Genomic DNA, 57,332 nt, shown 5'->3' on the forward strand with positions numbered 1-57,332 from the left:
GTCGTCGGCTTCGGCTCACCGCCCTCCGGGCCCCCCGGGGGCGACCACCTCACCCTGGACCTGGGCATCCCCACGCCCCCGAGCCCGTACGAACCGTCCCCCGGGTCCTCCGAGCGGGGCGGTGCCCCCGCGGAACCACTTCGCGAGCCCTTCCGCTTCCGCACCTCCATAGCCCGCCCGGGTGACGTCCTCCTGATGTGCGCGGCCGGCTTCGCCGACCCGCTGCACGGTGAGCGGGAGCTCCGCGCCCACCTGGCCGACCGCTGGTCCCGCCCCGAGCCACCCGGCCTCGCCGCCTTCCTCGCCGACGTCCAGGTACGGGTCAAGGGGTACGCGGACGACCGCACCGCCGCCGTCTGGGAGGCGTGAGCGCGACGGGTGTGAATTCATGGAACTCGGAGGGACCTTCAAGGACACCCGAAGGGGCATACGAGAGCCATGGCCAAACAGAACCTCGCGGAACAGTTCGTCGACACCCTCACCCGCGCGGGGGTCAAGCGCCTCTACGGTGTCGTCGGCGACAGCCTCAACCCCGTCGTCGACGCCGTGCGCCGCCACTCCGCCATCGACTGGATCCACGTCCGGCACGAGGAGACCGCCGCCTTCGCGGCCGGCGCCGAGGCCCAGATCACGGGCCGGCTGGGCGCGTGCGCCGGCTCCTGCGGGCCCGGCAACCTCCACCTCATCAACGGGCTCTACGACGCCCACCGCTCCATGGCCCCGGTGCTCGCCCTCGCCTCGCACATCCCCTCCAGCGAGATCGGCCTCGGCTACTTCCAGGAGACCCACCCCGAGCAGCTGTTCCGCGAGTGCAGCCACTACTGCGAGCTGATCTCCAGCCCGCGGCAGATGCCCCGGCTGCTGGACACCGCCATCCAGCACGCGGTCGGCCGCTCCGGTGTCAGCGTCGTCGCCCTCCCCGGCGACATCGCCGACGAGCCCGCGCCGGAGCCGGCCACCGAGACCGCCCTCGTCACCTCCCGGCCCACGGTCCGCCCCGGCGACGCCGAGATCGACCGCCTCGTCGACATGATCGACGAGGCCGAGAAGGTCACCCTGTTCTGCGGCGCCGGCACGCGGGGCGCGCACGCCGAGGTCATGGAGTTCGCCCAGAAGATCAAGTCCCCGGTCGGGCACGCGCTGCGCGGCAAGGAGTGGATCCAGTACGACAATCCGTACGACGTCGGCATGAGCGGGCTGCTCGGCTACGGCGCCGCCTACGAGGCCACCCACGAGTGCGACCTGCTGATCCTGCTCGGCACCGACTTCCCGTACAACGCCTTCCTCCCCGACGACGTGAGGATCGTCCAGGTCGACGTGCGGCCCGAGCACCTGGGCCGGCGCACGAAGCTGGACCTGGCGGTGTGGGGCGACGTGAAGGAGACGCTGCGCTGCCTGACGCCGCGGGTGCGGACCAAGGACAACCGCACGTTCCTCGACCGGATGCTGAAGAAGCACGCGGACGCGCTGGAGGGGGTGGTGAAGGCGTACACGCGCAAGGTGGACAAGCACGTGCCGATCCACCCCGAGTACGCGGCCGCCGTCCTGGACGAGATCGCCGACGACGACGCGGTGTTCACCGTCGACACCGGGATGTGCAACGTCTGGGCCGCCCGCTACATCTCCCCCAACGGCCGCCGCCGGATCATCGGTTCGTTCACCCACGGTTCGATGGCGAGCGCGCTGCCCATGGCGATCGGGGCGCAGTTCGCCGACCGGGGCCGGCAGGTCGTGTCGATGTCCGGCGACGGCGGATTCGCCATGCTGATGGGGGACTTCCTCACGCTGGTCCAGTACGACCTGCCGGTGAAGGTGGTCCTGTTCAACAACTCCTCCCTGAGCATGGTCGAGTTGGAGATGCTGGTCGCCGGACTCCCCTCGCACGGCACCGCCGTCAAGAACCCCGACTTCGCCGCCGTCGCCCGCGCCTGCGGCGCCCACGGGGTGCGCGTGGAGAAGCCGAAGGAGATCGCCGGGGCGCTGAAGGCCGCGTTCAAGCACAAGGGGCCGGCCCTCGTCGACATCGTCACCGACCCCAACGCGCTGTCCATCCCGCCGAAGATCAGCAAGGAGATGGTGACCGGCTTCGCCCTGTCCGCCTCCAAGATCGTGCTGGACGGAGGGGTCGGCCGGATGCTGCAGATGGCACGGTCCAACCTGCGCAACATTCCGCGCCCGTAGGGCGGTTCAGCCCGCCTGGGGCGCCCAGCGGCGTGCGGAGGTGTCGTAGGTGTAGCGGGGCAGGCCCTCGATGCCGCTGGTGCGGAACGGGCGGCCGCGGTCGTCGACGCGGACGGTTCCGGTACGGCCCCGGGAGGACCAGTCCAGCTCCAGGTACCAGCGGCAGTCGCAGGTCCCGGTCCGGGCGGTGACCCGCAGCACCTCCGGGTCGGCCGCCGACACCCGGTAGGGCAGGCGCACCGCCGGGATCGGCGTGCCGGCGTCGTTCCCGGCGACCGCGCGGGCGAGGGGCCGGTCCTTGTCCAGGTCCACCGCGAAGTGCCGCGGGGTGAGCGCGCCGCCGCAGCCCTGGTCCATGGCGTACGCGTTCCCCGGGGCGGGGGCGGTGCGGCCGACCACGCGGACGCGCAGCGCGGTGAGGACGACGGCCGTGTCGGACGTCCCCTGCACCGACAGTTCGACGATCGTCTCGCCCCCGTGCACGGCCGACTGCGTCGCCGCCCAGGTCCCGGCGTCCTGCGGGGCCGGCGGGGGAGGGACCTGTCCCGGAGGCTTGGCGACGACGTAGTCGTGGCCGCAGCCGTACGCCCACACCTGGGAGTCGGCCGTCCAGGCGAGGGGAGGCCCGGCGGGGGCGGAGTCCGCCGGACCGGCCACCGGACCGGCGGCCGGTCCGGTGGCCGGGGCGGAGGACCTGCGCGGCGTACCGGTGGGGGCGGGGCTTTCGCCCGGCGCCGCGGAACCGGACGGGGCGGGCGAGGAGGCCCGGGCCCGGGGCGTCGCGGGGCCCGTCGTCACGGAGGCGCCCGGGGCGGCGGAGGGGCCCCCGTCGGCGGAGGGGCGCCGATCGTCGCCGGGCAGGGCGGAGAGGCTCCCCACGGTGGCGAGCAGCGCACCGGCGGCGGCCAGCGCACCGGCGGCGGCCAGCGCGACGGCGACGCGCTCGCGGCGGCGGTACCAGGGCCGGCCGCGCGCGGCCTCGTCCAGGGGTCCGCTCACGACGTCCCCGTCGGAACTCCCGCACCCGGCGAACGGCTCCCCGGCGGTGGCGCGTTCGGCCGCCGGGCCGTCCACGCCGTCCGCCGCTCCGGGCGCCCCACCGCTCGCCCGCTCCCGCGCCGGGGCGTCCTCCCCGCCCGGCCCCGAGGCCGCAGCGCCGGCCGTCGCCGCCGGGCGCGGCCGGCGCCGTGCCGCCACCGCGCGGAGCCAGCGGCGGTGGAGCTCCAGACGCTCCTCGCCCGACGCGCCGCACAGGGCGGCGAAGCGTTCCACGGGGGCGAAGTCGACGGGCACCGCCTCGCCGGCGCAGTAGCGGTGCAGCGTGGAGGTGTTCATGCCCAGGCGGCGGGCCAACGAGCCGTAACTGCGGTCCGTACGCCCCTTCAACTCCCGCAGCAGCGCCGCGAACCGCGCCACGTCGTCCTGTGCCGACACCGTCACCCCGCACTCGTCCGGCCCGGTCCGGCCCCGGGACCGCGTCCCACGGACGCCCCGGGCATCCCAGGCACCTCATGTACCTGCACGTCAAAGGGGCTGGGATGGTTCCATGCCCGCGAATCCGGCGACGGCGCTTGCGCCCGCCTCCGGAGGCGGCCGATGCTCTGGGTGCCGCCCCGACGGCCGCCGGACGGACCGTCCCGGCCGCGTCCGGCGCACCGTTTTCGCATTCACCACGCACTCCTCACAGGGGACATCCATGCCCATGCGCACCCGAGCCGCCACCCTGGCCGCACTCACCGCCGCGGTCCTCGCGGCCGGCACGGCACTGACCGCGCCGGCCGGAGCCGCGCCGAAGAAGGCCGCGCCCAGGTTCCTCGCGGCGTCCGAGCTGCCGCCGCACCCGTGGTCCGACTGGACCGCGGGCCCGGTCACCGACGGCTTCCCGGCGGAACTCGCCTTCTGCCTGGGCGAGGGCGTGCCGGCCCACGACCACCGGCACCGGGTCTTCCGCACCGAGCTGGACACCGGCGCCGTGCAGGTCACCACCGTCACGCGCTCCGCCGCCCGGGGCAAGGCGCTGGCCGCCCTGCTGAACAAGAAGATCCGCTCCTGCGCGGACCGGATCGAGCGGTCCTCCCCGGAGATCGAGGCGGAGGGCCGGTTCTACGGTTCGCTGCCGGTCGAGGAGGGCGCACAGGTGCACGGTCTGCACACCGCCACCTCCTGGGGCGCCACGGACGTCCACCTGCTGTCCGTGGGACGGGACGGCAGGACGGTGACCGTCGTGGGCTGGGGGCAGATGGGCGACTTCGACGACGCCCCGGTGGCCGCCTTCAAGAAGACGACGAAGAGGGCCGTCAACAAGCTGTACTGACCGCGCGACCACCGCGCAAGCCGGGGTCGTCCTCTCGCCACGGGGGTCGGGGGGACGGCCCCGCGCGGTTGTGTGGCCATCGCACTTCGGCCAACAACCGGCCGGTGACGGCCCGGCATGACTGGCGGGTGGGTGACGGGGCAAGCATTCCCGTGAACGTGTTCGAGCAGCAGGGGGACCGACATCGGCACGCGGGCGGGGGAGCATGGAGAGGCAGGGACGAGGAGGCGGTTCCGCCACGGTCGGAGCCTTCTCGGGGAAGACCGCGGACACGACGGCGGACGGCGGTGCGGCACCGCAGGCGCCGACGGCCCGGCTGAGGCGCCGGCTGGGGCGGGCGGACCTGCGGGCGGTGCCCGAGTCGCGCAGGGCGCTGCGCGAACTGCTCGGGCCGTGGGGGAGACCGGAGCAGTGCGCGATCGCGGAACTGCTCACCAGTGAGCTCGTCACCAACGCGCTCGTCCACACCGACCGGGAGGCGGTCCTGACGGCCACCGTCGGGCCCGGGGGGCTGCGGGTGGAGGTGCGGGACTTCGCGGCCCGCGAGCCCCGGCCGCGCGTACCGGCCGCCGACGGGACGAACGGCCGGGGACTGGTGCTCGTCGAGTCCCTCGCCGACGAGTGGGGGGTCAGGGCGCACGGGGTGGGCAAGGCGGTCTGGTTCGCGCTCGACGCGGACGCCGCTTAGGGCCCGTCCGGCGGGATCGGGGTGCGGGAGGTCGGCGGCGCCCCGGTGTCACCGGTGGGCGGGGCCGGAGCGGTTCGCGTGCGGGGCGAAGGGGGCGGCGACGCGGAGCGTCGGCACCCGGCGACGACACGGGCGGGGCGGGAGGGCCGCCCCCGCCCGCCCCGCACCCGCCGCGTGATCCGCCGGCCACCCACCGGAGCGCCCCCGTCCGGACCGGTCCGCGTCGCCGGTGCCCGCCGGAGCGCCGCGGGCCGTGCGCGGCTCAGGCGTGGGACAGGGCGAACGAGACCAGGAAACCGCTCACCGTGACCAACCCGATGGCCAGGTGGGCGTCCTCGAAGGCCTCGGGGATCATCGTGTCGGCGATCATGGCGAGGATCGCTCCGGCCGCCACCGCCGTGACGGCGGCGATCACCGCGGGAGAGAAGGCACCGACGACGGTGTAGCCGAGGACGGCGGACACGGTACTGGCGGCGGCGATCGCGCCCCACACGCCGAAGACGTACGCCTTGCCGCGGCCCGCCCGTCTCATCCCCGCCGAGCTCGACAGCCCCTCCGGGACGTTGCTGATGAACACGGCCGCCACGGTCACCAGACTGACCGCGCCGCCGTCCAGCAGGCTCACCCCGATCACGGCCGACTCCGGCACCCCGTCCAGCAGCGCCCCGAGCGCCAGCGCCAGCCCGGAGCCGCCTTGCTGCGCCTCGGACGGCTGGGCGTGCGCCGGACGGTGGCCGGAGCGCTTGCGGTGCCGGGCGCCGCGGCGGGCCAGCCAGAGGTTCCCGGCGGTGTAGGCGCCCGCGCCGACGAGCGTGCCGATCGCCGCCGGAGCCAGCCCCGCCTGGTCGTAGGCCTCACCGACCAACTCGAAGGAGACCGCGGAGATCAGCACCCCCGCGCCGAACGCCATCACCGTGGCGACCACCTTCTGCGGCACCCGCACCCCGAAACCGATCACCGCGCCCAGGAGGAGCGCGGACCCCGCCACCAGTCCCCACAGTCCCGCCTGCACCACATCGTTCATGCGTCACCGGTACCCGGTGGCGCACCGCCGAGCCCGTCACGGCCGGAAACGGCACACCGCCACCGGGCGCCGGAGCGCACGATGGCGGTGAGAGGTCCCGCAGGCCGAGCGGCCGGCGGGGTTCAGCCGGTGGGGGACTTGTCCTCCACCCGCATGCGCCCGCCCAGGAACCCGCCGAGGGCGGTGATCAGGGACAGGGCCACCAGCAGCAGGGCGGCCGGCCACGAGGCACCCCCGCCGGCCGCGAGCAGCGCGGTCGCGAGGAAGGGGAGGAAGCCGGTGAGAGCGCCGGCCAGGTTGTAGGACAGAGCCACGCCGGTGTAGCGCAGCCGGGCCGGGAACAGTTCGGCGAGCAGCGCCCCGGACACGGCGTACGCGACGGAGAGCACGCCGATGCCGGTCGCCATGGCCAGCACGACCACGACCGGGTTCTCGGTCTCGACCAGCCAGAAGAGCGGGAAGGCGAAGGCGGCGCTGAGCAGGCCGCCCCACAGCGTGACCCGGCCGGCGCCGAGGCGGTCGGCCGCACGGCCCACGACGATGATCACCACGATCTGGACGACCGCCGCCACCAGCGTGCCGTTGACCATGAGGGAGCGCGGCATGCCCAGGGTGTCGGCCCCGTAGCTGATCATGAAGGTGGTCAGCATGTAGAACCCGCCGACCCCCAGGGTCGCCGAGGCCATCGCGATCAGCAGCCGGCCCCAGGCCTGGCGGAAGATGTCGAGCGCCGGCACCTTGGCCTGCTCGTTCTGCTCCAGCATCTCGTCGAAGAGCGGCGACTCCTCCACCTTGCGGCGGATGTAGACGGCGATGCCCATCAGCGGGAAGGCCATCAGGAACGGCAGGCGCCAGCCCCAGGAGTCGAAGGACTCGGACGGCAGGAGGAGCACCAGGGCGAAGGCCCCGGAGGAGAGCAGGGTGCCCACGGGGGAGCCGACCTGCGGGAGCGCGGCGTACCAGCCGCGCTTCTCCGGCGGCGCGTGTTCCACGGCCAGGGTGATGGCGCCGCCCCACTCACCACCGACGGCGATGCCCTGGACCAGGCGCAGGAACACCAGCAGCAGCGGTGCGGCGATGCCGATGGTGGCGTAGCCGGGCAGCAGACCGATCAGACCGGTGGCGATACCGATCATGATCACGGTGATCAGCAGGGCCGGCTTCCTGCCCATGCGGTCGCCGAGCCATCCGAAGACCAGGGCGCCGATCGGCCGGGCGGCGAATCCGACACCGAAGGTCGCGAAGGCCGCCAGGGTGGCCGCCGTGGGGTTGAGGGTGGTGAAGTACAGCCGGTTGAAGACGATGGCGGAGGCGGTGCCGAAGAGGAAGTAGTCGTACCACTCCAGCGCCGTGCCGACGAAGGACGCGAAGGCGACCCGTCCGGCGTCCTTGGCCTTCGCATCGGTCGTCGTGCCCGGCGGAGCCCCTGGGGTGACCTGGCCGACTGTGCTCATGCGTGACTCCTTGCGTCCGGCCGGGGGGTTCCGGCCGTGGGGAGGGGACCGTTCACCGTCGGGAGGTCCCCGACTGCGTCGGCGCCGTGGACGCACTCCCCGGCCACGAAGGTGGCGAGGACGTCGATGGCGCCGATCCGATGGCTGTCGACGGTGACAGGGTCATCGGAAAGTATGACGAAATCGGCATATGTGCCGGGGGTGAGGCTGCCGCGACGGTCCTCGTCGTGGCTGGCCCATGCCGCGTCGACGGTGTAGGCCCGGAGGGCCTGCTCCGCGCTCACGCGCTCGTCCGGGGCGAGGACGGTGCCCGCCCGGCTGAGGCGCTCGACCATGGACTGCATCCCGAGGAGGGGCGCTCCCGGGGCGACCGGCCGGTCGGAGCTGCCCGGCACCCGGATCCCCCGGTCGAGGAAGGAACGGTGCCGGTACATCCACAGGGTACGGTCCGGGCCGAGCCCCTCGGACATGCTGTCGCCGACGTCGTACAGGAAGCGCGCCTGCGGCACCGGGACCACGCCCAGCTCCACGTAGCGCTCCAGCTGGTCGGGGCGGACCACGGCGGAGTGCTCGATGCGGTGCCGCACGTCCGGGCGGGGCAGCACGCCCTGGGCCTCGGCGAAGGCGTCGAGGGCGAGGTCGACGGCGCTGTCGCCGATGGCGTGCGCGGCCACCCGCCAGCCGGACCGGTGGGCCTCGACGACGAGCCGGCGCATCTCCTCCGGGCTGCCCTGGTAGACGCCGCTCGCGTGGTCGTGCCCGCAGAACGGCTCGGACACCGCGGCCGTGCGGCCGATCAGCGACCCGTCCAGCCAGATCTTCATCGGGCCCAGCCGCAGCCGGTCGTCGCCGAAGCCGGAGCGCAGACCCAGGTCGATGCCGGTGGTGATGCCGTCGTCGGCGTGGGCCCGCAGGGCGTGCAGGTTGTCGGCGGCCACCATCAGCTCCACCCGGGTGCGCAGCGTCCCGCGTTCGCGGGCGAGCTGGTACGCGGCGGCCTCGACGGGACTGCGGCCGATGAGGCCGAGCCCGATCCCGGCCTCCACCACGTGGGTCAGCCCCTCCGCCGCGTAGACCGCGCTCGCGCGGCCCAGGGCGGCGGCCAGGTCGGCCACCGGGTAGGGCATGACCAGGCCGGTGACCAGGGACTGGGCCCGCTCCTGGAGCAGGCCGGTCGGCGCGCCGTCGCCGTCGCGCACCACGACCCCGCCCTCGGGGGAGTCCGCCGTGCCGTCGAGGACGCCGGCCCGCCGCAGCACCTCGCTGCCGACCGCGCACATGTGCCCGGAGCGGTGCTTGAGCCACACCGGCCGGCCGCCCGCGGCCCGGTCCAGTTCCGTGCGGTGCGGGTGCCCGCCCATGACCGTGTCGTCGTAGCCGGAGCCCACGATCCAGGCGTCGGCGGGCAGACCGGCCGCGCGGCGGGCGACGGCGTCGTAGACCTGGGACAGCGTGGTCGCCGTGCTCAGGTCGAGCTCGTCCAGGGACTGGCCGAACCAGGCCATGTGGTTGTGGGCGTCGCCGAATCCGGGGACGACGACCGTGCCGCCGCAGTCGAGCACGGTGCGCGCGGGCAGGTCCTCGACCGTCGCGTCGAGGCCGACGATCCGCCCCGCCAGGACACCGAGGGTGCGGGCGTGGGGATGGCGGTCGTCCACGGTGCGGATGCGGGCGTTGCGCAGTTTGAGATCGAGCATGGAACGGCTTTCCGATGGAGGGTCCGGGTCCCGGTGGCCGGGGCCGGTTCAGGCCAGGTTCTGCAGACGGGTCAGCGGCAGGTCCGCGGCGTGGTGGACGTTGACCGGCCGGCCGTCGACCAGTACCGCGTCCGGTGTGGTGGGCACCCGCACCGTCGGTACGGCGGTGTTGGCGACCATGTCGCCGCGCGTCAGACCGCGGCTGTCGCGCAGGGCCGTGTAGCGCACCCCCTTGGGGAGGGCGCCCGCGGAGGCGCGGTCGTCCAGGCAGGCCCGGGAGACGAAGACGGTGGACAGCCGGCGCGGCGCCCCGCCCAGGCCGCCGAAGTAGGGCTTCATCACCCGCGGCTGGGTCAGCCGGGTGGAGCCGGAACCCGAGCCCGACACCCCCCAGGCGACGAAGCCGGACTTGAGCACCAGCTCCGGCTGCGCGCCGAACGTGGCGGGGCGCCACAGCACCACGTCGGCGAGGCGGCCGGGCCGCAGGGAGCCGACGTCCGCGGCCATGCCGTGGGCGATCGCGGGATTCAGCGTGATCTTGGCCAGGTAGCGCAGCACCCGCTCGTTGCCGACGAAGTCCGGGCCGGTCTGTCCCGCCAGGTGGGCCTGCACGTGCGCGAGCTGCCAGGTGCGGCGCGCGGTCTCGGCGATGCGGCCCATGCCCATGGAGTCGGAGTTGACGATGCTGATCGCGCCGAGGTCGTGCAGGGCGTTCTCGGCGGCGATGGCGTGCTCGCGCACCCGGCTCGCCGCGATCGACACGTCGCTCTCCACCCCGTGGTGGCCGCCGTGGACCGTCATCGTCATGGGCAGCAGCTCGGCGACGGTGGCCGGGGTCAGCGGCAGCGTCGGGGTGGTGGAGGAGGTCAGCACGTGCGGTTCGGAGACGATCTCCAGCAGGTCGGGGTGACCGCCGCCGCCCTCGACGTGGTAGGCGTGCACGGTGCGCCCGCGGGTGGCCGAGAGGGTGTCGGCGAGGTAGCCGGACTCGTTGAGGGTGTCGGTGTGCAGGGCGACCGGCAGGTCGGCCTCCTCCGCCACGCCCAGGCAGGTGTCGACGATGCGGGGCGTGGCCCCCCAGTCCTCGTGGATCTTGAAGCCGCCGGAGCCGGCGAGCACCGCGCGCTCCAGCAGCTCCTGCGAGGAGGAGGAGCCCCGGGCGAGGAACGCCACGTTGACCGGGGCGTCGCGCCAGCCCTCGATGAGGCTGTGCAGGTTGTGGGCGGGGTTGGCGCCGACGTCCCACACGCCGCCGATCCCCATGCCGACCATGGTGGTGACGCCGGCGGAGAGCGCCGCGGGCACCACCTCGGGGCTGGAGAGGTGGACGTGGGAGTCCACGATCCCGGCCGTGGCGATGAGCCCCTGGCCGTTGATCATCGCGGTGTGGGAGTCGACGACGAGTTCGACGCCGTCGTTGTTCTCCGGGTTGCCGGCCCGCCCGATGCCGACGATCCGGCCCTCCTTGATGCCGATGTTGGTCTTCCGCACGCCGATCAGCGGGTCCATGACGACCACGCCGAGGATCACCATGTCCAGGGCGCTCTCCCGCGGGGCCCGGCCGGCCACCAGCAGGCCGTCGCGGGCGGTCTTGCCGCAGCCGCCGAGCATCTCCTCGCCGGGCTCGGTGTCGTCGGCGTCCACCCGCACCCACAGGTCGGTGTCGGCCAGCCGGACGCGGTCACCGGCGGTCGGGCCGTACAGGGACGCGTACGCCTGCCGGGACATCCGGCTCATCGCTCTCCTCCTCGTGCCACCACGGTGACGGTGCGGGTCGTGCCGGGCTCGAACCGCTCCGAGGTCCCGGCCGGGACGTCCAGCCGGTGGCCGCGGGCGGCCTCGCGGTCGAACTCCAGGGCGGCGTTCGCCTCCTCGAGCGGGAAGTGGGAGGATACCCACACCGCGCGGGCGCCCCGGTTGGTGATCTCCAGGTCCTTGCGCGGGCGGCCGGGCGCCAGCTCCGTCCCGCCCCCGGCGGACAGCACGGCGCCGGGGGCGTCCGGCCCGGCCGGGCCGAACGGTTCGGCCACGTGGACCAGCGTGGAACCGTGCGGGAAGAGCGCCTCCACCTGCAGGCTGGGCACGGCGCCGGCGACCCCCGGCAGCAGCCGGTCGCGCGGCACGACCTCCCGGGCCCGCTCGACCACGGTCTCCAGCGGCACGCCGTCCCAGGCCATCTCCAGGACCTCGTCGCACACCAGGGCGACGGCCTCGGTCGCGCCGAGCCGGGCACCGCGGGCGAGCCGCCGCCGGGCGAGCTCGGCGGCCGAGAACAGCGTCAGCCGTTCCTGTTCGCGTGGAGTCAGATGCATGGGTGTTCCCCTCGGGACGGTGCGGGCCCGTTGGCCGCGCGGTGGGGCATGCACAGCACAATGCCCTGTGAGGGGGACGTGAACAATGCTGAAACGCTCCGTTCTGACCCCCCGATAATGGGCACATGCACAATGCGCCGGACAACGACGGCCCCGCCCGCACCCCCGCTGCCGGAGGCGGCGGCGACGGCAGCGCGCCCGTTCCCCCCGAGCTGCGCACGCTGGTGCGCGACTGCCTGGACGACCTGGACGACCTGGTCGGACGCTACGTCCCGGAGGTCTCCGCGTTCGACGACTACGAGGCCGTGGTCCCGCCCGAGGACCTGCGCGAGACCGCCCGGTCCTCCTTCGAGCTGCTGCTGCGCCTGATCGGCGGCCTGCCGGTGCCCGGGGAACTGCGCGCGGTCTCGGAACGGCTGGGCCGCCGCCGCGCCCACCAGGGCATGCCGCTGGAGCCGCTGCTGCAGGCGGTGCGCATGGACTTCCGCGTGCTGTGGACCGCGTTCCTGGAACGCACCCGCCCGGAGGACCTGCCGCAGCTGACGCGCGGGGCGGTGCGGGTGTGGGAGGCGGTGGAGTTCCACACCGTGCAGGTGCACGCGGCCTACCTGGACCAGGTCGCCGTGCTGGCCCGCGAGCGGGAGCGGGAGCGGACCGCGCTCATGGGCAGGCTGCTGTCCTCGGACGGCCGCGACCAGCGCCTGGTCGCACAGGTGGCCACCCTGCTCCAGGTCAACGCGCAGTCGGACTTCGCCGTGGCGGTGGCGCCGCCGGAGTCGCAGCAGGCGCTGCGCCGGGCCGTCGCGGCGCGGTCGGCGGGCCACTCCTCCCACCTGCAGCAGCACAACGGCATGCTGGTGCTCGTGGCCAGGCTGCCGGACGGGGCGGACGCGTCCCCGCCCGCCTGGCTGGACGGCGTGGCGTGCGCCCTCGGCCCGGTCGCCCGCGGACTGGCCCGCGTCCCCGACACGGTACGGGTGGCCGAGGCGATCGCCATGACGATGGACGGCGGGACGGCGCACGGCCCGGTGACCCTGGTCGAGGCGTGGATGCCGGTGGCGGCGGCGCGGCTGGGGCCGATCGCCGGGGTGCTGGCCGACGCGGTGCTCGCCGGCCTGGGCCGGTTGTCGCCGCACGAGCGCCGGCGCCTGCTGGACACCGTGGTCGCGTACTGCGAGTCCGGGTCGGTCGCGGCGGTCACCCGTGAGCTGTACTGCCACCGCAACACGGTGCTCAACCGCCTGAGCCGGTTCACCGAGCTGACCGGCCTGCACCCCACCCGGCCGACGGAGGCGGCCGCCGTCCTGTTCGCCCTGCAGTGCGAGCGGCTCCGCAGCGGGTGACCGCCCGCCGCGGACCGGGACGGCCGGGCCGCGGCGGGCCCGGACGCCGGGAGCGTCGCCGGCCGGCCCGCACACGACGGACGAACGGGGCGGGGTGCGGTCCATGCGGACCGCACCCCGCCCCGTTCGTCCGGCCGTCGTGCCGTCAGCCGAACTGCTGCTCCAGGTCCTTGAGCTTGCGCTCCAGGGAGTCCAGACGCGGCAGCGCCTGGGTGTCGTCCTCGGCGGTGAGGTCGACGGTCACCGGATCAGCGCCGCGGCGTACCGGCTGCAGGGAGGGACGCGCGCGCACGGGCAGCGACTCCGCCGCCGATATGGCGGGCTCCGCGGCGACCACGTCGAGGTCGGAGCCGCGCTCCACCGTCGGTGTCTCCAGTTCGCGCCCGCCGCCCCGGCCCACGAAGCCGCGGTGGCCGCGGCTGATCGCCTTCAGCCGTGCCCGCTCCATCCGCTGCTGGTCGCGCCTGCGCCGGCGCTCCTCGTCCTTCTGGCGCTTGTCCTCGCGCACTTCCTCGACCGCCTCGTCGAGGCTGCGCACGCCCTCCAGCAGCATCAGCGACCAGGCCCGGTAGGTCTCCCGGGGGGCGCGCAGCCAGCGGACGATGCGGATCTGCGGCAGCGGACGCGGCACCAGGCCCTGTTCGCGCAGCGCGGCCCGGCGGGTCTGCTTCAGCGCGCGGTCGAACAGCACCGCCGCCGACAGGGACATGCCCGCGAAGAAGTGCGGGGCGCCCGCGTGTCCGGCGCCCCGGGGGGCGTGCACCCAGTTGAACCAGGCCGCGGCGAAGGCGAACGTCCACACGAGTATCCGCGAGCCGAGGGCCGCGTCACCGTGGCTGGCCTCGCGCACGGCGAGCACCGAGCAGAACATCGCCGCGCCGTCCAGGCCGAACGGGACGAGGTACTGCCAGCCGCCGGACAGGCCGAGGTTCTGTTCGCCGAAGCCGACCAGTCCGTGGAAGGAGAGCGCGGCGGCCACCGCCGCACAGCAGAACAGCAGGACGTAGGAGACGGTGCCGTAGATGGCCTCCTTGCGCCTGCGGCGCTCCTCGCTGCGCTCCCACGAGTCGTCCGCGCTCGTGTCCTTGACCGAGGAGCGCTTGCCGCGCGCCAGCACCGCCATCGCCGTCAGCATGCCCAGGAGCAGCACGGCGCCCGGAAGCAGCCAATTCAGCGATATGTCGGTCAGTCTCATCTAGGGGTCCCTTGCCTTGGGATAGGGCGTAACGCCCGCCATAGTGGACCAATCCCACGGGCTCTCAGGGGGTTTCGGGGCAAGAGGCCGCCAAGGGGGTCCAGTGGTTTCCCCAGGGCGGCGTTCTGCTCGAACTGCCGCGTGAGAGGCGGGAGTTGAGTTCGAATAAGACTACCCGTGCGGATGGTTCCGCGGAAATCTCCCGGGGAACGTGAGGGAATCGTGCATCACCCGTGACCCTGAGGTGTCCCGGCGCCCAGTGATCCTACGGGACGGCGGCGGCGCCGTTGTCCGACACGGTGTCAACTCGCCTGGGCCACCAGGCGGCCGGCGCGCTCCGTCGCGCAGGTGCGCGGGCAGGTGGCGCAGATGTCCTCGGGGCGCAGGGTGTAGAACATGCAGCAGCTGACCCGGTCCCGGGTGCGCACCGGCTCCCCGCCGGGTCCGGTCAGCCGGCGGAAGGCCGCCGCGCCGACGTACGGCTTGGTCGCGCCCGGCAGCAGCAGCTCCAGCTCGCGCAGCGCCCGCTCCTCCTCGCCGAGCAGTTGGCCGACGTACCACAGGCTCTCGACGATCTCGTCGGTCGCCATGCCCCACAGGGCCCGGCCGCGCCGCCGCATGCGCGGGCCGAAGGCGGCCAGGACGGGTTCGAGGTGGTCGGCGACCGCCGCCCGCACCTCCGCCCGCAGCGCCTCCTCGTCGGGCACCACCCGGGCGCCGGGCAGCGCGGCCGCGGGGTCGCCGGGCAGGCAGGCGAAGCCGTCCGGCCGCACGGCCATGCGGCCCACGGCGAGGCCGGGGGCGGTGCGGTCGAACGCGACGTGCGTCGCGGGGTAGCGGGGCACGCGGCGGTGCAGGAACCACGGCACGGTGATCAGCAGGCAGGCGGGCCAGGCGTAGCGGTGCAGGCCGAAGCTCGCGACCACGTCCGGCCGGGCCTGCTGCCCGTAGTCCCGCAGCACCTGGGTGTCGTCCCAGGACAGGAACGCCTCCAGGGCGGCTCCGTCCCCGGCGAGCGAGGCCGCCGCGACCCAGCCGCCGCCGCGGGGGAGCTCCTCGTCGGTGCCGAGTTCGACGACGTCCAGCGCGGGAAAGGCCTCCGCCAGACGGGCGTACGCGTTCGCGACGGCCGAACCGGGCACAGACATGCGATTCCCCTTCACGACGAGTGGGGCCGCGCCTCGGGGAGACGGGCCAATAAAGGTAAGCCTCACCTTACCGAAGTTCGCCGATATGGGAACTGGCGGCCGGTGCGCTTAAGGTTCTTGACGGACGGGCGCCAACCCGCAGTAATGACCCCAAGTACCGACACGTCCGCAGGAGGACCCCGTGAAGCAGGACACGCAGGGCTCCGGCGGGACGCAGGGAACGGACACCGGCCGGGCCGGCGAGGGCCGCTTCCGGGTGCCCGCCCAGCCCCGGCCCCGGACCGCGGAGCGGGAACGCGGCCGGCCGCGGGGCGCCGGGAGCGGGGCCGTGCGCGGTGAGCACACGCACGGCGAACCGGCCGTTCCGCTTCCCCGGCCCGCCGTCCAGCGGTCCTCCGTGCGCGGGCAGGTCCTCGCCGCCCTGCGCACCGCGCTGGTCTCGGGCGAGCTGCGGCCCGGCGAGGTGCACTCCGCGCCCGTGCTCGCCGAGCGGTTCGGCGTCTCCGCGACGCCCGTCCGGGAGGCCATGCAGCAGCTCGCGCTCGAGGGCGCGGTCGAAGTGGTGCCGAACCGCGGGTTCCGGGTGGTCGAGCGGGACGCGCGGGAGCTGGCCGAGCTGGCCGAGGTCCGGGCGCTGATCGAGGTCCCGGTGATGCTGCGGCTGGCCCGCACGGTGCCCGCCGAGCGCTGGGCCGAGTTGCGCCCCCTCGCCGAGACCACGGTCCGCGCCGCCTCCTCCGGCTGCCGGGCCACGTACGCCGAGTCCGACCGCGCCTTCCACGGCGCGGTGCTCGCCCTCGCGGGGAACGAACAGCTGGTCCGGATCGCCGAGGACCTCCACCGCCGTGCCCAGTGGCCCCTGACCGGCGCCGCCCCCGGCGCCCGCGGCCGGGCGGAGCTGGTGGCCGACGCCCATGAACACACGGCCCTGCTGGACGCGTTGATCGCGCAGGACCTCGACGTGGTGCGGGCGCTGGTGGGGGAGCACTTCACCGGGGCCGTCTGAGCGGGCGGACCGCGCGGACCGGCCGCCGGCCGCACGGACTACGCCGTCGCCGCCCCCGTGGCCGGCGGGGCCAGACGGTGGGCCAGCCAGGTGGGGACGCCGCCCAGGAGGCGGAACAGGCGGCGGGCCTCCTCGCGCAGGCGGGACGCCTCCGGCTCGGTCTCCGTGTCGGCGAGCGAGACCAGGGCCGGGGCCGTACCCACGAGATAGCCCAACTCCTCGCGGATCCGCAGGGATTCGGCGAAGCCGTGCCGGGCGTCCGCCAACTCCCCCTCACGCAGGGCGAGTCCGGCGAGATGACGCCAGGTGGCGGACAGCAGCAGCGGATCGGCGTGGGAGGCGGCGCCCGCGTGCGCCCGCCGGTACGCGGCCCGCGCCGCCTGCGGGGACCGGGTGAGGTTCTCGGCGATCAGCCCGCGCCGGAAGTCCAGCAGCGCCCGCCCCACCGCTCCCGGAGGGATCAGCGCGGCCGCCCGGCCGAGCGCGGCCCGCGCCTCGTCGGAGCGGTCGCGCACCTGGAACAGCGTGGCGGCGTAGGCCACGTAACCGCGTTCACAAGCGGCGGCGCCCCGCTCCTCGTCGGTGTGGGCCAGCGCCTCGGCCGTGCGCAGCGCGTCCTCGGCCTCCTCCCACCCCGCCTCGGTGTACAGGCACCGCTCCACCAGCAACGACGCCCGTTGCAGGGCGGCGGCCGGGGTGTCGGGGGCGAGCAGGGCGGCGGCGTCGGCCCAGCAGGCCCGGGAGCGCAGCCGCCATACCGCGGTCTGGAGGGGATCGTCACCGGCGGTCGTTCCGTTACCAGACATGGCGGTATGCGCCACGTTGCCCTCCCCGAGCACGCCATCGAGCTGTTGAGTGGTGGCCGCATCTCAGCACGAACAGCGGGGCCGGGCCAAGAGGGCGGGTGAAGGATTTCACAAAGTCGGGGGCGACGGACGCGAACGCCGGCCCGGCCGACGGCGCCCGTCCACCATCTCCCGGCGCCCACCGCCGTGTTGCGCCGTCCGCGGGGTCCCGTGCGCCGTCCGGCGCGGCGCGCCCCTCAGCTCATCCGCAGGGCCAGGAAGAAGTCCAGCTTGTCCTCCAGGCGCGACAGGTCACGGCCCGTCAGCTGCTCGATGCGGCCCACCCGGTACCGCAGCGTGTTGACGTGCAGGTGCAGCCGGGAGGCGCACCGGGTCCAGGAGCCGTCGCAGTCGAGGAACGCCTCCAGCGTCGGGATCAGCTCGGCGCGGTGCCGGCGGTCGTAGTCCCGCAGGGGGTCCAGGAGGCGGGCGGTGAAGGCGCGGCGCACGTCGTCGGGGACGAAGGGCAGCAGCAGGACGTGCGAGGCCAGTTCCTGGTGCCCGGCCGCGCAGACCCGGCCGGGCCGGGCCGCGGCCACGCGCCGCGCGTGCCGCGCCTCCTCCAGGGCCCCGCGCAGGCCCTCCGCCGAGTGCACGGCCGCGCTGACCCCGAGCGTGACCCGGCCGTCGTCCTCCAGCCCCGCGGTGAGCGGTTCCCGTACGGACTCCAGGAGCGCGTCGGCGAGGATCCCCGCCCCGGAGCCCTCGCGCTCGCCCGCCACCGCGGGCAGCGGGACGAGCGCGACCGCCTCGTCCCCGGTGTGGGCGACCGCGATGCGGTCCGACTGCTCGGGTCCGGCCGACGCCGGGTCGGCCAGGATCTCCTCCAGCAGCGCCTGGGCCACCGGGCCGCCGTCCGCCTCGCCGGCCCGGTCGACGCGGGCCACGACCACCTGCCAGTGCGGCGCGGTGCCGAGCCCGGGCAGCAGCACTGGGGCCGCCACCCGCAGCCGGGCCCCGATCTCGGTCGGCGCGGCGCCCGTCTGCACCAGTTCCAGCACCTCCTGCGCGAGCCGGCGCCGGACCGTGCGCGCCGCGTCCCGGCGCTCCTGCTCGACCGCGATCAGCTGGGTGACTCCGTGCAGCAGGTCCAGCCGCTCCCCGGTCCAGTCCGCGGCGTCCGCCTCGACCGCCAGCAGCCACTCCGACAGCACCGTCTCGCGTGCGTCCCGTACGTCCCGCGCGTCCCGTACGTCCCGTACGTCCCGTACGTCCCGTGCGGACTGCCCGACCGGCGGGCCCTGCGGTGCGCGCCGGCCGGGGCGCACCGGGAAGAGGCTGTACGTCGTCTGTCCCACCGTCACCCGGTGCGGTCCGCGCCGCCCGGTGCGGGCGGTCGCCAGGTGCTCCGCCGCGAGCCGCGCGCGCACCTCGGCGGGCAGCGTCGGCTCCCCCGCCGAGGGGCCCGCCGCCTTCGGGCCGGCGATCGGCCGGCCCGTGGGCGACAGCACCCAGGCCCGCAGGTCCAGGTCCGAGCCCAGCAGGTCGAGCACCACCTCCGGGCCACCGCCCGCCGGGCCCGAGGTCATCATCCGCCGGTGCCGGTCCACCACGGCCGCGAGGTCCCCGGCGCGCTCGCCGGACACCTGCCGGACGACGTGCTCGGTGACGGTCGCGAAGGCGACCGACTCGTGCACCTCGAACAGCGGCAGCCGGTGTCGCGCACAGGCCACGACCAGGTCGTCCGGGACGTGCCCCAGCTCCGCCGTGCCGGCCGCGACGGCGGCCACCCCGGCCTGCGCCAGTATGCGCACGAACGGCTCGGAGTCCGCGGCGTCCCGGCGCCAGGCCAGCCCCGTGAGCACCAGTTCCCCGCCCGAGAGGTAGCGGCTCGGGTCCCGCAGGTCGGTGGTCATCACCCCGCGCACCGTGCGGTCCAGCTCGTCCTCGCCGCCGAGCAGCTTCAGGCCCAGCGCGTCGGTGTCCAGCAGTGCGCGCAGCCGCATTCTCGTCGCCGCCGTTCTTCGTCTCGATGTCCAGGGGGAAACGTGGAGGGATCTTCCGGCGAGGGCCCGGTGGGTGGCCGATCCGCGGTGCCGGCCGTCCCCTGCGCCGTGTCCTCCGTTTCCGGAGGAGGCCGGGGGAGGTGACGGATGGCCTCCATTCATACGAATCTACAAGATGGCCTCGCTGGCCAGCCAACTCCTTCATGGCTTCCGTGACTGACCCCGGTGGAGTACAGGGCGGTGTACTGAGCCCAATCCGTGTAAATCCCCCATGAGCGGGCCCGGCCCGCCGTACACGGATCGGCTCGACCCGTACGTCCCACGATCCGTACGCTCCACGAGACGAAGAAGAGAGCCGGTCATGGACTTCCTTCGCCCCGCCAGCTGGGAGGAGGCGCTCGCCGCGAAGGCCGAGCACCCCACCGCCGTGCCGATTGCGGGTGGCACCGACGTGATGGTCGAGATCAACTTCGACCGCCGCCGGCCCGAGTACCTCATGGACCTGAACCGCGTCGCCGACCTCTACGACTGGGAGGTCGGCGAGGAGAGCGTACGGCTCGGCGCCTGCGTCCCGTACGCCAGGATCATGGAGCACCTGCGCGCCGAGCTGCCGGGCCTCGCCCTCGCCTCCCACACGGTCGCCTCCCCGCAGATCCGCAACCGCGGCGGTGTCGGCGGCAACCTCGGCACCGCCTCCCCGGCCGGCGACGCCCACCCGGCGCTGCTCGCCGCCGGCGCCGAGGTCGAGGCCGAGTCGGTGCGCGGAGCGCGCCGCATCCCCATCGACGACTTCTACACCGGCGTGAAGCGCAACGCGCTGGCGCCCGACGAGCTGATCCGCGCCGTCCACATCAAGAAGGCCGACGGCCCGCAGCAGTACTCCAAGGTCGGTACCCGCAACGCCATGGTCATCGCGGTGTGCGCCTTCGGCCTGGCCCTGCACCCCGGGACCCGGACGGTCCGCACCGGCATCGGCTCCGCCGCCCCCACCCCCGTCCGGGCGAGGACCGCCGAGGAGTTCCTGCGGGCGGCGCTCGACGAGGGCGGCTTCTGGGACAACGGGAAGACCATCCCCCCGTCGGTCGCCCGGCGCTTCGCGGACCTGTGCGCCGCCGCCTGCAACCCGATCGACGACGTCCGCGGCACCGCGGACTACCGCCGGCACGCGGTCGGCGTCATGGCCCGGCGCACCCTGGCCTGGACCTGGGAGTCGTACCGCGGCCCCGGCCGCGTCACCGAGGGAGCCGCGTGATGCGAATCGACTTCACCGTCAACGGACGCCCCCGGCGGGCCGACGACGTCTGGGAGGGCGAGTCCCTGCTGTACGTGCTGCGCGAGCGGCTCGGCCTGCCGGGTTCCAAGAACGCCTGCGAACAGGGCGAGTGCGGCTCCTGCACGGTCCGCCTGGACGGCGTGCCGGTGTGCTCCTGTCTCGTCGCGGCCGGTCAGGCCGAGGGCCGCGAGGTCGTCACCGTGGAGGGCCTGGCGCACTACGCCGGGCAGCGCTCCGGCGGGACCGGAGCCCGCGGCACCTCCCCGGACGAGGCCGTGGGACGGACCGCCGGGGGCACCGGCCCGCAGACCGGCGAGGGCACCGAACCGGCCCCCGTCCAGCAGGCGTTCATCGACGCCGGCGCCGTCCAGTGCGGCTTCTGCACGCCCGGTCTGCTGATCGCCGCCGACGCGCTGCTGGAGCGCAACCCCGACCCGACCGACGCGGACATCCGCGAGGCCCTGTCGGGCAACCTGTGCCGCTGCACCGGCTACGAGAAGATCATGGACGCGGTCCGCCTGGCGGCCGCCCGCCGGTCCGAGGGGGTCTGAGCATGCGGTCCTCCGAGCCCTCCGCCGCGTCCGGGCAGGGCGGTGCCCCCCTCGGCGTTCCCACGAAGATCACGCAAGGCTCCGGGACCAGGGGCGGCATCGGCGAGTCCACCCTCCGCCCGGACGGCGTCCTCAAGGTCACCGGTGAGTTCGCGTACGCGTCCGACCTGTGGCACGAGGACATGCTCTGGGGCCAGATCCTGCGCTCCCCGGTCGCGCACGCCGAGATCGTCTCCATCGACACCGGCGAGGCCCTCGCCGTGCCGGGCGTGTACGCCGTGATGACGTACGACGACCTGCCGGCCGACGTGAAGCACTACGGCCTGGAGATCCAGGACACCCCGGTCCTCGCGCACGGCAGGGTCCGCCACCACGGCGAGCCCGTCGCGATCGTCGCCGCCGACCACCCGGAGACCGCCCGCCGCGCCGCCGCGAAGATCGAGGTCGACTACCGCGAGCTGCCCGTGGTCACCGACGAGGCCTCCGCCCTCGCCCCCGACGCGGTCCTCGTCCACGAGGACCGCACCGACCACCACAGCCGCCACGTCCCCCACCCCAACATCGTCCACCGCCAGCCCATCGTGCGCGGCGACGTGGCCGGGGCCCGGCGGCGCGCGGACGTGATCGTCGAGGGCGAGTACACCTTCGGCATGCAGGACCAGGCCTTCCTCGGCCCCGAGTCCGGTCTCGCGGTCCCCGAGGAGGACGGCGGCGTCCACCTCTACATCGCCACCCAGTGGCTCCACTCCGACCTGCGCCAGATCGCGCCCGTGCTCGGCCTGCCCGAGGACAAGGTGCGGATGACACTGGCCGGGGTGGGCGGGGCGTTCGGCGGGCGCGAGGACCTGTCCATGCAGATCCACGCCTGCCTGCTCGCGCTGCGCACCGGCAGGCCCGTCAAGATCGTCTACAACCGCTTCGAGTCCTTCTTCGGCCACGTCCACCGCCACCCGGCGAAGCTGCGCTACGAGCACGGGGCCACCCGCGACGGCAGGCTGACCCACGTCAAGTGCCGCATCGTCCTGGACGGCGGCGCGTACGCCTCCGCCTCCCCGGCCGTGGTCGGCAACGCCTCCTCGCTCGGCGTCGGACCGTACGTCGTCGACGACGTCGACATCGAGGCCGTCGCCCTCTACACCAACAACCCGCCCTGCGGCGCCATGCGCGGCTTCGGCGCGGTCCAGGCGTGCTTCGCCTACGAGGCGCAGATGGACAAGCTGGCGAAGGAACTCGGCCTGGACCCAGTGGAGTTCAGGCAGCTCAACGCCATGGAGCAGGGCGCGGTCATGCCCACCGGGCAGCGGGTCGACTCCCCGGCGCCGGTCGCCGAACTCCTGCGCCGCGTCAAGGCGATGCCGATGCCGCCGGAGCGCCAGTGGGAGAGCAGCGAGGGCGCCGACGTGCGCCAGCTGCCGGGCGGCCTGTCCAACACCACGCACGGCGAGGGGGTGGTGCGCGGGGTCGGCTACGCGGTCGGCATCAAGAACGTCGGCTTCTCCGAGGGCTTCGACGACTACTCCACCGCCCGCGTCCGCATGGAGGTGGCGGGCGGGGAGCCGGTCGTCACCGTGCACACCGCGATGGCGGAGGTCGGCCAGGGCGGTGTCACCGTCCACGCGCAGATCGCCCGCACCGAGCTGGGCGTCACCCGGGTGACGATCCACCCGGCCGACACACGGGTGGGCTCGGCGGGCTCGACCTCCGCGTCCCGGCAGACCTACGTCACCGGCGGCGCGGTCCGGCACGCCTGCGCGCTGGTCCGCGAGAAGGTGCTGGAGCTCGGCCGGCGCAGGTTCGGCTCGTACCACCCCGCGTGGGCGAGCGCCGAACTCCTGCTGGAGGGCGGCAAGGTCGTCACCGACGGCGGCGAGACCCTCGCCGACCTGGTGGACGTCCTCGGCGACGAGGCCGTCGAGGCCGAGGAGGAGTGGCGGCACCGGCCGACCGAGCCCTTCGACCTGCGCACCGGCCAGGGCAACGGCCACGTCCAGTACTCCTTCGCCGCGCACCGCGCCGTCGTCGAGGTCGACACCGAGCTCGGCCTGGTGAAGGTGATCGAGCTGGCCTGCGCCCAGGACGTCGGCAAGGCGCTCAACCCGCTGTCCGTCGTCGGCCAGATCCAGGGCGGCACCGCCCAGGGCCTGGGGATGGCGGTCATGGAGGAGATCCTCGTCGACCCGAGGACCGCGAAGGTGCGGAACCCCTCCTTCACGGACTACCTCATCCCCACCATCCTCGACACGCCGACCATCCCCGTCGACGTGCTCGAACTCGCCGACGGGCACGCGCCGTACGGGCTGCGCGGCGTGGGCGAGGCCCCCACGCTGTCCTCGACCCCGGCGGTCCTCGCGGCGATCCGCGACGCGACGGGCCTGGAGCTGAACAGGACACCGGTCCGCCCGGAACACCTCACGGGCACGGCCTGACCCGCGCGGGAGACCGGCGCCTTCGCGCGGGGCCCGGCGCCGGCCCTCCTCGTCCACCTCGCCCCGCCCCGGTCGGGAGCCGGACGGGCGCGCGCCGGCCCCGACCGCCCTCCACGTCACCGCAGCCGAGGAGCAGGAGAGATGCTGGAGATCGCCGAGGAGCTGGACCGGTGGGTCGGGCAGGGCCGTGACTTCGCGGTCGCCACCGTGGTGGCGGTCGACGGCAGCGCGCCCCGCCGGCCCGGTGCCGCGCTCGCGGTGGACGCCGACGGCACGGCGATCGGCTCGGTCTCCGGCGGGTGTGTGGAGGGCGCGGTGTACGGGCTGTGCGAGCAGGTGCTGCGGGACGGCGGAACCCTGCTGGAACGCTTCGGGCACAGCGACGACGACGCCTTCGCCACGGGTCTGACCTGCGGCGGCGCCATCGACGTGCTGGTCGCGCCGGTGCGGGCGGCGGACCCCGCCCGCCCGGTGCTCGCGTCCGCGCTGGGCGCCGTCGCGCGGGGGGAGGCGGCGGCCCTGGCCCGGATCGTGAGCGGCCCGGCGGAGCTGAGGGGCCGCGCGCTCCTGGTCCGCCCGGACGGCTCGTACGAGGGCGGCTTCGGCGCCCACCCGGAACTGGACCGCACGGTGGCGGCCGAGGCCGGCGCGCTGCTGGAGGCGGGCCGCACGGGCACGCTGGAGGTCGGTGCGCAGGGCTCCCGCTGCGGAGCGCCGCTGACGCTGCTGGTGGAGTCGTCGGTGCCGCCGCCCCGGATGATCGTCTTCGGCGCGATCGACTTCGCGTCGGCGCTGGTCCGGGTCGGCAAGTTCCTCGGCCACCACGTCACGGTGTGCGACGCGCGCCCCGTGTTCGCCACGCGGGCCCGCTTCCCCGAGGCGGACGAGATCGTCGTCGAGTGGCCGCACCGGTACCTGGAGCGGACGTCCGTGGACGCCCGCACGGTCCTGTGCGTGCTGACCCACGACGCGAAGTTCGACGTGCCGCTGCTGCGACGGGCCCTGCGCCTCCCGGTGGCCTACGTCGGCGCGATGGGGTCCCGCCGCACCCATCTGGACCGCACCGCGCGCCTGCGCGAAGCCGGGGTGGGCGACCCGGAGCTGGCCCGCCTCAGGTCGCCCATCGGCCTCGACCTGGGCGCCCGCACACCGGAGGAGACGGCCCTGTCCATCGCGGCGGAGATCGTCGCGAACCGGCGCGGCGGCAGCGGGGTCCCCCTCACCGGTGCGCACACGCCGATCCACCACGACGGCGGCCCGGCGCCCGGGGGCCGGATCGGCTCGGTGGCCTGAGCGCGCGGTGCCCCCGGGGCCGCCTCAGGATCGCTTCAGGGCCGCCTCAGGAGCCGGTTCAGCGCCCGCCCGAAGACGTGGCGGCCGGCCCGTCCCACCAGGCCGTCGAAGAGGGTGGGCACGGCGCGGACGCGGATCTCCTCCCGCCACACCACCCGGGCCCGGCCGCCCGGTCCCGGCCGCACCTCGATTTCTGCCCAGCCGGTGACGACACGGCCGCGCTTCTCCAGGCGGCACAGGCCCGGGGAATCGTCCAGCGGGGGCCGCCACACCGTCACCTCCATCGGGTCGTCGAAGGAGAGCGGGCCGAGGCCCGAACGGGCGACGACGACGGTGCCCTCGCCGGTGGGCGGGGGAGTCGTCACGGTGACCCGGGTCAGCGGGACCGCTTCGCCGTGGCGCGGCCACGCCGTGAGCCGGCGCCAGGCCTCGTCGGGGGGGAGGGGCGCCGTGCGCCGGATCTGGAAGGTGGCCACGGGGGGATCCTAAGGAGTCCGGCCCACGTCACCGCCGTCGTTCCCGTGCGGATCACCCGCTCGGGTCGCTCCCGGCGCCCGGCGGGCCGCCTCACGGACGGTAGACCGTCCCCGGCTCCGCCCTGCCGGGCGCGAAGAGCTGGGGGACCGTCACGAACACGTAGCCGCGCTTTCGCAGCGCGTCGATGATGCCGGGCACGGCGGGGACGGTCCCGTCGTAGATGTCGTGGAGCAGGATGATGCCGTCGCGGGAGGACCGGGCGAGGACGCGGCGGGTGATGAGGTCGGAGTCGGTGGTCGTGTAGTCCTTCGCGGTCACGCTCCACAGGACCTCCGCGAGGCCCAGTTCGCGGCAGATCTCGTGCACGGTGTCGTTGGTGCGGCCCTGCGGCGGGCGCACCAGGGTGGGGCGGCGGCCGGTGAGGCGCTCTATCTCCTCGTTGGGGCGCTCCAGTTCCTCGCGTATCTCCTCCGGCCCCAGTTTCGTCAGGATCCGGTGGGTCCAGGTGTGGCCGGCCACCTCGTGGCCCTCGTCGGCCATGCGCCGGACGAGCTCGGGGTACTTCTCGATGTGCCGCTCGCCCAGCAGGAAGAACGTCGCCGGGACCTGCTCCCGCTTCAGGATGTCCAGCAGCCGCGCGGAGTGCTCGCCCGGCCCCGCGTCGAAGGTGAGCGCGATGCACTTGACCTCGCGGCAGTCGGCGGTGCCGAACCGGGCCCGGACGTCGGTGGACCGGACGCTGCTGGGGGCGGTGGTCTCCACCCGTGTGCAGCCGCTCAGCGCCAGGGCGACGGCCGCGGCCGTCAGGACGCTCGCCATGACCCGGAACGAGGCCCCCGGTCTTTTCATCTTCCTGGTCGGAGAAGGCATGCCGGGACTATACATAGCGTCTATACACGCCGTGCATAGTCCGTTTCGCGTGCCCCCGGACGGGAGGGTGGGGGTGTGTGACGGTCGTCACGGGGGGTGCCCGTGCTCCCGTGTGGGGCGCCGGTGCGTGCCCCGGGCGAAGGGGTGAGGGGTCGGAGCGTGCCGTCGGCCGGTTCTCGCGGCCGGCGGCCGTGCGAGCCCTCCCACTGGGTCCGACTTGTCCCTTTCGCCCAGATTCGAAAAAGGTGCATCGATGGACGAAACATCGCATAGTGGTGCGAGTTGTCTCCAAGTGTTTGAGACAACTGCGGTGCGGCACTCGGGACCCGGAGAACGCCACCCATGTCGCAGGGACGGAGCACAGCCCCATGCGAACCCCTCGTACCAACGCCCTGTCCCACGACCCGGCCGCCGCCCTGCTCGCCGGCGGCCGGACCGTGGCCGACGCCCCGTGCGACGCCCCGGAGCGCTTCGGCCCCGCCGGCCCGTCGGCGACCGGGCGGTACGCGGTGCGCGGGTGGAGGGCGTTCGGATGACCTCGTACGCCGTCGTGGTCCCCACCCTGGTGCGGGACACCCTCGCCGACTGCCTCGCCGCGCTGGCCGCCGCGACCGGGCCGCCCCCCGCCGCGATCGTCCTCGTCGACGACCGGCCCGACCCCGACCCGGACCCCGGACCGCTGGAGCACGCGCTGAGCGTCCTCGGCGACCTGCGGACACGCACCACCGTCGTCGGCGGCGGGGGCCGCGGACCCGCCGCCGCGCGCAACGCGGGGCTGCGCACCGTCACCGAGCCCTGGGTGGCCTTCCTCGACGACGACGTCCAGGTCGGCCCGCACTGGTGCGCACAGCTCGTCCAGGACCTCGAGGAGGCGTCCCCCGACACCGCCGGCGTCCAGGGCGTCATCACCGTCCCGCTGCCCGACGGGCGCCGCCCCACCGACTGGGAACGCGGCACCGCCGGCCTCGCCCGGGCCCGCTGGATCACCGCCGACATGGCCTACCGCACCGAGGCCCTCGAGCGGGTCGGCGGCTTCGACGAGCGCTTCCCGCGCGCCTTCCGCGAGGACGCCGACCTCGCGCTGCGCCTCCTCGACGCCGGCTGGCGCATCCGCCGGGGCCGGCGCACCACCCTGCACCCCGTGCGCCCCGCCTCCCGCTGGGCGTCGGTGAGGCAGCAGCGCGGCAACGCCGACGACGCCCTGATGCGGCGCCTGCACGGACCCGACTGGTGGGACAAGGCGGTCGCGCCGCGCGGCCGGATCCGCCGGCACGCCGCGATCACCGCCGCCGGCGCGGCCGCCTGCGTCCTCGCCGCCGCCGGGCACCGCCGGGCGGCCGCCGCCTGCGCCCTCGGCTGGGCCGCGGGGACCGCGGAGTTCGCCCGCGCCCGCATCGTCCCCGGCCCGCGCACCCGCGACGAGGTGACGACCATGCTGGCCACCAGCGTGCTCATCCCGCCCGCCGCGACCTGGCACCGGATCGCCGGGGCCTGGCGTCACCGGCGTGCCCCCGCCTGGCCGGAGGCGGCCCGGTGAGCCGGGTGGGGGCGGTGCTGTTCGACCGCGACGGCACCCTCGTCCACGACGTCCCCTACAACGCGGACCCGGACCTGGTGCGCCCCGTCGAGGGCGCCCGCGAGGCGCTCGGCGCGCTGCGCGCCCGCGGCGTCCGCACCGGCGTCGTCACCAACCAGTCCGGTGTCGCCCGCGGACTGCTCACCGTCGCCGACGTCCGCCGCGTCAACCAGCGCGTCGACGCGCTCCTCGGCCCCTTCGACGTGTGGGCGGTCTGCCCGCACGGGCCCGGCGACGGCTGCCCCTGCCGCAAACCCCGGCCGGGCATGATCCTGTGGGCGGCCGGGCGGCTCCGCGCGGACCCGGCCGACTGCGTCGTCATCGGCGACATCGGCGCCGACGTCGAGGCCGCGCGCCGGGCCGGCGCCCACGGCATCCTCGTCCCCACCCCGCGGACCCGCCCCGAGGAGACGGCCGCCGCCGCACACGTGGCTCCGGACCTCGCGACCGCCGTGCGAGCGGTACTGGAGGGGCCCCCGTGGCGCCGGACGGCCGCCGCCCGGCCCCCCGGCGCGGGCGGCGGCGAAGCCGCGGACGTGACGGGGAGGCGTGCGTGAAGGCCCTCGTCACCCGCCTCGACAACTTCGGCGACGTCCTGCTCGCCGGGCCCGCCGTGCGCGCCGTCGCCGCCCGCGCCGAGACCGTCACGCTGCTGTGCGGGCCGCAGGGAGCCCCCGCCGCCCGGCTGCTGCCCGGCGTGGACGAGGTCCTCGTCTGGGACGCCCCCTGGGCCGGGTTCCAGCCGCCCGAGGTGCGCCGCGAGGAGATCGACGCACTCGTCGCCGCCGTGGCCGCCGTGGAGGCCGACACCGCGCTGATCCTCACCTCCTTCCACCAGTCCCCGCTGCCCGCCGCCCTGCTGCTGCGTCTGGCCGGGGTCCGCTTCCTCGCCGCCGACAGCGAGGACTACCCGGGCTCCCTCCTCGACGTGCGCCACCACCGCGCCCCGCACGCCCACGAGGTGGAGGCCGCGCTCGACCTCGCCGAGGCCGCCGGTTTCCCCCGGACCGACGACGGACGGCTGCGGGTGCTCCCGCCGCCCCCGGCGGGCGGACTGACCGGCCCGCCCGGGTACGTCGTCGTCCACCCGGGCGCCAGCGTGCCCGCCCGCGCCTGGAGCCCCGAGCGGTGCGCGCAGGCGGTGCGCGCACTCGCCGCCGCCGGACACCGGGTGGTGGTCACCGGCGGCGCGGGGGAGCGGGAGCTGACCGCGTACGTCGCCGGCGACCGGGGCCTCGACCTCGGCGGCCGGACCGACGCCGCCGAACTCGCCGGAGTGCTCGCCGGGGCCGCCTGCGCCGTCACCGGCAACACCGGCCCCGCGCATCTCGCCGCCGCCGTCGGCACCCCGGTGGTGTCCCTGTTCGCGCCGGTCGTCCCGGCCGAGCGGTGGCGGCCGTACGGCGTGCCGTACGTGCTGCTCGGCGACCAGCGGGCGCCGTGCGCCGGCACCAGGGCCCGGCAGTGCCCCGTGCCCGGCCACCCGTGTCTGGACGACGTGACCGCGCTCGACGTCGTCGCCGCCGTCGGCAAGCTCGTGGAGGTGGCATGAGGATCCTGCTCTGGCATGTGCACGGGTCGTGGACCACGGCCTTCGTGCGGGGCCCGCACACCTGCGTCGTCCCCGTCACCCCGGACCGCGGACCCGACGGGCTGGGCCGCGCCCGCACCTTCGACTGGCCCGACTCGGTCGTCGAGGTGCCCCCGGAGCGCCTGCGCGACGAGGACATCGACGTCGTGGTGCTGCAACGGCCGCACGAACTCGCCCTGGTCGACCGGTGGCTGGGCCGCCGCCCGCCCCTGGTCTACCTGGAGCACAACGCCCCGCACGGGGACGTGCCCGACACCCGCCACCCGGCCGCGGACATCCCCGGCGCCACCCTCGTCCACGTCACCCACTTCAACCGCCTGATGTGGGACGCCGGTCCGGCCCCGGCCACCGTCATCGAGCACGGCATCGTCGACCCCGGCCCCCTGTGGACCGGCGAGCTGCCGCGCGCCGCCGTCGTCGTCAACGAACCGGTGCGGCGCGGCCGTACCACCGGCACCGACCTGCTGCCGGTCTTCGCCGGGGCGGCGCCCCTCGACGTCTTCGGCATGGGCACCGAGGGCCTCGCCGGCCACCTCGGCCTGCCCGCCGGCCGCTGCCGCTCGTACGAACTGACGCAGGACCGGCTGCACGCGGAGATGGCCCGCCGGCGGGTCTACGTCCACCCCGTGCGCTGGACCTCCCTCGGCCTGTCCCTGATCGAGGCGATGCACCTGGGCATGCCCGTGGTCGCGCTCGCCACCACCGAGGTCGCCGAGGCGGTACCGCCCGGTGCCGGGGTGGTCTCCAACCGGATCGACGTCCTCGCCGAAGCCGTGCGGGACCTCGTCGCCGACCCGCCGCGCGCCCGTCTCGCCGGCGAGGCCGCGCGGGCGGCGGCGCTGGCCCGCTACGGGCTGGCCCGCTTCCTGGACGACTGGGAGCGGCTGCTGAAGGAGGTGACCCGATGAGGAGCGCCGCGGTGCCCGGACAGACGGGTCCGCTCGCCGCGCTCGGCGCCGACGCCGGTGGCCGGGACGCGTACGCGGCGCGGCCCGGCGCGGCCACCGCGCCACGGCGCACACCCGTCGTGACGCGGCGCGCGCCTTCGGCGTGCGCGGCCTTGGACACGGCGCCGGAGACCGGGAGGGGGCGGAGCGCGGACACGGGACCCGCGGACGGCCGGAGCACCGGGAGGTGACATGAACGGCAAGGCACCCCTCGTCGTGGTCGGCGACGCCCTGCTGGACCGCGACCTGACCGGCCGCGCCGAACGGCTCGCGCCCGACGCGCCCGTCCCGGTGGTCGACGACTACGGGGAGCGGCCCCGTCCCGGCGGCGCCGCGCTCACCGCGTACCTCGCCGCCCGCGACGGCCGCGAGGTCACCCTCGTCGCCGGCGTGGGCGACGATCCCGCGAGCCGGGAACTGCGGCGGCTCCTGAGGCCCTGGGTCACCCTGGTCCCGCTGCCGCTGACCGGACCGCTCCCGGAGAAGAGCCGCGTCCTGGCCGAGGACCGGCCGGTGGCCCGGCTGGACCGCGGCGACGGCCGCGCCCGCGAGGCCACCGACCGGGCCCGCGAGGCCGTCCGCGCCGCGCCCGCCGTCCTCGTCTCCGACTACGGCCGGGGCGCCGCCGACGTCCTCCGGGACGTCCTGACCGCCCGCCCGCCGCTGCTCTGGGACCCCCATCCGCGCGGCGGCCCGCCGGTGCCCGGCACCCGGCTGGTCGTCCCGGCCGAGAAGGAGGCGCTCGCCCTCGCACCGGACGGCGCGGCCCCGCGCCGGAACCTGACCGCCGCCGCCCACGGCGCCGCCGCGCTCGTACGGCACTGGGGGGTCGCGGCCGTCGCCGTCACCCTCGGCGCACGCGGCGCCCTCCTCTCGTACGGTGAGCACCCCCTGCTGGTCCCCGCCCCCGCCGTGCACCACGGCGACAGCTGCGGCGCCGGCGACCGGTTCGCCGCGACGGCGGCCGGGCTGCTCGCCGACGGCGCGCTGGTGGGCGAGGCCGTCGAGGCCGCCGTCGCCGCCGCGACCGGCTTCGTCGGCGCGGGCGGCGCGGGCGCGCTGCCCCGGCCGGACGCCGCGCCCCCGCCGCCGGCCGACGGCGACGACCCGTTCGCCCTCGCGGACCGGGTCCGCACCGCCCACGGCACCGTCGTCGCGGCGGGCGGCTGCTTCGACCTCCTGCACGCCGGGCACGTCGGTCTGCTCCAGGCCGCCCGGGGCCTCGGCGACTGCCTGGTCGTCTGCGTCAACTCCGACGCGTCGGTACGCCGCCGCAAGGGCGCGGGCCGCCCGGTCAACCCGCTCGCCGACCGGGTCCGCGTGCTGCGCGCCCTGGCCTGCGTCGACGCCGTCGCCGTCTTCGACGAGGACACCCCCGAACGCCTCCTGGCCGGCCTGCGCCCCGACGTCTGGGTCAAGGGCGGCGACTACGCGGCCGCCGACCTCCCCGAGGCCGCCCTGCTGGAGGAGTGGGGCGGCCAGGCGGTCCTCCTGCCGTACCTGGACGGCCGCTCGTCGACCGGGATGCTGGAACGCGCGGCGGAGGCGACGCGATGACCGGACCGCGCCCCGACCACCGCACCGCCCCGCGGCCCGGCCCCGACGGCCCCGCGACCGGCGGACCGGACGCCCTCCGGCGGACGGAGACCGCGACGGGCGGGACCGCCCCGCGGCCCCGCCTCCTGGTCCTGCGGGCCCTCGGCCTCGGCGACCTGCTCGCCGGCGTCCCCGCGCTGCGGGCGCTGCGGCGGGGGTTCCCCGGGCACGAGCTGGTGCTGGCCGCGCCCGCCGGGCTCGCACCGGTGGCCGGGGCCACGGGAGCCGTGGACCGCGTGCTGCCCGCCTCCGCACCCGGACGGGCGGTGCCCCGCTCGCTCGACTGGACCGGGCCGCCCCCGGACGTCGCCGTCGACCTGCACGGCAACGGGCCGCCCAGCCACCGCCTGCTGAGCGGCCTCGCCCCCGCGCGGCTGCTCGCGTTCGCGCACCCCGGCACCCCGGAGATCGAGGGGCCGACCTGGTGCGCGGAGGAGCACGAGCGCGACCGCTGGTGCCGACTGCTCCGCTGGTACGGCGTCGACGCCGACCCCACCGACCTGCTGCTGCCCCCGCCGGACACCGCGTCCCCCGCCCCCGGCGCCGTCCTCCTGCACCCCGGCGCGGGCGCCCCCGCCCGCCGCTGGCCGGTCGAGCGGTACGCGGCCGTCGCGACCGCGCTGCGCGCACGCGGACTGCGGGTCGTGGTCACCGGGGGAGCGGACGAGGGGGACCCGGTGGCGCGGCTCGCCGAACGGGCCCGGCTCCCCGACACCGACGTCTTCGGCGGCGGTCCCCCCTTCGACCGGCTCTCCGCCCTGGTCGCCGGCGCCCGTGCCGTCGTCAGCGGCGACACCGGCATCGCCCACCTCGCCGTCGCCCACGCCGTCCCCACCGTCACCCTCTTCGGCCCGGTCCCGCCCCGCCGCTGGGGCCCGCCCGCGCACCCGCGCCACATCGCCCTGTGGTACGGCCCGGAAGGCGACCCGCACGGCCGCCGGCCCGACCCGGCGCTGCTGCGCATCACACCCGACGACGTGCTGGACGCCCTCGGCCGGCTGCCCGCCGCCCGGCGCCCGGGAGAGGAGGGCGCGCCATGACCACCCCGCCCGCGGACGGCCGCCTCGGCATCGTCATCGCCACCCGCGACCGCGCCGCCCGGCTGGCCGTCACCCTGCGCCACCTGAGCGCCCTGCCCGAGCGGCCCGAGATCCTCGTCGTGGACAACGCCTCCACCGACGGCACCCGCGCCCTGCTCGCCCGCGACTTCCCCGGGGTCCGGGTGCTGGCGCTCCCCGCCAACCACGGCGCCCTCGCCCGCAACCACGGGGCCCGCGCCCTCGACACCCCCTACGTGGCCTTCAGCGACGACGACTCCTGGTGGGCCCCCGGCGCCCTCGGCCGCGCGGCCGAGCTGTTCGACACCCACCCGCGGCTCGGTCTGATCGCCGCCCGCACCCTCGTCGGCCCGGCCGCCGACCCCGACCCGCTCAACGACGTCCTCGCCCGTTCCCCGCTCGGCCCGGCCACCGACCTCCCCGGCATCCAGGTGCTCGGCTTCCTCGCCTGCGGGGCCGTCGTCCGCCGCAGCGCCTACCTCGACGCGGGCGGCTTCCACCGGCTGCTGTTCTTCGGCGGCGAGGAGACCCTGCTCGCCTACGACCTGGCCGCCCGCGGCTGGGGCGTCACCCACTGCCCCGACGTCGTCGCCCACCACCACCCGGACCCCGCCCCCCGCACCGGCCGCCCGGCGCTCCAGCGCCGCAACGAACTCCTCACCGCCTGGCTGCGCCGGCCCGTCCCCCACGCCCTCGCCCGCACCGGGGCCCTCGCGGCCGAGGCCCGCGGCGACGACCAGGCCCGGCGCGCGCTGCGCGAGGCCCTCGCCCGGCTGCCGGCCGCCCTGCGCGAGCGCAGGCCCCTGCCCCCGCACGTGGAACGGGCCGCCCGGATCCTGGAAGGGAAGGCCGTATGACGGACCCCCGCACGACCGTCGTCGTCATCACCCACAACCGGTGCGGCGAACTCCTGCGCACCCTCGGCCACCTCGCCGCACTCCCCGAGCAACCGCCGGTGATCGTCACCGACAACGGCTCCACGGACGGCACCGCCCGGGCGGTCGCCCGCCACCACCCGCAGGTACGGCTGCTGTGCCCCGGCCGCAACCTCGGCGCCGTCGGCCGCAACCTCGCGGTGCGCGAGATCCGTACGCCCTACGTCGCCTTCTGCGACGACGACTCCTGGTGGGCGCCCGGCTCCCTGGCCGGCGCCGCCGACCTGCTCGACCGGCACCCGGCGCTCGGCTCGGTCACGGCACGGATCGTCGTCGAGCCGGACGGCACCGACGACCCGATCGTCCGCGAGCTGCGCGACTCGCCCGTGCCCGGTCCGTCCTGGCTGCCCGGGCCGGCCCTCGGCTCGTTCCTGGCCGCCGCGACCGTCCTGCGCACCGACGCCTTCCGGGCCGCGGGCGGCTTCCACCCGAGGCTGTGGCTCGGCGGCGAGGAGGAACTGCTCGCCGCGGACCTGGCGGCCGACGGCTGGTGGCTGACCTACGCGGACCACCTGACGATCCACCACCACGCGTCCCCGGTCCGGGACTCCACGCTGCGCCGGAGGCACGGCATCCGCAACACCCTGTGGTTCACCTGGTTGCGCCGCCCGGCCGGACCCGCGCTGCGCCGCACCCTGGACCTGGCCCGCACGGTCCCGCGCGACACCACCTCGCTGCGCGCCTTCGCCGAGGCGGCGGCCGCCCTGCCCTGGGTCCTGCGCGAACGCCGCGTCCTGCCGCACGAGGTCGAGTCCCGGCTGCGCCTGCTGGAACCGGCCCAGCGCACCTCCACGGCCCGCCGCTACACGGGCTGACACGCCGCACGCCGACGGGGCCCGCCCACCGCACCGGCGCGGGCCCCGTGAGCGACCGGGATCCGCGGCGGCGCGGGCGCCGCCGGTGTCCCCCGAGCGCCCGCCCCGGGAGGAGGGACGCTCAGCCGTCCGTCCACCGGCACAGCAGCCGGAAGAGCGTGAACAGCGTCAGCGGCCACACCACCGCGAACGCCATGATCACACCGGGGGACGAGGTGACCATCCCGGTCACCATCAGCACGACCGACACCGCGAGCAGCACGGCCGCTGTCCGGCCGCGCGGCCGGTACGACGCCGCCCGCCGCAGCAGGCGCGGTACGTCGGGCCCCCGGCGCAGCCGCAGCGTGCGCAGCCGCCGGTCGAGCCGGCGGTCGCGGCACAGGGCCCGTTCGATCTCGTCGAGGACGCGCTGTTCGTGATCAGGGAGCCGATCGAGGGACACCGTCTCTCCTCCAGGGACGACCGGGAGGGGTCCGGGTGCCCGGCCGGCCCCGCGCTAACCGGCCCCGGCACGGGAGGACAGCACCTCCACGAGCCGGTCCGCGCCGTCCGGCGCACGGTCCTCCCGGAACGCCTCGCGGACCTGCCGGGCGGCCACCCGGCCCGAGGTCAGGCACCAGTGCCACCACCGGTCCAGCCGGCGTGCGTCCAGCTGCCCGGCGGTCAGCAGCGCGGGCCAGTCGCAGGCGCGGGCCTGCGCGGCCACCTTCGCGCCGCCCAGCACCGGGTCCACCGCCAGCACCGGCGTGCCGACCCGCAGCGCGAGCACCAGCCCGTGCAGCCGGTCGGTGACGACCAGGTCGAGGCGGGCCAGCACCGACTGCAGTTGCGCGGGCGTCGCGCTCAGATGCCAGTCACGGGTGTCCAGCCGGGTCTCCAGCTCCAGCCGGGCGCAGTCCTTGCCGGCCAGCCAGCGCGTCACCCGGTCCGCGACCTGCTCGTGCCGCCGCCGCGGCCCGTACTCCTGCTGCCCGTGGGTGAGGATCACCCCGACCACGGGCCGGGCGGGCACCGCCGGGGCGCGGGCCGCCAGGTCCTCGGACGGCTCGCTGCCGGGGGCGTCCCGCGCCAGCACGCGGTGGAACCCGGTCACGGCCGCCTCCTCGGGGTCGATCACGGACGTCCCCACGGCGATCCGCACGCAGTGCGCGAAGCGCCGGTGCAGCTCCTCGACCTGCGGCCCGTGCAGCGGGCCGCACACGAACACCAGATGGGAGTAGTCGCCGGGCCGTACGTCGTCCAGGTGCCGGGCGTCCGGCAGGAAGCCGGGGCTCCAGACGACGTCGTGGGGGATCCGGGCCCGGCGCAGCACCTCCTGCACCCGGTGCAGCGCCAGCACGTCCCCGGCGGTCGCCTCCCCGTCGCGGAAGCTGAACCACCCGGTCAGCAGGACCCTCTCCGGTCGCCCGGACTCCGTCGTGTGCACCGTGCCACCGAGTGCCCCGCGCACGCGGGAGGCAATCAACGAGACGAGCGCGTGTTCCCCGGCGGTGCGCCGCGGCCGCCCCCGCCACGCGCTCGTCGCCCGGCCCGGCACGGCCCGGCGGGCCGGGACCGCCGCCGGGGGAGCGGACGCCCCGGGCGGCGGTCCCGGACACGGAGCGCGGCCTCCGCTCCGGGACGGCGCGGGGGCGGGGGAGGGAGAGAAACGCGTAGACATGAAGATGTGGAGACGTGGAGACATGGACACATAGAGACATGGAGACGTGGAAAGGGGGCGTTGCGGGCTGCTCGTGGAAGCCCGCAACGCCCCCTGGACTGCTGCCTGAGGGGTGCTCAGGAACTCGTGGGACCTACGAGTCGACCGGGGCCGCGCCCACCTCGGTGGGCGGGACCGGGGCGCCGCCGCGGAACCGGTCCTGCGGGGCGTCGGTGATCCGCGCCATGAACGGGTGCGTGGACGTCGTGGTCGTCGTACCGCCCACGACCGGCCGCGGCGGCGGCAGCGGTGGCCGCCACGGAGGCGGTGGCCTTTCTGACGCGGGTGAGCCCGGACATGGGTCTCCTCGTGGGGGTTGCCGGTGGGGGTCGCGCGGGGTGGGGGTGGAGCACGAGGGCCCAGGGACCGGCCCCCGTGTGCCCGGCGAGCGGCACGCGTTCACGCTACGAGCCGGAGCGCGGTCCTCCCAATGAGGGAACCCCCTAAGGGAGTCGGGCAGGGAAAACCCTCGGTCGCCCCCGTACGGGCCCCGATCCGGTCACGGCGTGCGGCGCCCCGCCGCCAGTCGGACGATGTCGACCCGCGAACGGATCCCCAGCTTGCGGTACACCCGGGTGAGGGTCGCCTCGACGGTCTTCACGCTGATGAACAGCCGGCCGGCGATCTCCCGGTTGGTGGCGCCCTCCATCACCAGCGCGGCCACCTGCCGCTCCATCGAGGCGAGTCCGTCCAGGACGGCCGGTGCGGCGGCGGGCACCGCCTCCGCCTCCGCGGGACCGGCGGCCACGGCCTCGTCCACCTGGCGCAGCCAGGGCAGCGCGCGGCAGCGCCGGAACAGCCGGGCGGCCTCGTCGTAGGCGGCCGGTCCCGGCCGCCGGGCGCGCAGCCGGGCCAGGGCGAAGGCCGCCCGCGCCTCCTCCAGGCCGTGGCCCAGCCTGCCGAACCGCTCCTGCGCCGACACCAACTGCGCCTGCGCGGCCCGGTGCTCACCGCGTGCGGCACGCACCAGCGCCTCGGCGCGGTCCAGTGCGGCCAGCACGCTCGCGCGGTCCAGGCGCAGCGCGTGCACCCGGGTGACGTTGATGAGTTCCTGCGCCTCGCCGGGTTCGCCGATGCGCACCAGCGCCTCGGCGAGGTCACCGTGCCAGCGGCCCCGCGCCGGGTCGCTGATGCCCATGGCGTGCTCCAGCTCCCGCACCCGGCGCAGCGAGCGGACCGCGGCGGCCGCGTCCCCGGCGACCGACTGGGCGTAGCCGAGGGCGGCCAGGGCACGGGAGAGGTACATCTGGTCGCCGTCCACCTCGGCGTGGTCGGCGGCCTCCCGGGCCAGCGCCAGCGCCCGGTCCACGTCCCCGCCCGAGGCCTCCGCCAGCGAGGCCAGCATCGCCGAGGCGCCCTCGCCGATCCCCGAGTCCCGGGCCAGCCGCAGGCTTTCGCGGGCCAGGTGCAGGGCCCGCCCGCAGTGCCCGGCCCGCAGCTCCGTGTCGGCGAGGAAGCGCAGGAAGTGCACCTCGCTCTCGACCATGCCGCGCCGCCGCGCCTCGCGCAGCAGCGCGGTGATGGCCGTGCGCGCCTCCGGCAGCCGGTCGCTCATCAGCAGCCACCGGAACCTGGCCATGCCCGCGCCGTTGTGGTGGCAGGCCACGTAGGGGTCCTGAGGCTCCTTCAGGGCCCGCTTGATGGTGGCGGGGGCCTCCGGATGGCCCATCAGGGTCTCGGTGGAGGACTGGAAGGCGAGCGCCATCAGCTCGGTGCGCCGGTCCGCGCCCCGGGCGGCCAGCTCCGCCGCGTGCGCGGCCTCCTGCCGGGCCTTGGCGAAGTCGCCGTCCACCACCAGCTCGCGCCAGGCCAGCTGGTAGTGGACCAGGGCGAGCAGCCGGGGGTCGTCGCCGGCGTCGGCCAGCACCTGCGGGAAGACGGCGTCGACCTCGCCGAGCGCCTGCCCGGCCGCCTCGATGACCACCATCCAGGCCCGCACCCGCTCCGCCGGCACCGTCGCCCGGGCCAGCACCTCCCGCGCGATGTCCCGGGCCAGGTCGGCCTCCCCGGCGGTGATCGCGTCCTCGGCGGCCTGCAGCCGCCGCTCGTCCGGGCCCGGCACGCTGTCGGCCGGGGTGTGCCGGGCGGCGAGCAGCCCGAGCGAGGCGGCGACCGAGGGCGCCCCGCGGTCCCGGGCCAGCGCGGCGGCCTCGGCGAGCCGGGCCGCCACCTCCGGATCGGTGCCGGTGGTCGCCAGGGCCAGGTGCCGGGCCCGCTCGATCGGGTCGGAGGCGGCCATGGACAGCGCGGTGTGCGCCGCCCGCCGCTCGTGCGCCGGTGCCTCCGCGTACAGCGCGGCCGAGATCAGCGGATGCGCGAAGCGCAGGGCCGGCTCCTCCGGATCCGTGGCCAGCAGCCCCAGGGCGGCGGCCTGCGCCGTCTCCGCCTCGGCGTCGTCCCGGCCGGCCGCGTGCAGCAGCGCCAGGGTGGGCCGGGCTCCCGCGCTGGCCACCAGCAGGGTGCGCCGCGCCTCGTCCGACAGCATCTCCAGGCGGCTGAGCACCAGGGCCCGCAGCGAGGTCGGCACCGGCAGCGGCTCGCCCGGGCGGGGCCGGGTGGGGCTCTCGGCCAGGGCGCGGCCCAGTTCCAGCGCGAAGAGCGGATTGCCGCCGCTGGTGCGGTGGATGTCACGGACCGTGGAACGGGACAGACCGGTGTAGCCGCGGTGGTCGAGCAGCGCGGACACCTGCGTACGGGAGAACGGGCCCAGCCGCACGGCGCGCGTGTCCGGCGGGCAGGCGCGCAGATGACGGTCGTACTCCTGGCCCTCCGTGCGCACCGCGCACACCATCTGCACCGGGGTGTCGCCCAGCCGCCGGGCCGCGAAGCCGAGGAGTTCGGCACTGGCCGAATCCAGCCACTGCAGATCGTCGGCGACGACGAGGACCGGTCCCTCGGCGGCCAGCGCGCGCAGCGTGGACAGCACCGCCAGGCGCAGCGCGAGCCCGTCCCGCCGGAGGGTGGACTCGCCGCGTCCGGTGAGCGCCGACTCCAGGGCGGTGCGCTGGGCGGCGGGCAGCCGGGCGGAGACCCCGTCGAGGACCAGGCCGAACAGATCGGCCAGGGCCAGGAACGGCAGATGGGATTCGGACTCCGTGGCCGAACAGCGCAACACCGTCCGCGCCGCACCGGCGTTTTCCGCCGCAAGTGCCCGCAGCACGGTCGACTTTCCTATTCCGGCGGGCCCGTGGAGCAGCACGCTCCCACCGCGGGCGAGCTGCTCGCGCGCGTCGGAGAACAGCTCCTCCCGTCCTATGACCAGGTCGGGGCGGCACCTGGCAGGCTCCTTGAAGTCCCGTCGCACGGTCACCGCTCCCCTCCGTGTGGCGTGTCCCGGCCAATATTAGGCAACGGGTCCTTTAATTTCGGACGGACGGTGTGGTGAGGGATATAACAGCGGGCCGGGCAACGATAAATCCAAAGCCGTACTCGTGGTAATGGCCCGCCCCGGAAAACACCGCAAACCTACGGCAACCACCCCGCCCGCGGGTACCCCTCGTCGGACCGGTCGTCACCTGTTCACCCCTTCACCCCTTCACCACGGCTCCGCACGGGCGCGCACCCCTGTTCGGGGGTAGAGAGACCTGCGTCACGGATCGCACGATGCCGCAGAGCCGCCGGGCAACGGTCCGGAACCGAGGAGGACAGATGACGACGGCGACCGAAGAGTTCCGCAGGGCCAGGGACTTCCTGCTGGAACACCGTGAGGACTACGCCACCGCCTACCGGGACTTCGCCTGGCCCCGGCCCGAGCGGTTCAACTGGGCGCTCGACTGGTTCGACGTGATCGCGGACGGCAACGACCGCACCGCCCTGCACCTCGTCGAGGAGGACGGCAGCGGGACCCGGCTGTCCTTCGCCGCGCTGGCGCGCCGCTCCGACCAGGTCGCCAACTGGCTGCGGCAGCGGGGCGTGGGCGCCGAGGACCGGGTGCTGGTGATGCTGGGCAACCAGGCCGAGCTGTGGGAGACCGCCCTGGCCGCGATGAAGCTGCGCGCCGTGGTCATCCCGGCCACCCCGCTGCTCGGACCGGCCGATCTGCGCGACCGCGTCGACCGGGGCCGCGTCCGGCACGTGATCGTGCGCGCCGCTGACGCCGCGAAGTTCGACGAGGTGCCCGGCGACTACACCCGGATCGCGGTCGGGGAGGGCGCCGGCGAGAGCTGGCAGCCCTACGCGGACGCGTACGGCGCCGCCGAGCACTTCGCGCCCGACGGGCCCACCCTCGCCGACGACCCGCTGATGCTGTACTTCACCTCGGGCACCACCGCCCGGCCCAAGCTGGTCGAGCACACCCACACGTCGTACCCGATCGGGCACCTGGCCACCATGTACTGGATCGGTCTGCGCCCCGGCGACGTGCACCTGAACATCTCCTCGCCGGGCTGGGCCAAGCACGCCTGGTCCAACCTCTTCGCCCCGTGGAACGCCGAGGCGACCGTCTTCCTGCACAACTACACCCGCTTCGACGCCGCCCGGCTGATGACCGAGATGGACCGGGCGGGGGTCACCACCTTCTGCGCCCCGCCGACCGTGTGGCGCATGCTCCTCCAGGCCGACCTGACCCGGCTGCGCACCCCGCCCCGCGAGGTCGTCGCCGCGGGCGAGCCCCTCAACCCCGAGGTGATCGAACAGGTCCGCCGCGCCTGGAACGTGACCGTCCGGGACGGCTTCGGACAGACCGAGACCGCCGTGCAGGTCTCCAACAGCCCCGGCCAGGCCCTCAAGACCGGCTCCATGGGACGCCCCAGCCCCGGCTACCGCGTCGAACTGCTCGACCCGGTCTCCGGCGCGCCCGGCGCCGCCGAGGGCGAGATCGCCCTCGACCTCTCCGCGCGCCCGGTGGGACTGATGACCGGTTACCACGGCGACCCCGAGCGCACCGCCGAGGCGATGGCCGGCGGCTACTACCGCACCGGCGACATCGGCGCGCGCGACGCCGACGGCTACATCACCTACGTCGGCCGCGCCGACGACGTGTTCAAGGCGTCCGACTACAAGATCTCCCCCTTCGAGCTGGAGAGCGTGCTGCTGGAGCACGAGGCGGTCGCCGAGGCGGCGGTCGTGCCCGCCCCGGACGAGCTGCGCCTGGCGGTGCCCAAGGCGTACGTCGTGCTGGCGGAGGGCTGGGAACCAGGCCCCGGCACCGCGAAGACGCTCTTCGAGCACTCCCGCGAGGCGCTCGCCCCCTACAAGCGGATCCGCCGCCTGGAGTTCGGCGAGCTCCCCAAGACCGTCTCCGGCAAGATCCGCCGCATCGCCCTGCGCGAGGCCACGGCCGCCGGTTCCGTGAACGAGTACCGCGAGGAGGACTTCCGGTGACCGCGCTCTCCCCCGCACGACTCTCCTACGCGCACGGCACGAGCACGACCCCGCTGCTCGGCGACACCATCGGCGCCAACCTGGACCGGGCCGTCGCCGCGTGGCCCGACCGCGAGGCCCTGGTCGACCTGGTCTCCGGACGGCGCTGGACCTACGCCGCGTTCGGCGCCGCCGTCGACGAGGTGGCCCGCGGGCTGCTGGCGAAGGGGGTCGAGAAGGGCGACCGGGTCGGGATCTGGGCGGTCAACTGTCCCGAGTGGGTCCTCGTGCAGTACGCCACGGCCCGCATCGGCGTCATCATGGTCAACATCAACCCGGCCTACCGCGCGCACGAACTGGAGTACGTGCTCAAACAGGCCGGGATCTCGGTGCTGGTCTCCTCGCTCGCCCACAAGGGCAGCGACTACCGGGCGCTGGTGGAGCAAGTACGCGGGAAGTGCCCGGAGTTGCGGGAGACCGTCTTCATCGGCGACCCGTCCTGGGACGCGCTGACCGCGGGCGCGGCCACCGTGCCGCAGGAGCGGGTGGAGGCGATCGCGGCCGGGCTGAGCTGCGACGACCCGGTCAACATCCAGTACACCTCGGGCACCACCGGCTTCCCCAAGGGCGCCACGCTCTCCCACCACAGCATCCTCAACAACGGCTACTGGGTGGGCCGCACCATCGGCTACACCGAACAGGACCGGGTCTGCCTGCCGGTGCCCTTCTACCACTGCTTCGGCATGGTCATGGGGAACCTGGCCGCCACCTCCCACGGCGCCTGCATCGTCATCCCGGCCCCCTCCTTCGATCCGGAGGCCACCCTGGAGGCCGTCCAGCGGGAGCGCTGCACCTCGCTCTACGGCGTGCCCACCATGTTCATCGCCGAGCTGAACCTCCCCGGCTTCGCGCGCTACGACCTCACCTCCCTGCGCACCGGCATCATGGCGGGCTCGCCCTGCCCGGTGGAGGTGATGAAGCGGGTCGTCGCCGAGATGCACATGGAGCAGGTCTCCATCTGCTACGGCATGACCGAGACGTCCCCGGTGTCGCTGCAGACCCGGAGGGACGACGACATGGAACACCGCACCGGCACCGTCGGCCGGGTCCTGCCGCACATCGAGGTCAAGGTCGTCGACCCGGCCACCGGGACGACCCGGCCGCGCGGCAGTACGGGGGAGCTGTGCACCCGCGGCTACAGCGTGATGCTCGGCTACTGGAACGAGCCCGAGAGGACCGCCGAGGTCGTCGACGCGGGCCGCTGGATGCACACCGGGGACCTCGCGGTGATGCGCGAGGACGGGTACGTGGAGATCGTCGGCCGCATCAAGGACATGATCATCCGGGGCGGGGAGAACATCTACCCGCGCGAGATCGAGGAGTTCCTCCACACCCACCCCGAGGTCGCGGACGTCCAGGTCGTCGGCGTCCCGCACGAGCGCTACGGCGAGGAGGTGCTCGCCTGCGTCGTCCCGCGCGATCCGGCCGATCCGCCCACCCTGGAGGACCTGCGCGCCTTCTGCCGGGACCGGCTGGCCCACTACAAGGTCCCGAGCAGGCTCCAGATCCTGGACGCCTTCCCGATGACGGTGTCCGGAAAGGTGCGCAAGGTGGAGCTGCGGGAGCGGTACGCGGCCGGCTGACCCCGCTCGCGGGCCCCGCTGTGGGGCGGCGCCGTGCGGGTCAGCCGACGGTCCGGCGGAAGACCTGCCGGGAGCCGCCCTCCGGGCCCGGTCCGGTCGCCTCCGCCGGGGTGAAGCCGAGCCGCTCGTAGAAGACGCGGGCGCCGCTGACCGCGGCACCGGGGTGGTCGGCCCCGAAGGTGACGACCTCCAGGTGCCCCGGTCCCCGCACCCACCTGCGCGTCGCCTCCGCCATCAGCGCCCTGCCGACGCCCGTGCCCCGGGCCCGCTGCGAGACGACGAGCCAGTGCACGTGGTGGGCGGGCGGCTCGGCCCCGAACAGCAGTCCGCCGAGGAGGTCCGGCCCCGACGAGACGGCGACGAGCGCCATGGAGCGGGAGATGTGCGCGCGTACGGCGTCGTGGAAGCCGGCCTCCTCGACCATGGGGCCGAACCACTGCTCCACCTGGGCCGCCAGGCCGAGGAAGCCGGGGAAGTCCCGCTCGTGCGCGGCTCTGATCGTCACCCGGGGCGGCCCGGTGGGCGCCGCCCCGTCCTCCCGGAGGTCGAGGCGCATGCACACCCGCGGCCACCGGTCGAGGCCGTGCCCGGACTCCTCGGCGCGGATCCGGCGCAGGCCGGGCGTGAGGTCGGACTCGGCCAGCGTCCGGAAGCCGAGCCGGGCGTAGTAGGGGGCGTTCCACGGGACCTCGGCGAAGGTGGTCAGGGTCAGGGCGGCCAGGCCCTCCGCGCGGGCGTGGGCGGCGGCACGGGAGATCAGGGACCGGCCCACGCCCCGGCCGGCGGCGCGCGGGTGGACCGAGACCTGCTCGACGTGGAGCGCCCCGTCCACCGGTTCGGCGATCAGGTACGCGGCGGGCCGGTCCCGCTCGTCGGCCGCGACCCAGCAGCGGCCGGCCCGCCGGAAGTGTTCCAGGGTGTCGAGCGCGGGCGGTTCGTCGTCGGCGATCTCCGGCATGCCGAGGTCGCGGAACGGGGCGCCGGCGGCCCGTTCCACGTCCTGGAGGGCGGGCAGGTCGCCGAACGCGGCGGGGCGGATGCGCATCCGCCGAGTATCGGACGGCGGCCCCGGGGCTGTCGCCGGGTTTTCAGGCCCCGCCGGCGTCCAGCGCGTCGGCGGGGCCGTTCACCGGCTGCGGGACGCCGGTGGGGTCGAGCAGGAACAGCGGGACGCCCAGGGCGTCGGCACGGGCCCGGGCGTCCTCGGCGTATCCGGCGAGGGAGAAGTACAGGCACCGGGCGGACTCCGTCATCGCCGTCAGCCACAGGCACTCCACGTCCCGCAGCGTCGCCGGACGCGACGACGGATCGACCCGGGCGAGAACGCCCCGGCCGGCCAGCCCGACGCCGGCCGGAGGACACCGGTGCGCCCGGCGGACGTCCTCGTGGCCGAGCAGGCGCAGGTACAGCACGGCGGCCGTGACCGCGTCCCGCGCGGTGCGGATCGGCACGGAGCGGAAGCCGGGACGCCCCGGGGGCTTCGGGAGCGCGGCCGGGGCGGCCGGGGCGGCCGGGGCGGGGGCCCGCGGGCCGGCCACCGGGATCCGCAGCGCCGTCCCGCACGGGCACCCCAGCTCCGGCCGCGGCCACTCGCCGTCGTGCCCGCAGCGACCGCACCGCACGGTGACCCACTCCTCCTGCCAGGCGCGGTGGCCGACGGGGACGGGCACCGCGTCCGGGTCCAGGGGCGGGGCGACCGGCGCGCCGCACGCGCAGGGGTACGACGGTGCCGTGTAACGGTGCGCGCGGTGGCAGACCGGACAGCGCACTGGGACGCTTTCGGGCATGGCCCACTCCCGGACGGCGGCAATCTCTGGCAGCGCCCTCATCGTCCTCCACGGACCCGGCGTGTGTCCGGCACTTGCCCGCTCTCTTGCCGGCTCCGGCCACCCGGCCTACTTTCCGTCCATATGGCGGAACACATTCTCTGCTGTTCGGAATGACTCACCGCGGGCGCTCCGGGAGTGCGTGTCCGGCAGTCGGAGCAGGGACGCTCGACGGCTCGCATGACCGCTGCCCGCGCGGCAGTCGAGGTCCTCGAGCGCGAGGGCGTCACCGACGCGTCCGGCGTGGCGAAGGCCGACCCCCGACCCCGCAGGTCGTCGCGCTGCCCGGCGGTCACGACTTCCCGTTCATGAGCGAGGAGCTCGCGACCGAGCCGGGGCACGCCCGACGTCGGTCAGGGCGCTGAAGGTCCGACGCGTACGGACGGGTGCGGGGCCGGCCCCCTTCCGGACCGGCCCCGCAGGCGCGTTCAGTCCCCGCCGCCGCCTCCGCACCCGCCGCCTCCGCCGCAGGAGTGGGAGCCGCCGCCACCGCCGTAGGTGCCCCCGCGCGGGGAGTGCCGCAGCCCCCTGTCCGCCACCGTCACCCGGTCGGTCAGCCCCGCCCGCAGCGCGAACCGCGGGACGATCACCCGCAGGGCCGCCTCGCCGTGCAGGGCGACGGCGAGCAGCTTGTCGTGGTCCGGCAGGCCGCGCCGGCTCACGGGCACCGGATACGCCTTCCGCAGGACCCGCAGCCGCCGCCGGGCGGCCGCGGTCGGCCCGAGCAGCAGCGGATACCGCAGCAGCCCCGCCTCCGCGAGCCCGACCCGCACCTCGGCCACCGCCCAGCGGACGTCCGGATGCCGGACCAGCTCCCGCAGCTCGGACGGCTCCTCGAGGCAGGAGTACACCGCGCTCTCCAGGAACAGCGCCCGCTGGGCACCGGTGACGGCGTCCGCCGGCCCCGCCTCGTGCGCGGACCGCGGGTCCGACGGCATGCCGGGCGGCGGGAACGCGGGCAGGGCCCGACCCGCCTCCCCGCCGACCGCGTGCATCGTCCCCGGCGCGCCCGCCGCCACGGCACCCCGCAGATGCAGCGCGACGACGGCGACCGTGACCGCGGCGCGCGGACCGCCGCCCAGCAGGGCGATCTCGTACGGCGTCCACCGGACGCCCGTGCTGTCGCGCATGGTGCGGCACCCCCTGAACCGGGGCCCGCCCGCCCCCGTGCCGGCGGGCCCCGCGTGCGGGAAGTGTGCCCGCCGGGCGGGGTGGCCGAAGCCTCCCGGGGGCCGGTTCAGAGGTTGATTTGAGCATGCCGTAGCCGGGGTACGGCCGAAGCCGTAGACGCGCCGGGGCGTCCCGGCGCCGGGACGCGTTCAGACGTCGTGGTGCTCCGACAGGCCCGGCCAGTCGTCGGGGCCGCCGCCCTGCCACTCGATGACGTCGGTCCCCTCGACGTCCGTGACGTACAGATCGGCCAGCCGCAGGATCTCGCTCACGTCGTCGACGTGCGTGGCGATGCCCAGCGTCTCGTCGTCGGAGGTGACCCGCCGTGAGCCGTCCAGGGCCGGAGGATGCACCACGATGTGCGGATGCTCGGTGGGATGTGCCATGCCCCCAGGCTGCTGCGCACCGGGCCGGCGCGCACCCCGGGCGCGACAGGGCGGCGGCCGGCGCCGCCCGGAGGTCCGGGGCGCACCGCACGATCGTCCTCCCCGGCACCTGGAAGATCGGCCGGACCTCGTCGAAGTCGGCCTGTTCGCCGCCGATCATGCTGGACAGCACCGCCTCGACGGCGCCGGCCTCGCCGCCGGACACGGGGGCGTCGAGCCCGGTAGCCGGCTCGTGGACCACGAGGCCGACTCGTCGCACCCCTTGCGGTCGCGGCTCGCCCGGGAGACGAGCGGGACGTGTGTTCGTCACCGGCGAAGACAGTCGTGCGTCACAGCCGTTCCTGCCAGGGTGTGCTCATGAGGACGACACCGGATGGACGGCCCATTCCCCCCGCGCACGCGGACGAGCGCACCATGCTGGAAGCATGGCTGGACTTTCACCGTGCGACTCTCACCCTGAAGTGTTCGGGCCTGAAGGATGACCAGTTACGGCTTGCCGCAGCGTCACCCTCCTCGATGACGCTGCTCGGCCTCGTGCAGCACATGGCTGAGGTGGAGCGCACCTGGTTCCAGCGTGTTTTCGCAGGTCAGGACTTGCCGCCGGTTTTCGGGGAGGGCAACCTGGACGGCTTTGCCCTGCAGCCGGAACGAGGGCTCGACGAGGCGGTGGCCGCCTGGCAGGCGGAGGTCGCTCGAAGCCGTGAGCTGGTCGCTGAGGCATCGCTGGACGACTCCGGCCGCCTGTCCGAACAGGAAGCGGGTCACGTAGGCGGTCAGGGAGTCTCCCTGCGCTGGATCATGGTGCACATGATCGAGGAATACGCACGTCACAACGGTCATGCCGACCTCATCCGCGAGCAGATCGACGGAGTCACCGGCGCGTGATCCGTGCTCGCGGGCGCCGGAACCCCCGTCCGGGGCCGGGGATTCGGCGTTCCGTGGCGGGCGCCGGACCGGCGGGAGGGAGGGCGGCGGCTGCGGGAGCGGCCCCCGAGTCGGGCGGGGCCGCTTTCCATAGGTGATTCATAGATGTGTCCCGGACGCTGTCCCCGTACTGACCGATTGGATCCGTATGGACTGAGGAGGCGGTTATGGGCGAGAGGACGCTCCGCGAGAGGGACGGCCGTGACGACGACCGGTTGTCGGCGGAACTGGAGGAGGAGATGACGTCCTGGTTGGAGCAGGGAGGGATGCACCTGTTGGCGGCCCTCGACGGCCGGGGCGCGTCCGACGAGACGACCGCCAGGAGGACGATCCGGGACCTCGTGCAACAGGATGGCTTCGGCGGGACCGAGATCGTCGACCGGTCCGCGGAGCCGCTCGGCCGCGGGAGCGCCGACTCCGACATCCGATGGAGCAACCTGGTGGCCACCTACCTCGACTACCTGAGCAGTTCGCTGCTGCCGCACACCGGCGACGGGGGACGCACCAGGTCGTTCGGCCTCGACGAGGGGCACGCGGGAGGGTGCGGCTGACCGCGTGCCGTCAGCCGACGAGCGGCCGGCGCCCGCCGTCCGGCGCACCGGGGGGAGCCGGTTCCCCGCGGCCCTGCTCGCGGGCGAAGAGACGCACCAGCGGCATGAGGCGGTAACGCGGCGGGACCGGGCCGGACACCTCCAGCAGGCGGGCACCGGCCAGGCTCTCCAGGGCGTCCTCGGCGTCCGCCTGCGAACAACCGAGGAGGTTCGCCGCCTCGTGCGCGCCGAAGACGTCCGGGCAGCCGGACGCCAGGACCCCCAGGACCGCCCGCACCGGCGCGGGCACCCGCCGGTGACTGCGGGACAGCGCCGCCCGGACGTCGAGGTCGCCCGCCCGCAGCTCGTCGAGCCTCCGGTCCTCCGGTTCGAGCCGGGCCGCCGCCGCCGCGAGCCGTTGGCGCGGATGCGCGGCCAGCCGGGCCGCCACGATCCGCAGGGCGAGCGGCAGCCGGTCGCACAGCTCGACGATGCGGGCGGCCGCGTCGGGCTCGTCCCCGGTCCGTTCGGCCCCCACGATCGCGCTCAGCATCCGGTGGCCCTCCCCGGCGCTCATCGGGCCCAGAGTGACCGGGCGCACCCCCGGCAGGGTGGTGAAGGGGTCCCGGCCGGTGATCAGCGTGCGGCAACCGCCCGTGCCGGGCAGCAGCGGGCGGACCTGGCGGTCGTCGTCGGCGTTGTCCAGGAGCACCAGCATCCGGCGGTCGGCGAGCAGGCTGCGGTAGAGCTGGCCGCGCTCCTCCACGGAAACCGGAAGCCTGTGCTCCGCGACGCCCATGGCCCGCAGGAACCAGCCGAGCACCTCGGCGGGGGAGCGGGGGCGTGCGGACTGTCCGGACAGGTCGGCGTGGAGCTGCCCGTCCGGGAAGTTGCGCCGTGCCCGGTGCGCGGCGTGCACGGCCAGGGCCGATTTGCCGGTACCCGCGGCGCCCGTCACCACGACGGGGGAGCGCCCTTCCCGGCGCAGGGCGGCCGCGATGCCGTCCAGTTCCCGGAGGCGGCCGGAGAAGTCGGCGACGTCGGCGGGCAGCATCGCGGGCACGACACCGCTCCAGGCCCCGCGGTCGCGCACCCGCGCCACCGCGGGGCGGTGCCCACCGCCCGGCGGGGCGGGCGCCGTGCCGGCGGTCCCCGCCCCCTCGCGCGCGGCGGGCCTCGCGAGGGTGCCGGTCAGCACGGACTGCCGGATGTCACGCAGGGCCCGGCCCGGGTCCACCCCCAACTCGTCACGGAGCATCAACCGGCCGCGCTCGTACACCGCGAGGGCCTCCGCCTGCCGGCCGCACCGGTGCAGAGCGGTCATGAGCTGGCCGAGCAGCCGCTCGCGCAGGGGGTTCTCCATCACGAGCCGCATGAGCTGCGGAACCGCCGCGTCATGACGTCCCAGGGCCAGTTCGGCCTCGATCCGGTCCTCCCGCGCGGACAGGAGGGCCTCGTCCAGCAAGGGGCGCTGGCGTTCCCCGAGGTGGACGGTGACGTTGGAGAGGACCGGCCCGCGCCGCAGCGCGAGCGCCTGCCCGAGGTGGTCGGCGGCCGCGGTGTGGCGGCCCGCCGCCAGGTCCGCCCGGCCGCGGGCCGCCAGGCTCTCGAAGGCCGCCCAGTCGAAGAAGGCGCCCCGGATGTCCAGTCGGTAGGCGTGGGCGTGCCGCTCCAGGCGGACGCCGATGCCCAGGCACTTCCTGAGCTGGGAGATGTAGGTGTAGAGCTGGGCCGTCGCCGTGGCGGGCGGGTCGCACCCCCACAGCAGGGCCTTGAGCCGGTCGTCGGAGAGCGGCCGGCCCCCGGCGAGCAGCATCGCGGCGAGGACGGTGCGCTGCTTCGCCCCGCCGAGGGGGACCGTCCGCCCACCGGCCTCGGCCTCGACCGATCCGAGCACGCGGAACACCAGCGGGTCGAAGCCGTTCGCACCCGCCGCCCTCCGTCCCCGCGGCCCGGCGGCCGGGCGCGGTTGCGGGACGGACGGTGCGGCGGGCGGCCGGACACGGCCCGCTCCCGCCGCTCCGAGTCGGGCGGTGCGGTCGTGCACGGTGTCGCTGTGCCCCGGCATGTTCGGTCTCCCGTAGGTGCTTCAGGACCCGCGGTGGGCCACGAAGTCGCAGAGCGCGCCGAGGATCCTGCGCGCCGGGGTCCGGGGCAGGGCTGCGAGGGCGGTACGGGCCCGTGCCAGGTGCTCGTCCCTCAGGGCCCCGGCCGCGGCGAGCGCGGCGGAGTCCCGCAGGAGTTCCAGCGCCCGGCGGTGCGGACGCGTCCCGGCGGCCGGTCCGGCGGCGATCAGGGCCCGCAGTTCCCCGTCGCCCGCGCCGTCGCCCGCCAGGGCGAGGAGCACCGGGAGGCTGAGCACCCCGGCTTCCAGGTCCATGCCCGGTTCCTTGCCCGACGCGGAGGCGGGCGAGGTGATGTCGAGGATGTCGTCGGACATCTGGAAGGCGAGGCCCAGTTGCTCCCCGTACTCGGCGAGGACGTCGGCGTACGCCTCGGGCGCGCCTGCCTGAAGGGCGCCGAGCTGCAGCGACAGGACGATCAGGGACGCGGACTTGCCGGCCGTCACCCGGAGGTAGTGGTCCAGGGGCGCGGTCCCCGGTTCCGGCCCGAGCAGTTCCAGGGCCTGGCCGCGCACCAGCCGGTCGGCGGTCACCGCGTTCAACCGCACCGCCCGCGGCCCGAGCGCGCAGGACAGTTGGGCGGCCTGGGCGAGGAGCCAGTCCCCGGCGAACACCGCGCGGCGGTTCCCCCAGCGGGCGTTGGCGCTGTCCGCCCCGTGCCGGATGCTGGCGTCGTCGATGACGTCGTCGTGGTAGAGGGAGGAGACGTGGACGAGTTCGGCCAGGACGGCCGCGTCGACGACCCCCTCGCCCTCCGGGTCCCCGAACTCCGCGCCCAGCAGGACCAGCAGGGGCCGCAGCCGCTTTCCACCGGTGGTGACGAGATGCCCGACGAGCGGGGCGACACGGGGGTCGGCGGCACGGGCGGCGCGCTCCTGGAGGCGCCGTTCGACGGTCCGCAGGCGCTCGGCCAGCCGGTCCCGCAGCGCCGGGTCGCCGGCGGCGAGTCCGGACACGAGGGAACCGCGCTCCGGGGCGCTCAACACGTTCATCCGGGCTCCTGAAGGCATGAGGCACGGGGTTCCCCGGCCGGACACTGCGGACGGCCGGTCGCGGAGCTCGCCCCAGGGGTTCGCTCCCGACGACCGGCTGCCCGCCCGACGCCGCGGCGGGGCCCGGACGGTACGTGCGGCGGGCCGGGGAGTGGAGGACGTCCGCGACGGGTCGCGCTGCGGACGTCAGGGCTGTCGCACCGGGTCGCGCTGCGGACACCAGGACTGTCACACCGGGCCCGGAGCGCGGGCAACGGCCCTGGCAGGTTCTTGCCGCGTTGGCGTCCCGTCGTCGTCGGCGGGGGAACCGGCGGCCAGACTGCGGGGAGAACCGGCGACCCCCCTGCGTAGGCCCCGGTCCCCCCAGTCCAGGAAGCACGAAGGAGCACCATGTTCGGACGGATAGGGCGGTTCGCCGTCGACCGGCCCTGGCTGACGATCATCGCCTGGCTCATCGCGGCCGTCGCCGCGGTCGCGCTCGCGCCGCAGCTGAGGAGCACCAACGACCAGGCGGACTTCCTGCCGTCCCACTACGAGTCGGTACGCGTCACGGAGGTGCAGCAGCGTGCGTTCCCGATGACGGAGCAGCCCTCCGCCATCGCGGTGTTCCAGCGCGCCGACGGCGACAGGCTCTCGCCGGACGACCTGGCGGAGGTGGCCCGGATCGCAGAGGCCCTGCAGGCCGAGGGCTACGACAAGGTGAAGTCGGTCCTGACGAGCCCCGAGTCGGTCTCGCCCAACGGCAAGGTGGCACTGGCGAGCGTCTTCGCCACGACGAAGAACCACTACGACCAGAAGCTCTTCGAGTCGGTGAAGCAGCTCCGGGCGGACGCCGGGCCGCTGCTCGCGAAGACCGGCCTGACCATGGGGGTGACCGGCCCGACCGCCAGCGGGCTGGACAACCTCGAGTCCTCCGGCGACACCGACGCGATGATCATGCTGGCGACCCTGGTGCTGATCGTGGTGCTGCTGCTGGTGATCTTCCGCAGCCCGCTCATCGCGCTGCTGCCGGTCCTGCTGATCCTCCTGGTGTTCGTCGTGGCCACCGGACTGATCGCCACCGCCGCCGAGCTCGGCGGGCTCCAGGCCGACAACTCGGTCTCCGCCATCCTCATCGTGGTGCTGTTCGGCGTCGGCACCGACTACATCCTGTTCCTGCTCTTCCGGTACCGCGAGCAGCTGCGGGCGGGGCAGGAACCCAAGAAGGCCATGATCGACGCCGTGACCCGGGTCGGCGAGACCATCGCCTCCGCGGCCGGCGCGGTCATCGTCGCCTTCCTCGCCCTGGTGCTCTCCACCATGGGCATGCTGCGTGCCATGGGCCCGTCGCTGGCCATCGCCGTGGCCGTCACCCTGCTGGCCTCCCTCACCCTCGTCCCCGCCGTCTTCTCGCTGCTGGGCGCCAAGGCGTTCTGGCCCTCCAAGGCCTGGAAGAAGCAGCCCAAGAGCGTCGTCGCCGGCCGGCTCGGCAGCCTCGTCTCCCGTCGGCCCCGCCTCCTCGCGGGCCTCTCCGGCGGCCTGCTGGCCGTCATGAGCGTGGCCGCGTTCGGCTTCAGCGCCGAGTTCGACAGCGAGAGTTCGCTGCCGCAGGACCTGGAGTCCGTACAGGCCTCCAAGGACCTCAGGAACGGCTTCTCCGCCGGACAGACCGACCCCTCCCTGGTGGTCGTCGCCTCCGAGGACGGCTCCCGGCTCGACCCGGCCGGCCTGGAGGCGTTCCGCGAGAAGCTCTCCGGGGTCGAAGGGGTCGGCGACGTCTCGCCGGCCATGCTCGGCACGGCCGGGGACGCGGCGCAGTTCAGCGTCGTCCTGGAGTTCCGCCCCGCCGAGGAGGCGGCCATCGACCTGGTCTCCGGAGACCTGCGCGAGACCGCGCACCGGGCGGCGCCCGAGGGCACCGAGGCGCTCGTCGGCGGCACCAGCGCGGTCCTCGCGGACATCCGCACCGCCGTCAACCACGACTACTCGCTGGTCTTCCCGATCGCCGGCGTCGCGATCATGGTGATCCTCGGACTCCTGCTGCGCAGCGCCGTCGCGCCCTGGTACCTGATCGCGGCCGTGGGCCTCGGGTTCGGTGCCACCCTCGGCTCGGCCGTCCTGCTCTTCCAGCAGGTCAAGGGCGAGAACGGGCTGATGTTCGCGCTGCCGGTGTTCGTCTACCTGTTCGTGGTGGCGATCGGCACGGACTACAACATCCTCGTGGTGGCCCGCCTCCGCGAGGAGATCGCCCGGGGCCGGACGCAGCAGGAGGCCGTCCGGCTCGCCGTGACCCACTCGGCGCCCACCATCGGGGCCGCCGCCGTCATCCTGGCCGGCACCTTCGGCGTGCTGATGCTGGCCGCCAACAGCATGCTCCAGCAGCTGGGATTCGCGGTGTCGTTCGGCATCCTGATCACCGCCTTCGTGATGGCGCTCGTGCTGGTGCCTGCGGTCACCTCGCTGTTCGGCGAACGGGCCTGGTGGCCGGCCCGCGACCGCGGGAGGCCGGCGGAGGGCGACGACGCCGAGCCGGCGCCGGCCCCCGAGCCGGCCACGACGTGACCGCTTCACGTTGACCGCGTTCGTCATCGTCCCGACCGCCGTGGGCACCGTCGCCCTCGGCCTGGTGGTGCTCGGCTTCGGGGCGCGCAGACTGCTCGGTCTGCGGATCGGCGCACTGCGCTCCCTGCTCACCGGGTGCACCGGGCTGCTCGCCACCGGACTGGTGAGTTCCGCGATGGGGCCCGCCGCGGCGGGCACGGTGCTGGTGACGGTCCAGGTGGGCAGCGCCCTGCTGGCCGCCATGATGTTCCTGGCCCTGTCCGAGGCGGTGGTGCCCAGCGGATCGGTCGGCGGCATCGTCCGCTGGCCCCGCTCCGTGAGGCGCCGGGTGGCGCGCACCCAGCGCTTCACGGAGCTCAGCAGGATCGCCCTCCGCCACGGGCTGGGCCGCCTCCCGCGGCTGTCCGGGCTGACCGGCCCGGCGACGAGCGCCACCCGGGCGGAGCACGCCCGCGCCCTCCGGCTGGCCCTGGAGGAGGCGGGCACCACCTTCGTCAAACTCGGCCAGGTGCTCTCCACCCGCTACGACCTGCTGCCCGCCGAGTTCATCGACGAGCTGAGCCTGCTGCAGTGCGCGGCGGCCGCCGAGCCCTGGGACGGCATCGAGCAGGTGCTCACCGAGGACCTCGGCGCCCCGCCGGGCGAGGTGTTCGCCGAGTTCGACACCGTGCCGCTGGCGGCCGGCTCCGTCGCCCAGGTGCACCGGGCGCGGCTGCGGGACGGCCGGGCGGTCGCCGTCAAGGTGCAGCGTCCCCGGGCCCGCCAGGTGGTGGAACGCGACCTGGACATCCTCCTGCGGATCGCCCGGAGGACCGGCGAACGCACCGCGTGGGGCCGCTCCATCGGAGTCACCGGACTGGTCCGGGGCTTCGCCGCCTCCCTCCAGGAGGAACTCGACTTCCGCACCGAGGCCCGCAACACCCGGGAGGTCGCCGCCGCGCGGGCGGCCGATGCCGGAGGGCACCCGTCGCAGGATCCGGACCCGCGCCCGGCGGTGAAGATCCCCGCCGTCCACGACGATCTGACCACCGCCCGCGTCCTGGTGGTGGAGTGGCTGGACGGGGTGGCGCTCGACAAGGCGGCCGAGTCCGCCGACGCCCGCGGACTCGACCGGACGGCGCTCGCCGGGGCGCTGCTCGACTGCGTCCTCGCGCAGATCATGACCGACGGCGTCTTCCACGCCGATCCCCATCCGGGCAACATCATGGTGCTGGACGACGGACGGCTGGGACTGCTGGACTTCGGCTGCGCCGGCCGTATCGACCGGGTGCTGCGTTCGGCGCTGCGCGACCTGCTGGTCGCGATCCACCGCAACGACCAGCAGGCCCTCTGCGACGCGCTGCTGGAACTGGTGGAACACCGGCCGGAACCGGCCGACGAGAACCGGCTGACCCGTGACCTGGGCCGGTTCATGGCCCGGCACCTGGTTCCGGGGACGCGGCCGGACCGGGAGATGTTCGCCGCGCTGTTCCTGCTGGTGACCAAGTACGGGCTCGTCGTGCCCGGTGAGATCGCCGCCGCGTTCCGTTCCCTGTCGACACTCGAGGTGTCCCTCGGCCGGCTGGTCCCCGAGTACGACATCGTCGCCGAGGCCCGCCGGTTCGCGGCCTCCCAGGCCCGGCGGAAGCTGGCACCGGGGAGCCTCGGACGGGCGGCCACCGGCGAGATGCTCGCGCTGCTGCCGGTGCTGCGCCGGCTGCCGCGCCGGGTGGACCGCATCGCGGAGGCCCTGGAGCAGGGACGCCTGAGCGTGAACGTCCGGGTGCTGGCCGACGAACGTGACCGGGACTTCGTCCGCGGGATCGTCCGCGACGTGCTGCTGGCCTTCAGCGGGGGTGCGGCCGGGGTGGTCGGGGTGATGCTGCTGCAGACGCCCGGAGGGCCGGAGATCACCTCGTCGGTCGGACTGTTCGAGGCGCTCGGCTGCAACCTGCTGCTCGTCGCCTCGGTGCTGACGCTGCGGGTGCTGTTCTCACTCTCCCGCGACCGCCGCTGACCCCGGCCGCCCGGGCCCGCCGAAGGCCTGCGACCCCGGCCGCCCGGGTGCGTAGACGGCCCGCGACCCTGGCCGCCCGGGTCCGCCGAAGGCCCGTGACCCCGGCCCGCTCACGAACCCGCTCACGAAGACGGCCGCCGGTCTCGCCCCGAGTCCCGCGGTCTCGCCCCGGGCCCGCGGATTCGGCTCCGGCCCGGTACCGCGGACCGTCGTCCGGGCGATGCCGGGCGGAAACGGAGGCGGACGGGAAGCAGAAGGAAGCAGAAGGAAGCCGAGTCAACGGGCGCTCCGTGTCCGGCGGGCACCCGGGGCCGGGGCCGGCCGCGCGAGGCGCCGGCCTTCCGGACCGCACCGGGCGCACCCCCGGGCGCCGCAGCCGCCGGACCGCGGGGCCGCACATACGGGAACGCCCGGCCGGGAGATCCCGGCCGGGCGTTCCCGCGCGTGTCTCCTCAGCGGGCGGTCGCCGTGCTGTAGGCGCGGCCCGACATCGGGATGACCACGGCGAGGATGCCGCCGATCAGGAGGAGCGACATCAGGACGGGGTGCTCGGCCGGCAGCCCCGTGCCGAGGCCCACGGTCGGATTGCCGAAGAGCTGCCGGCAGGCGGTGACCACCATGCTGACCGGGTTCCACTCGGCGACGACCCTCAGCCAGGTCGGCAGCCCGTCCGGCGGGACGAACGCGTTGGACAGGAACACCAGCGGCATCATGGCCATGAACGCCAGGGCGTTGACCGACTCGGTGCTGCGCAGCGCCAGACCGAGCAGCGCGCCGAGCCACGACATGGCGAAGCCGAGCAGGAGCAGCAGCCCGAACGCCGCGAGGGCCTTGGGCAGTCCGTTGTGGATGCGCCAGCCGATGAGGTAGCCGACGCCGGCCATCAGGGCGCAGGACCAGGCGGCGAGCGCCATGTCCGCGGTGGTGCGGCCGATCAGCACCGCGGAGCGGGAGATCGGCAGCGAACGGAAGCGGTCCACCAGGCCGTTGCTCAGGTCCCCGACGACGCCCAGGGCCGTCTGGGAGATGTTGGCCATCATCACCTGGATGAAGATGCCCGCCATGATGTATTCCTGGTAGCTGCCGCCCTCCACCTGCATGGCGCTGCCGAAGAGCATGCCGAAGATCAGCACGAAGGCGATCGGCATGATGGTGACGCTGATCAGCTGCTCGGGTATGCGGTAGATGTGCCGGAAGTGGCGGCCCACCAACGCCCGTACGTCACTCAGTGTCTCGGTCACGCCGGATCCTTCTCCCTGGCCGTCTGGCCCGTCAGCGTCATGAAAACGTCGTCGAGCGAAGGGCGCCGAACAGCGAACTCCGCTATCTCGATGCCGAGTTCCTCCACCGCCGCGGCTGCGGCGGCGACACCGCCCATCCCGTCGGGCAGCGGCACCGACACGGTGCGGCCGTCCTCGGAGACGGACGGGGTGGTCGCGAGCCGGGAGCCGATCGCGGCGACCACCCGGGAGGTGTCCTCGGCGGCGAGGGCGGCGACCTCGAGGCGCTCGGTGCCGACCTTCTGCTTGAGCTGGTCGGCGGTGCCCTCGGCGATCACCTTGCCGGTGTCGATCACCACGATGCGGTCGGCGAGCTGGTCGGCCTCCTCCAGGTACTGGGTGGTCAGCAGGACGGTCACG

The 57,332-nt window shown here is 75.1% G+C and carries 48 protein-coding genes and 2 pseudogenes (2 of these 50 running past the window's edge); 25 read left to right on the top strand and 25 right to left on the bottom strand.

Annotated features, from left to right (window positions below; translation table 11 throughout):
* Together CP969_RS29730 and CP969_RS29735 are read left to right on the top strand one after the other, a co-directional pair.
* Positions 1-369 carry the end of a protein phosphatase 2C domain-containing protein gene (locus CP969_RS29730; protein ID WP_191093703.1) on the top strand. The gene continues 1,173 nt to the left of window position 1, outside the view, so only the last 369 of its 1,542 coding nucleotides appear in the window; the start codon falls outside the window, past its left edge; it ends in the stop codon at positions 367-369.
* Positions 370-438: 69 nt separating this feature from the next.
* A complete protein-coding gene (locus CP969_RS29735) occupies positions 439-2,181 on the top strand; it encodes a pyruvate dehydrogenase (protein WP_004981707.1) in 1,743 nt (580 codons plus the stop codon).
* A gap of 6 nt (positions 2,182-2,187) precedes the next feature.
* On the opposite strand, the gene CP969_RS29740 is transcribed toward CP969_RS29735, so the two are convergent.
* Positions 2,188-3,621 carry a helix-turn-helix domain-containing protein gene (locus tag CP969_RS29740; RefSeq protein WP_451636897.1) on the bottom strand — a complete coding sequence of 478 codons (1,434 nt, stop codon included), beginning with the start codon at positions 3,619-3,621 and terminating at the stop codon, positions 2,188-2,190.
* A 256-nt stretch (positions 3,622-3,877) separates the two neighbouring features.
* On the opposite strand from CP969_RS29740, the gene CP969_RS29745 reads away from it, so the two are divergent.
* The gene (locus CP969_RS29745; protein WP_004981705.1) at positions 3,878-4,495 is read left to right on the top strand and encodes a hypothetical protein; all 618 of its coding nucleotides are present in this window, start codon (positions 3,878-3,880) and stop codon (positions 4,493-4,495) included.
* A gap of 205 nt (positions 4,496-4,700) precedes the next feature.
* On the top strand, positions 4,701-5,183 hold the full coding sequence (locus tag CP969_RS29750) for an ATP-binding protein (protein ID WP_043493955.1): 483 nt from the start codon (positions 4,701-4,703) through the stop codon (positions 5,181-5,183).
* 262 nt (positions 5,184-5,445) lie between these two features.
* Here the strand turns inward: CP969_RS29750 and CP969_RS29755 are convergent, their stop codons facing one another.
* From CP969_RS29755 to CP969_RS29775, 5 genes are all read right to left on the bottom strand, one after another.
* Complete coding sequence (locus CP969_RS29755) at positions 5,446-6,207, bottom strand: ZIP family metal transporter (RefSeq protein WP_026084779.1); 762 nt, start codon at positions 6,205-6,207, stop codon at positions 5,446-5,448.
* A gap of 122 nt (positions 6,208-6,329) precedes the next feature.
* A complete protein-coding gene (locus CP969_RS29760) occupies positions 6,330-7,661 on the bottom strand; it encodes an MFS transporter (protein ID WP_004981699.1) in 1,332 nt (443 codons plus the stop codon).
* Positions 7,658-9,358 (bottom strand): amidohydrolase, encoded by a 1,701-nt coding sequence (locus CP969_RS29765; protein ID WP_016824091.1) that lies wholly within the window; start codon positions 9,356-9,358, stop codon positions 7,658-7,660. Before CP969_RS29765 ends, CP969_RS29760 begins: the two co-directional genes overlap by 4 nt.
* 48 nt (positions 9,359-9,406) lie before the next feature.
* The gene (locus CP969_RS29770) at positions 9,407-11,095 is read right to left on the bottom strand and encodes an urease subunit alpha (protein WP_016824090.1); all 1,689 of its coding nucleotides are present in this window, start codon (positions 11,093-11,095) and stop codon (positions 9,407-9,409) included.
* Positions 11,092-11,670, bottom strand: coding sequence for an urease subunit gamma (locus CP969_RS29775; protein WP_016824089.1), 579 nt, complete (start codon positions 11,668-11,670; stop codon positions 11,092-11,094). The genes CP969_RS29770 and CP969_RS29775 overlap by 4 nt, the downstream gene beginning before the upstream one ends.
* A gap of 125 nt (positions 11,671-11,795) precedes the next feature.
* Between CP969_RS29775 and CP969_RS29780 the strand changes: the two genes are divergently transcribed.
* Positions 11,796-13,013, top strand: coding sequence for a PucR family transcriptional regulator (locus CP969_RS29780; protein ID WP_016824088.1), 1,218 nt, complete (start codon positions 11,796-11,798; stop codon positions 13,011-13,013).
* Between the two features lie 145 nt (positions 13,014-13,158).
* Here CP969_RS29780 and CP969_RS29785 read toward each other — a convergent pair whose 3' ends face one another.
* Both CP969_RS29785 and CP969_RS29790 read right to left on the bottom strand, forming a co-directional pair.
* Complete coding sequence (locus CP969_RS29785) at positions 13,159-14,208, bottom strand: DUF2637 domain-containing protein (RefSeq protein WP_004981690.1); 1,050 nt, start codon at positions 14,206-14,208, stop codon at positions 13,159-13,161.
* Positions 14,209-14,510: 302 nt separating this feature from the next.
* Positions 14,511-15,356 (bottom strand): (2Fe-2S)-binding protein, encoded by an 846-nt coding sequence (locus tag CP969_RS29790; protein ID WP_004981687.1) that lies wholly within the window; start codon positions 15,354-15,356, stop codon positions 14,511-14,513.
* Positions 15,357-15,537: 181 nt separating this feature from the next.
* Here CP969_RS29790 and CP969_RS29795 point away from each other — a divergent pair, with 181 nt between their 5' ends.
* A complete protein-coding gene (locus CP969_RS29795) occupies positions 15,538-16,362 on the top strand; it encodes a GntR family transcriptional regulator (protein WP_016824086.1) in 825 nt (274 codons plus the stop codon).
* Positions 16,363-16,400: 38 nt separating this feature from the next.
* Here the strand turns inward: CP969_RS29795 and CP969_RS29800 are convergent, their stop codons facing one another.
* Together CP969_RS29800 and CP969_RS29805 are read right to left on the bottom strand one after the other, a co-directional pair.
* A complete protein-coding gene (locus CP969_RS29800; protein WP_016824085.1) occupies positions 16,401-17,168 on the bottom strand; it encodes a hypothetical protein in 768 nt (255 codons plus the stop codon).
* A gap of 236 nt (positions 17,169-17,404) precedes the next feature.
* Positions 17,405-19,153 (bottom strand): PucR family transcriptional regulator, encoded by a 1,749-nt coding sequence (locus CP969_RS29805; protein WP_016824084.1) that lies wholly within the window; start codon positions 19,151-19,153, stop codon positions 17,405-17,407.
* Positions 19,154-19,514: 361 nt separating this feature from the next.
* Between CP969_RS29805 and CP969_RS29815 the strand changes: the two genes are divergently transcribed.
* The 4 genes from CP969_RS29815 (at position 19,515) to CP969_RS29830 (ending at position 24,696) form a co-directional block, all read left to right on the top strand.
* The gene (locus CP969_RS29815; RefSeq protein ID WP_016824083.1) at positions 19,515-20,405 is read left to right on the top strand and encodes an FAD binding domain-containing protein; all 891 of its coding nucleotides are present in this window, start codon (positions 19,515-19,517) and stop codon (positions 20,403-20,405) included.
* On the top strand, positions 20,405-20,977 hold the full coding sequence (locus tag CP969_RS29820) for a (2Fe-2S)-binding protein (RefSeq protein ID WP_016824082.1): 573 nt from the start codon (positions 20,405-20,407) through the stop codon (positions 20,975-20,977). The genes CP969_RS29815 and CP969_RS29820 overlap by 1 nt, the downstream gene beginning before the upstream one ends.
* A 2-nt stretch (positions 20,978-20,979) precedes the next feature.
* Positions 20,980-23,403 carry a xanthine dehydrogenase subunit D gene (pucD, locus tag CP969_RS29825; protein WP_016824081.1) on the top strand — a complete coding sequence of 808 codons (2,424 nt, stop codon included), beginning with the start codon at positions 20,980-20,982 and terminating at the stop codon, positions 23,401-23,403.
* 141 nt (positions 23,404-23,544) lie between these two features.
* Positions 23,545-24,696: an XdhC family protein gene (locus tag CP969_RS29830; protein ID WP_016824080.1), complete on the top strand. Its 1,152-nt coding sequence runs from the start codon at positions 23,545-23,547 to the stop codon at positions 24,694-24,696.
* Positions 24,697-24,731: 35 nt separating this feature from the next.
* Here CP969_RS29830 and CP969_RS29835 read toward each other — a convergent pair whose 3' ends face one another.
* Together CP969_RS29835 and CP969_RS29840 are read right to left on the bottom strand one after the other, a co-directional pair.
* Positions 24,732-25,172, bottom strand: coding sequence for an SRPBCC family protein (locus tag CP969_RS29835; RefSeq protein WP_004981667.1), 441 nt, complete (start codon positions 25,170-25,172; stop codon positions 24,732-24,734).
* A gap of 91 nt (positions 25,173-25,263) precedes the next feature.
* Positions 25,264-26,022, bottom strand: coding sequence for a polysaccharide deacetylase family protein (locus tag CP969_RS29840; RefSeq protein ID WP_026084777.1), 759 nt, complete (start codon positions 26,020-26,022; stop codon positions 25,264-25,266).
* 389 nt (positions 26,023-26,411) lie between these two features.
* On the opposite strand from CP969_RS29840, the gene CP969_RS33330 reads away from it, so the two are divergent.
* From CP969_RS33330 to CP969_RS29880, 9 genes are all read left to right on the top strand, one after another.
* The gene (locus CP969_RS33330) at positions 26,412-26,579 is read left to right on the top strand and encodes a hypothetical protein (RefSeq protein WP_016824078.1); all 168 of its coding nucleotides are present in this window, start codon (positions 26,412-26,414) and stop codon (positions 26,577-26,579) included.
* Positions 26,576-27,580: a glycosyltransferase family 2 protein gene (locus CP969_RS29845; RefSeq protein WP_150474979.1), complete on the top strand. Its 1,005-nt coding sequence runs from the start codon at positions 26,576-26,578 to the stop codon at positions 27,578-27,580. The genes CP969_RS33330 and CP969_RS29845 overlap by 4 nt, the downstream gene beginning before the upstream one ends.
* Positions 27,577-28,176, top strand: coding sequence for a D-glycero-alpha-D-manno-heptose-1,7-bisphosphate 7-phosphatase (locus CP969_RS29850; protein WP_150474980.1), 600 nt, complete (start codon positions 27,577-27,579; stop codon positions 28,174-28,176). Before CP969_RS29845 ends, CP969_RS29850 begins: the two co-directional genes overlap by 4 nt.
* Positions 28,173-29,171 (top strand): glycosyltransferase family 9 protein, encoded by a 999-nt coding sequence (locus CP969_RS29855; RefSeq protein ID WP_026084776.1) that lies wholly within the window; start codon positions 28,173-28,175, stop codon positions 29,169-29,171. The genes CP969_RS29850 and CP969_RS29855 overlap by 4 nt, the downstream gene beginning before the upstream one ends.
* Entirely contained in the window at positions 29,168-30,118 is a 951-nt protein-coding gene (locus CP969_RS29860; RefSeq protein ID WP_016824075.1) for a glycosyltransferase, read from the top strand. Before CP969_RS29855 ends, CP969_RS29860 begins: the two co-directional genes overlap by 4 nt.
* A 231-nt stretch (positions 30,119-30,349) precedes the next feature.
* Positions 30,350-31,714, top strand: a complete 1,365-nt coding sequence (rfaE2, locus tag CP969_RS29865) for a D-glycero-beta-D-manno-heptose 1-phosphate adenylyltransferase (protein ID WP_150474981.1) — start codon at positions 30,350-30,352, stop codon at positions 31,712-31,714.
* Complete coding sequence (locus CP969_RS29870; protein WP_016824073.1) at positions 31,711-32,793, top strand: glycosyltransferase family 9 protein; 1,083 nt, start codon at positions 31,711-31,713, stop codon at positions 32,791-32,793. Before rfaE2 ends, CP969_RS29870 begins: the two co-directional genes overlap by 4 nt.
* Complete coding sequence (locus CP969_RS29875) at positions 32,790-33,668, top strand: glycosyltransferase family 2 protein (protein WP_016824072.1); 879 nt, start codon at positions 32,790-32,792, stop codon at positions 33,666-33,668. The genes CP969_RS29870 and CP969_RS29875 overlap by 4 nt, the downstream gene beginning before the upstream one ends.
* Positions 33,665-34,561, top strand: a complete 897-nt coding sequence (locus tag CP969_RS29880) for a glycosyltransferase family 2 protein (protein WP_016824071.1) — start codon at positions 33,665-33,667, stop codon at positions 34,559-34,561. The genes CP969_RS29875 and CP969_RS29880 overlap by 4 nt, the downstream gene beginning before the upstream one ends.
* A 121-nt stretch (positions 34,562-34,682) precedes the next feature.
* On the opposite strand, the gene CP969_RS29885 is transcribed toward CP969_RS29880, so the two are convergent.
* The 3 genes from CP969_RS29885 to CP969_RS29895 all read right to left on the bottom strand — a co-directional run bounded on the left by CP969_RS29885 (position 34,683) and on the right by CP969_RS29895 (position 39,570).
* Positions 34,683-35,003, bottom strand: coding sequence for a DUF3040 domain-containing protein (locus CP969_RS29885; RefSeq protein ID WP_016824070.1), 321 nt, complete (start codon positions 35,001-35,003; stop codon positions 34,683-34,685).
* 54 nt (positions 35,004-35,057) lie between these two features.
* The gene (locus CP969_RS29890; RefSeq protein WP_039831400.1) at positions 35,058-35,987 is read right to left on the bottom strand and encodes a polysaccharide pyruvyl transferase family protein; all 930 of its coding nucleotides are present in this window, start codon (positions 35,985-35,987) and stop codon (positions 35,058-35,060) included.
* 772 nt (positions 35,988-36,759) lie between these two features.
* Complete coding sequence (locus tag CP969_RS29895; protein ID WP_004981645.1) at positions 36,760-39,570, bottom strand: AAA family ATPase; 2,811 nt, start codon at positions 39,568-39,570, stop codon at positions 36,760-36,762.
* A gap of 338 nt (positions 39,571-39,908) precedes the next feature.
* Between CP969_RS29895 and CP969_RS29900 the strand changes: the two genes are divergently transcribed.
* Both CP969_RS29900 and CP969_RS29905 read left to right on the top strand, forming a co-directional pair.
* Complete coding sequence (locus CP969_RS29900) at positions 39,909-41,582, top strand: AMP-binding protein (RefSeq protein WP_016824067.1); 1,674 nt, start codon at positions 39,909-39,911, stop codon at positions 41,580-41,582.
* Positions 41,579-43,204 carry an AMP-binding protein gene (locus CP969_RS29905; RefSeq protein WP_016824066.1) on the top strand — a complete coding sequence of 542 codons (1,626 nt, stop codon included), beginning with the start codon at positions 41,579-41,581 and terminating at the stop codon, positions 43,202-43,204. The genes CP969_RS29900 and CP969_RS29905 overlap by 4 nt, the downstream gene beginning before the upstream one ends.
* Before the next feature lie 40 nt (positions 43,205-43,244).
* Here CP969_RS29905 and CP969_RS34020 read toward each other — a convergent pair whose 3' ends face one another.
* The 6 genes and pseudogenes from CP969_RS34020 to CP969_RS34030 form a co-directional block, all read right to left on the bottom strand.
* A complete protein-coding gene (locus tag CP969_RS34020) occupies positions 43,245-43,760 on the bottom strand; it encodes a GNAT family N-acetyltransferase (RefSeq protein ID WP_399474646.1) in 516 nt (171 codons plus the stop codon).
* Positions 43,761-43,844: 84 nt separating this feature from the next.
* A pseudogene (locus CP969_RS34025) lies at positions 43,845-44,249 on the bottom strand (GNAT family N-acetyltransferase); the annotation flags it as partial.
* Between the two features lie 43 nt (positions 44,250-44,292).
* Positions 44,293-44,991 (bottom strand): hypothetical protein, encoded by a 699-nt coding sequence (locus CP969_RS29915; RefSeq protein WP_026084775.1) that lies wholly within the window; start codon positions 44,989-44,991, stop codon positions 44,293-44,295.
* Positions 44,992-45,458: 467 nt separating this feature from the next.
* Positions 45,459-46,160: a hypothetical protein gene (locus CP969_RS29920; RefSeq protein ID WP_016824063.1), complete on the bottom strand. Its 702-nt coding sequence runs from the start codon at positions 46,158-46,160 to the stop codon at positions 45,459-45,461.
* Positions 46,161-46,349: 189 nt separating this feature from the next.
* On the bottom strand, positions 46,350-46,586 hold the full coding sequence (locus tag CP969_RS29925; protein ID WP_016824062.1) for a hypothetical protein: 237 nt from the start codon (positions 46,584-46,586) through the stop codon (positions 46,350-46,352).
* Between the two features lie 76 nt (positions 46,587-46,662).
* Positions 46,663-46,803, bottom strand: a pseudogene (locus CP969_RS34030) (NAD(P)-binding domain-containing protein); the annotation flags it as partial.
* A gap of 140 nt (positions 46,804-46,943) precedes the next feature.
* On the opposite strand from CP969_RS34030, the gene CP969_RS29935 reads away from it, so the two are divergent.
* The gene (locus tag CP969_RS29935) at positions 46,944-47,471 is read left to right on the top strand and encodes a DinB family protein (protein ID WP_004981625.1); all 528 of its coding nucleotides are present in this window, start codon (positions 46,944-46,946) and stop codon (positions 47,469-47,471) included.
* Positions 47,472-47,677: 206 nt separating this feature from the next.
* A complete protein-coding gene (locus CP969_RS29940) occupies positions 47,678-48,061 on the top strand; it encodes a hypothetical protein (protein WP_004981623.1) in 384 nt (127 codons plus the stop codon).
* A gap of 10 nt (positions 48,062-48,071) precedes the next feature.
* On the opposite strand, the gene CP969_RS29945 is transcribed toward CP969_RS29940, so the two are convergent.
* Positions 48,072-50,108 (bottom strand): AfsR/SARP family transcriptional regulator, encoded by a 2,037-nt coding sequence (locus CP969_RS29945; RefSeq protein WP_016824060.1) that lies wholly within the window; start codon positions 50,106-50,108, stop codon positions 48,072-48,074.
* 21 nt (positions 50,109-50,129) lie between these two features.
* Positions 50,130-51,155 (bottom strand): polyprenyl synthetase family protein, encoded by a 1,026-nt coding sequence (locus tag CP969_RS29950; protein WP_016824059.1) that lies wholly within the window; start codon positions 51,153-51,155, stop codon positions 50,130-50,132.
* 390 nt (positions 51,156-51,545) lie between these two features.
* On the opposite strand from CP969_RS29950, the gene CP969_RS29955 reads away from it, so the two are divergent.
* Both CP969_RS29955 and CP969_RS29960 read left to right on the top strand, forming a co-directional pair.
* Positions 51,546-53,696 (top strand): MMPL family transporter, encoded by a 2,151-nt coding sequence (locus tag CP969_RS29955; RefSeq protein WP_016824058.1) that lies wholly within the window; start codon positions 51,546-51,548, stop codon positions 53,694-53,696.
* Between the two features lie 10 nt (positions 53,697-53,706).
* Positions 53,707-55,692 carry an ABC1 kinase family protein gene (locus CP969_RS29960; protein WP_016824057.1) on the top strand — a complete coding sequence of 662 codons (1,986 nt, stop codon included), beginning with the start codon at positions 53,707-53,709 and terminating at the stop codon, positions 55,690-55,692.
* A gap of 452 nt (positions 55,693-56,144) precedes the next feature.
* Here CP969_RS29960 and CP969_RS29965 read toward each other — a convergent pair whose 3' ends face one another.
* Positions 56,145-56,933, bottom strand: coding sequence for an ABC transporter permease (locus CP969_RS29965; protein WP_004981614.1), 789 nt, complete (start codon positions 56,931-56,933; stop codon positions 56,145-56,147).
* Positions 56,930-57,332 carry the final stretch of a daunorubicin resistance protein DrrA family ABC transporter ATP-binding protein gene (locus tag CP969_RS29970; RefSeq protein WP_016824056.1) on the bottom strand. 554 nt of this gene lie beyond the right edge of the window, so the window shows 403 of its 957 coding nt (coding positions 555-957); its start codon lies off the right edge, out of view; the stop codon is at positions 56,930-56,932. The genes CP969_RS29965 and CP969_RS29970 overlap by 4 nt, the downstream gene beginning before the upstream one ends.

This window comes from Streptomyces viridosporus T7A (assembly GCF_008704515.1).
In the GTDB taxonomy this organism is placed as follows: Bacteria; Actinomycetota; Actinomycetes; order Streptomycetales; family Streptomycetaceae; genus Streptomyces; species Streptomyces viridosporus.

Coding starts and splice junctions, on each gene's coding strand:
- CP969_RS29790 (WP_004981687.1), bottom strand. CDS start 15,356: ATGTCTGTGCCCGGTTCGGCCGTCGCGAACGCGTACGCCCGTCTGGCG.
- CP969_RS29755 (WP_026084779.1), bottom strand. CDS start 6,207: ATGAACGATGTGGTGCAGGCGGGACTGTGGGGACTGGTGGCGGGGTCC.
- CP969_RS29800 (WP_016824085.1), bottom strand. CDS start 17,168: ATGTCTGGTAACGGAACGACCGCCGGTGACGATCCCCTCCAGACCGCG.
- CP969_RS29805 (WP_016824084.1), bottom strand. CDS start 19,153: ATGCGGCTGCGCGCACTGCTGGACACCGACGCGCTGGGCCTGAAGCTG.
- CP969_RS29815 (WP_016824083.1), top strand. CDS start 19,515: ATGGACTTCCTTCGCCCCGCCAGCTGGGAGGAGGCGCTCGCCGCGAAG.
- CP969_RS29870 (WP_016824073.1), top strand. CDS start 31,711: ATGACCGGACCGCGCCCCGACCACCGCACCGCCCCGCGGCCCGGCCCC.
- CP969_RS29735 (WP_004981707.1), top strand. CDS start 439: ATGGCCAAACAGAACCTCGCGGAACAGTTCGTCGACACCCTCACCCGC.
- CP969_RS29780 (WP_016824088.1), top strand. CDS start 11,796: ATGCACAATGCGCCGGACAACGACGGCCCCGCCCGCACCCCCGCTGCC.
- CP969_RS29925 (WP_016824062.1), bottom strand. CDS start 46,586: ATGGCACATCCCACCGAGCATCCGCACATCGTGGTGCATCCTCCGGCC.
- CP969_RS29775 (WP_016824089.1), bottom strand. CDS start 11,670: ATGCATCTGACTCCACGCGAACAGGAACGGCTGACGCTGTTCTCGGCC.
- CP969_RS29945 (WP_016824060.1), bottom strand. CDS start 50,108: ATGCCGGGGCACAGCGACACCGTGCACGACCGCACCGCCCGACTCGGA.
- CP969_RS34020 (WP_399474646.1), bottom strand. CDS start 43,760: ATGCGCCTCGACCTCCGGGAGGACGGGGCGGCGCCCACCGGGCCGCCC.
- CP969_RS29750 (WP_043493955.1), top strand. CDS start 4,701: ATGGAGAGGCAGGGACGAGGAGGCGGTTCCGCCACGGTCGGAGCCTTC.
- CP969_RS29880 (WP_016824071.1), top strand. CDS start 33,665: ATGACGGACCCCCGCACGACCGTCGTCGTCATCACCCACAACCGGTGC.
- CP969_RS29830 (WP_016824080.1), top strand. CDS start 23,545: ATGCTGGAGATCGCCGAGGAGCTGGACCGGTGGGTCGGGCAGGGCCGT.
- CP969_RS29760 (WP_004981699.1), bottom strand. CDS start 7,661: ATGAGCACAGTCGGCCAGGTCACCCCAGGGGCTCCGCCGGGCACGACG.
- pucD (WP_016824081.1), top strand. CDS start 20,980: ATGCGGTCCTCCGAGCCCTCCGCCGCGTCCGGGCAGGGCGGTGCCCCC.
- CP969_RS29840 (WP_026084777.1), bottom strand. CDS start 26,022: ATGAAAAGACCGGGGGCCTCGTTCCGGGTCATGGCGAGCGTCCTGACG.
- CP969_RS29940 (WP_004981623.1), top strand. CDS start 47,678: ATGGGCGAGAGGACGCTCCGCGAGAGGGACGGCCGTGACGACGACCGG.
- CP969_RS29765 (WP_016824091.1), bottom strand. CDS start 9,358: ATGCTCGATCTCAAACTGCGCAACGCCCGCATCCGCACCGTGGACGAC.
- CP969_RS29785 (WP_004981690.1), bottom strand. CDS start 14,208: ATGAGACTGACCGACATATCGCTGAATTGGCTGCTTCCGGGCGCCGTG.
- CP969_RS29820 (WP_016824082.1), top strand. CDS start 20,405: ATGCGAATCGACTTCACCGTCAACGGACGCCCCCGGCGGGCCGACGAC.
- CP969_RS29955 (WP_016824058.1), top strand. CDS start 51,546: ATGTTCGGACGGATAGGGCGGTTCGCCGTCGACCGGCCCTGGCTGACG.
- CP969_RS33330 (WP_016824078.1), top strand. CDS start 26,412: ATGCGAACCCCTCGTACCAACGCCCTGTCCCACGACCCGGCCGCCGCC.
- CP969_RS29875 (WP_016824072.1), top strand. CDS start 32,790: ATGACCACCCCGCCCGCGGACGGCCGCCTCGGCATCGTCATCGCCACC.
- CP969_RS29745 (WP_004981705.1), top strand. CDS start 3,878: ATGCCCATGCGCACCCGAGCCGCCACCCTGGCCGCACTCACCGCCGCG.
- CP969_RS29935 (WP_004981625.1), top strand. CDS start 46,944: ATGAGGACGACACCGGATGGACGGCCCATTCCCCCCGCGCACGCGGAC.
- rfaE2 (WP_150474981.1), top strand. CDS start 30,350: ATGAACGGCAAGGCACCCCTCGTCGTGGTCGGCGACGCCCTGCTGGAC.
- CP969_RS29845 (WP_150474979.1), top strand. CDS start 26,576: ATGACCTCGTACGCCGTCGTGGTCCCCACCCTGGTGCGGGACACCCTC.
- CP969_RS29920 (WP_016824063.1), bottom strand. CDS start 46,160: ATGCGCGACAGCACGGGCGTCCGGTGGACGCCGTACGAGATCGCCCTG.
- CP969_RS29770 (WP_016824090.1), bottom strand. CDS start 11,095: ATGAGCCGGATGTCCCGGCAGGCGTACGCGTCCCTGTACGGCCCGACC.
- CP969_RS29915 (WP_026084775.1), bottom strand. CDS start 44,991: ATGCCCGAAAGCGTCCCAGTGCGCTGTCCGGTCTGCCACCGCGCGCAC.
- CP969_RS29950 (WP_016824059.1), bottom strand. CDS start 51,155: ATGAACGTGTTGAGCGCCCCGGAGCGCGGTTCCCTCGTGTCCGGACTC.
- CP969_RS29900 (WP_016824067.1), top strand. CDS start 39,909: ATGACGACGGCGACCGAAGAGTTCCGCAGGGCCAGGGACTTCCTGCTG.
- CP969_RS29860 (WP_016824075.1), top strand. CDS start 29,168: ATGAGGATCCTGCTCTGGCATGTGCACGGGTCGTGGACCACGGCCTTC.